Origin of the sequence: Novosphingobium sp. (genome assembly GCF_027531025.1) — a bacterium.
GTDB lineage: Bacteria > Pseudomonadota > Alphaproteobacteria > Sphingomonadales > Sphingomonadaceae > Novosphingobium.
The window spans coordinates 1-57,671 of the sequence record NZ_JAPZQX010000010.1; the positions used below are offsets into that span (position 1 = coordinate 1).

Genomic DNA, 57,671 nt, shown 5'->3' on the forward strand with positions numbered 1-57,671 from the left:
GATCGCCGTCCTTGCTCAGCCGCTCCAGGTGCTCCGCCAGCGAAAACAGGCTGCGTGGGTGCATCGAAACTCTCCGTCCAATGCACCGAGTGAATCACAGGAAAGGCCTCAAAGCGAGGGGTTTTTGCGGGTGTCCAGCTCCCTTCGGGGGGCTTTTCGCGTTTGTGGCCCACTGTAAGCACTGTGGAAGCAAGGCGGCTCAAAGTTCTGCGTGATTGGGCGTGGTTCGAGGCCCGCAGGACTTCGCAATGCTACCGACCTTCTGGGTGTTTGCCGGCAAAAGAATTTGTGGCGGGGTATTCTCGGTCATGGTAGGTTACATGTAACCAGATAGAGGAGGCGACCATGGTCGCAGCAGCAACAACACCTCCACGTTCATCAAAGTCCAAGGTTCAGGCTTATCGTGCGCGTTTGCGCAGTATGGGGCTTCGTCCAATCCAGATCTGGGTTCCCGATGTGCGGGCTGCCAGCTTCAAGAACGAGGCGCACCGGCAAGCTCTGGCTGTTGCAAAGAGCGCGCATGCTGCGGAGGACCAAGCTTTTGTCGACGCCATCTCCGACTGGGATGACGCATGAAACGGGGTGAGATTTGGACAGCATCAGGCGGCGCAGATTATGCGAGTAAACCCAGGCCAGTTGTCATCATCCAAGACGACGTGTTCGATGGCACCGGTTCTGTAACGATCTGTCCGCTGACGACTGATCCAACTGATGCACCTCTGTTCCGCCTCGCCATCGAGCCAAAAGACCGCAACGGACTAAAGTCAGCAAGCCGTATCATGGTCGACAAGGTGACCACCGTTCCCAAATCCAAATTAGGCGAACGCGTGGGCCGCATTGAAGATGAGGACATTGTCCGCCTCAATCAGGCATTGATGGTGTTCCTGGGTCTGGCTGTAACTCCCAAGTCCGGCTCGCGTAGCTGATCACAATCCCGTGGATGGTTGTGATTGCGCAATCTTGCGTAAACCGCAACGCGCGAACATAGTGGCAACATTCTCGAATCGCGGATGGACCAATGCGCTTGCTGACCAAGGAGTTTTATACCCTCGCTGAGCTGCAGGCCGCATGGGATATGCCTGATCAGGATATGCATTACCTGATAGCCACAAGTAGGCTGAAGTTGTCGATCGTGGTTTATTCGCAGACTTTGGTGACATTGCCGTCAGGTCCGCACCTTCCGACCGATGCAAAGCGGCAAGTCTACAGTGGCATGCTTGATCTAAACCCATCCGATGCCGTTACGATACTGCGTCAAGGTGAGGCGACGATTGCATGCTTTAGCTTGCCGGACGGGCAGGCAGGGCATTTCCCCTATTTCTTCCGCGAACAGACTGTCACCAGGGTGGAGGAGCTGATGGTCCGCCATACTGAGCGGGAGCGGGTTGAGCGGCAATGGCTTGCATCCCGCGCTTCGGATGGTCCGGGCATCTTTGGGCATTCGGCCGACTACCGCTCGGTGCACATGCGTGATGCCAAGTTTACGCTGGGTCCAAAACAGGCCGGCGTCATAGAACAACTTCACCGTGCCCATATGCTGGGACAGCCATGGTGCTCCGGCCGCGACTTGCTTGATCATGTGGGGTCTGAAGGCGACAGGCTTCGCGATTTGTTCAAATCAAAATCGACCTGGTCTTCGCTTATTTTGTCAGATGGCCGCGGACTTTATCGCCTCGCGATCCCCACCCAGCAGTAACTCACCCGATCCCACGGATTTGCGCGCTGTGAATCGGTAAAATCGCGCGTGGTGTTGAGTGGCCGCATCCCACTCTATCCCACCTCGATCCCCTGCTATCCCCCACCCATCCCCCAGTGATCCCCCAGCACAATCTGCATTTGATCCCCATCCCAGGGCCACGACATCCCCCAGTCTGAACCGGCACCTCCCGAGCGGGCCCACCTTACGGCCCGCAAGGAGACTATGCATGACGACCAGACATCTTAGCCAAAGTGATCTTTCTGATCGCTGGACCATCAGCCCGCGGACCCTCGAGCGTTGGCGCTGGGCCGGCTGTGGCCCACGCTACCTCAAGATAGGCGGCCGGGTCGTTTATCGCCTCGAGGACATCGAGGCCTACGAGAACACCCAGGCATTCAACAATACGGCCGAGTTTGCCGCAGCGCGGGGAGGCGTCCATGGCCGTTGAAGTCCCGCTTCTGACTGTGCCTGACACGGTGCTAACAGAGGTTGAAGAACATGGGCGGCATCTGGCGCCGATTATGCAGGCTGTGCGTGACTTTGGCGTCAGCATGATCTTCGTGCCCCAAGGCATCAAGGACCACCACGAGGCCCTGCCTGCAGTTCTCGCCGAACCATTCATCGCGCTCATCGGCGATGACATGTACCAGGCGCTGGGGCCGAAGGCGTTCGGCAAGAAGATGCTGACCCGGTTGATCCGCAAGGCTGACGTTGCCGCCATTGTTGCCAGCGAGGCCGTCTACGAGGTCTATGACCAGATGAGCCAGCAGGCCGCACTGGCCCGGCGCAATGTGTTGATCATCGAGACGCTCCCGAACTGCGAACTCGAATGGGTGGCGGCCTTGCGTAAAGTCCACCCCAAACTTCCGACCACCCTGTGCACCGTCAAGCCGGAGGTCCAATGCTGAAGGAGGCATCCAACAACAGAACCCACCGTCCGGTCATTCATGGCGGCATCGCCACCACCGCTCGCCTGCTGGGCGAGCGGATGGAGGATTTGGCATTGCACCTGCTTGGTGCGCCCAACAAGAAGCTCTCGACCCGTGATGAACTGCGCTTTGGCAACAATGGCAGCACCAGCGTCAATATCGGCGGGGCTGAGCCCGGTGTCTGGTACGATCACGAGGCGGCCACGGGCGGCGGGGCACTCGAGCTCATCCAGCATGTGCACCACTGCGATCTCAAGGTGGCCTGTGCATGGGCAGATGACTGGCTGGGGCTGGTGCCCCTGCCAGCGCCTTCCGCGCCGGTGAAGCCCAAAACCAGAATGCCCAAGGCAGAGCCAGTGCCCGCAGTGGATGTCGATCTTCCTGCGCCTCCGCCGGCCGAGCCGCCATCAGAGCCGACACAGTTTGCAGCCAAGGTCGCCAACATCATCGTGCAGTCAGGCCCAGCGCAGGGAACGCCTGCAGAGGTCTATCTGCGCAGCCGCGGGATCACGATGCCGCTGCCACAGTCGATCTGCTACCGTGAGGGAGCGATGCGCCAGTATGGTGCGCTGGTTGGCCTTGCGACTGACGATGCCGGCGAGGTCCTCGCCGTCCAGCAGGTCTATCTCACGGCCACTGGCGAGAAGGCGCCGGTGAATCCTGCCAAACGGACAAACAAGGCCGTGGATGGCTGGGCTGAGCGATCAGCGGTCAGGGTGCCGGGCAGGGCGCCGATCATTCTGTGCGAAGGCATCGAGACCGCCCTATCTATCGCGCAGGCGACAGGGCAGGAAACCTGGGCCTGTCTCGGCATTGGCAATATGGCAAAGGCGCCACTGCCGGATGGCGCGGAAGTGATCATTGCGCGCGACGGGGATATCCCCGGCAGCCCGGCCGATGGGCAGGTCGAACGCGCCCTTGCGACCCTCAAGGATCGCGGGTTCATCGCCTTGCTGGCCACCCCGCCGCAGGATCAGGACTTCAACGATGTGCTGCAGGGTGAAGGCGAAGAAGCCGTGCGCATGGCGATTGTTGAGGCGGTGCCCCCTGATGCCTTTGGCAAGACCGGCACGAAAGAGGTCTATATCGGATCGGACGTCGAACTCGCCCAGCGGGTGAGGGAAGATCTGACCGAACGGCTTGGACGCATCGTCCATGCCGAAGGGGCCTTCTGGCATTACGAGCGCACCCACTGGAAACCGGTCCCCGATCGGCTGCAGCGCGTTACGGTCCATCGTTATGACGGGGCAGAATACAAGACCCCAAGCGGGGAGCCGTCAAGGGTAAAGCTCGGCAAGGGCCGGATCGATTCCATCCTCAATGAATGCGCCACGCTGTGTTCCGAGCCCGACTTCTTCAGCAGCCGACCCATCGGGATCAACTGTGCATCAGGGTTCATCCAATTCGATGGCAAGGGCGCGCCGACACTGGTGCCGCATAGCCAGTTCATGCGCTGCCGGCACACCCTGCCGGGCCAATGGCAGCTCGGAAATTGTGCGGAGCCTCCAGAGGGCAGTCTGCTCGCCAAGCTGCTGGGCGGGGCATTTCTGGGTGATCCGGAGGCGGACGCGAAGGTCACATTGCTGGCCGAGGTCTGCGGGGCTGCGGCTCTGGGCTATGCAACCCATCTCATCCAGCCCAAGGCGGTGATCCTCTATGGCCAGACGGCGGAGAACGGCAAAAGCCAGATCCTCGATCTCGCCCGCGGGCTGCTGCCAGCCAACGCCATCTGCTCGGTCCCAGCTGCGCGCATGGGCGATGAGCGTCATGTCATCGGGCTGGTTGGGAAGCTTCTCAACGCCACCGACGAGCTCTCCTCGGCGGCCGTCGCTTCCGACACGTTCAAGTCGATCGTGACCGGCGAGCCCATTGAAGGGCGTGACGTCTACAAGAGCCGGATCGAGTTCCGCTCGATTGCGCAAAACCTGTTCGCGACGAACAACCTGCCGGCCTTCCAGGGCGGGATTGATCGCGGCGTGCAGCGGCGTTTGCTGGTGATCCCGTTCAACCGCACGATCCCCAAGGAGGAGCGGATCGAGAACATTGGCCAACGCGTTGCCCGGGAGGAGGCCGATCTGCTGCTCGCCTGGGTGGTGGCTGGTGCATCGCGGCTCGTGGCGCACCGGAACTTCTCAATTCCCCAATCCTGTTCTCAGGCTCTGACCGAATGGATCTTCGGCGCGGATCCCGTGCTCGCCTGGCTCGATGAATGCACCGAGGTGTTCCCGTTCGGCCCCGGCAGCCCCTATCTTACCACGAGGTCTGCTTACTCCTCGTTCCAGAACTGGGCGGTCACGGAAGGGTTCAAGGGGGACAAGCTACCAGCGATCAACGGATTCGTGCAGCGTATTCAGGCCAATGTGTCGGGGATCGGCTACAAGCGGACCAGCGTCGGCCGGGTGTTCATGGGGCTCAGGATCAAGACTACGCATGGGGCGTAATCCATGACGCACCTGTGTCGCGAAAATGACGGGTTATGACCCCTAAGTGCATGATAATGAACAGATGACGCACCGACCCCCTAACCTTTTTATATACAGGGGAAATAAACATCATTTTTATCCATCCCTCGCCCGCACATGTAATGGTTAGGGGGTGGGTGCGTCATCTGTTCATTTACAACAATTTGCACCCCAAAACCCGTCATTCTAGCGACACAAGTGCGTCATGAAGTCCTGCGTCCGCCCGCGCAGCCCCACGCGAGATGGAGGGGGGAGGGTAAAAGCGTACGGGTTCGAGATGGGAAACCGCGTTCGATCCAAAGTTCACGCACCCGCGAATTAGCGACCGGGGGTCAAAAATACGAAATGGCGTAAATACAGATGCTTGATTCAAGTGGCGCGTCTGATTTTGTGCACAAATTGCAATGCGTGTGTTGACGGTAAGTGATCCCGTTACGACCCGGCTCGCCGCGCGACGGCTGCATAACCTCCAGTGGGTCGATCACTGGATCATCGGGTTCTTGCACCGGCAATGCTGCGACGGCGACCAGATGGGCAACTGGGCGCACCATTGCGCTGACAGGAGATGTAAGCGGCACCAGTGCGGCATTCGACGGATCTGCTGCCTTGTCGTTCGCGGCAACTCTCGCCAACAGCGGCGTGACAGCCGGCACTTACACCAAGGTAACGGTAGATGCGAAAGGTCGGGTGACAACGGGCGCGTCGCTTGCTTCGGCAGATGTAACCGGAGCCCTGGGCTATACCCCTGCCAACAAGGCTGGAGAGAGCTTTGCCGGTTCGATCTCGGTGACGGGCACGATCACCGCTACCGGCGACATCACGGCCTATTCTGATGCCCGACTCAAGACGAACGTTGAGACGATCTCTGACGCTCTGGCACTGGTCCGCAAGCTTCGCGGGGTAACCTTCACTCGCCTCGATACGGGTAGCCGCGGGATCGGCGTCGTTGCCCAGGAATTGGCAGCGGTTGTGCCCGAGGTGGTTATGACCCACGAAGATGGGCTGCTGTCTGTCGCCTATGGCAATCTTGTTGGCGTGCTGATCGAAGCTGTGAAGGAGCTCTCTGGCAAGGTTGAGCGGCTTGAGGGCCGCGCATGACGCTGAAGAGTTCACGGCCGATTTCGCTTGGTAACGGCGTGGTTGAACTGGGCCGCACATCGACCACCTGCAAGTGGCTGACCTGAGCCCGGCAAACTGGTCCGTTTTAAGTGAGAAATTCCCGGTTAGGTTTGGCAGTTGCCGAACGAGGGAGTTTCGGGATGAAGAAGTCGCGTTTTAGTGAGCAGCAGATCGCCTTCATATTGAAGCAGGCGGAGGATGGAACAACGGTCGAGGAGGTCTGCCGCAAGGCAGGGATCTCGATCCAGACGTACTACCGATGGCGAAGCAAGTATGGCGGACTGATGCCGTCGGAGATGAAGCGCTTGAAGCAGCTTGAAGAGGAAAACATCCGGCTCAAACGCCTGGTGGCGAACCTCAGCCTCGACAAGGAGATGCTGCAGGATGTCATCAAGCGAAAGCTGTAAGGCCTGATCGGGCCCGTGAACTGGTAGGCTACATGCAGGCCAGTTACGGTGTCTCCGAGCGGCGGGCATGTGACGTGTTCCCGACCAATAGGGCAACTGTCCGATACAAATCCCGCCGCCCCGATCAGGCCAGTCTCGAAATGCGGATCAAGGACCTTGCCGCGACAAGGGTGCGCTATGGCTATCGGCGCATTCATGTCCTGCTGCGGAGAGAAGGGTGGCAGATCAACCACAAAAAGACCCGACGGATCTATCGGGAACTGGGCCTGCAACTGCGCAACAAGACGCCCAAGCGCAAGGTCAAGGCAAAGCTGCGGGAAGACCGAGTTCCGGCAACGGCGGCCAACGATTGCTGGTCGATGGACTTCCTCTCCGACCAGTTGTTCGATGGCCGGAAGATCCGGGTTCTGTCGATAATCGACAACTACACCCGCCTGTCTCCGGCGCTCGACGTTCGCCTGAGCTACCGCGGCAGCGACGTAGTCGATACGCTGGAGCGCATCGCTGTCCAGTATGGGCGGCCAAAGCGCATCAGGGTCGATCAAGGTCCCGAGTTCATCTCGAAGGATCTCGACCTATGGGCCTACCAGCATGATGTTGTGCTGGACTTCAGTCGACCGGGTAAACCAACCGACAATGCCTTTGCGGAGTCGTTCAACGGCCGGGTCAGGGCCGAGTGCCTCAACGCAAACTGGTTCTTGAGCCTGGCCGATGCTCGGCATAAATGTGAGGCGTGGCGGCAGGATTACAACCATGTCCGCCCGCACAGTTCCCTCGGCAACCAAACCCCGGCGGAGCGCGCTTTTGCATCAGGGCAGGCTAGCCTGCCCTGATGCAAAAAGAGCCGGTCTTTCTCGCAATGACCGGACCAGAGATGGGGCCATGCTCAGAATGTCTAGGACCTACTGTTCGAGCGTGGGTCGCCGTGGCAGGCCAATCGTACCTGCTCCGTCCAATTTATGTCCGCTAATATAGCAAGTTACCTTGCACGCAGACCCCCATGATGGGAAGGTGACCTGCTATAAGGTGGTAAGCTCCAACCTTACGTGACCGCGCAATCGCTCTTACGGCGCTCTTGACCGGAACGGCGCTGCCCGCTTCGCCGCTCTGGGCCAGAGTAGGACTCGTCCGCGGCGATCCGTCTGTCACCTGATCGACGATCCGAACTTCTTTTGCTCTGCAATCTAGACTGCGACATGTTTTTCCTTCCAGCATGCGGCTTCTCTCCGTTGGAGGGACTAGCCAGTAGGCGGGCGCTCGTCATGATAATTGGGAGAAACGATAAAAATGATAATTAAGACTGGCGTCTCGCCATTGGAAACACTCAGCCAACTATGAACCAGTTGTTCAATAAACGGTCCTGAGAAGTTGCCCGAATGTGCTCTAGCTTCCTATGCGGGTAATGCATTTAGCCGCGAGATCGATTAGGGATATCAGGGTGTCATTTCACCCGCGAACGATTTCTAGAATTTTTTCGCTCATTTACACCCTGAGGCGCAGAAGCGGCGAAGGCCCGCGCGATTCCGATGTTTCCCTTACGCGTCTTTCTTCAGGTTCAGTTTCCCATTGCGGCCGGTTAGGTCACGTACATCGGCAAGCCCTCATAATCTGAATTCGCTGCTTCTCTGCCATCACGCCACCTGAACGGGTTTGATCGGCTTTCGCGACCGGCCCGTCTCAAACCGGGACGTACCAATTTTGGGGCTTGGCAGGCGCTGGGCCAGTCATAACGTTTTTAGGGTCCAATCAGGGCAAATAAACGTGGAGAGACTCATGCGTAAACTCACAGACGCCGAACTCGAGGCTGTCAGCGGCGCTGGCACGAGCTGGGGCAATCCTGGCACGCGCAATTCCGCAAGCAAGGGCAATCCCTCATCGAGCGGCAACCCCGGCACGAGCAACTCGGCTTCAAATGGCAATCCGGGCAACAGCAATCCGAGCCACAATCAAAACAATCATCACTGATCACCATCAAGGGAGATAAACCATGCGTGAACTTACGAAGCATGAGCTGAGCCAGGTTGCTGGTGCCGGCAATGGCAACAAGAACTACGGCGGTGGCCCGGGCAATAGCGGCCCTGGTGATAAGAATAGCCAGAACGAGCAGGGCCACGGTGGCCAGCCGACCAACCGTTGAGGTATTGCGGTGGCCGGGATGAGGGTGCTTAGATGCGTACTGCCCTCATCTCGGCTTACTGCCACAGGCTGAAGGCCAAAATAAATATCATAATTCACAATAAATTGTGCATTTTTAATCAAAATTATGAAAATCAAAATTCATAAGATTTGAGATGAATGCCAATAATTGGTTTATTTTATAATTTTGATTTAATATGTTTGCGCTCTAATCAATTCAGTTTCTAAGCGCTCGATCTAGCGTTTCTGTAATACTTTCTGCCGCAATCATGGCTGGCTGGGCTGCGAGGTGGGCATACCGCGCAGTGGTCTGGACCTGGGTGTGGCCCAGAAGCTTTCCGATGATTGGGAGTGAATGGCCAGCCGCAATCGCTGTTGAGGCGAACGTATGCCGCAGGTCATGGATTCGAACATCATGCAGCCCAGCCCGTGCACGCGCTCGCTGCCAGAAGGGCTGAAGGTCGCTCAGGCGCTGTCCTTCCAGCTTGCCGGTAATCACCCACGGATTTCCCGGAATGGCGGTAGCCTGTTCCAACAATGCAACTGCTGCCTCGCCAAGGTGGACTACTCGCGCTCCCGTTTTGGTATCTGGTAGATGTAGGGCGCGACCCTCAAGATCGACGTACTCCCACTTTAGCTTCATGATCTCGTTCAATCGGCACCCGGTGTAGATTAGGAGCCGCGCGGCCAAAATGGCGGACTTGCTTTCTAGCCCCTCATCATCAAGTTCGCGCAGCACTTCTCCTAAGCGCTTTAGCTCGGCCGTGCTCAGGAAGCGCTCACGCTTCTGTTCGGGGTATTTGGGGATGTGTCGACGGGGATTGCTGCCGTCGGGCCGCAGTCCCCACATCTCGGCCAGATTGAACATCTTCGAGATGATCTCGAGGCAGCGGTTGGCTTGGTAGGGGATGCGCCGCAGATCGTGATGAAACTTCGCGATGTCTGCTCGGGTCACATCGACGACCCGCAAACGTCCGAGTGCAGGGAGGATGAACCGCTCTAGGTTACGGCGGTATTCACGGGCTGTGCTGGCCTTGAGGCGAAGGGCAATGTGCTCTTCGTCGAAGCGTTCTGCCAGTTCGCTGACCATCAGGGCTTTGCGGTAGGCCTCCTTGTCGGCGGCTGGATCCTGCCCATTGCGCGCTTCTGACAGTATGGCCATGGCCCGGGCGCGAGCTTGTTCCGGGGTAATGATGGTGGTCGGCCCAAGGGTAATTCGCCGCGACCGACGGCCAGCGCGGTATTGTACGATGAACTGCTTGCGCCCGGATGGCAGGACGCGAAGCCCCAGGCCGGGCATGTCATCGTCCCAGACACAAAAGTCTCGGTCGGTCGGCTGGATGGTCTCAATGTTGCGCTTGGTCAGTTTGGTCATGTGCGAAAAACTCCCGTCTGGCGAAACGAGCCCCCGGGTCGATGCAGGGCGATAAGGTGGGCTGTGCCTGAGAGGTGTGGGTGCTCATCAGCTTTGGCGAAGTCAACCAACACATTGACTTATAGTATTTAAAGGAAGGGGTGCGTGCTTTGGCGTATGCGCTGCAATGGCTGCAAGCGAGGTAATTGGGTCAGTCAGGCCAGAGTGATTCGGTAAACGGCCCCACGAGCAGCGTCCCGCAATGTCTCGATCGGAACGCCCTGTTTTTTGCGAAGCACGCCCGAGATCAGCCCACGGATGGAGTGGGCCTGCCATCCGGTTTCGGTGGCCATCTCTTTCATGCTTACACCATCGGTGCGCTGCATCATGGCCTTGATGGTTTCTGCGGGGCTCTGCTTGGGAGCGCCGAATTTAATATAGCGGTCATGGGTTCTGTATGGTGGTTTTGCGTCACCCTCTATCAGTCCCAATGCGGCGTGAGCTAAAATGGTGACCCTTAAGGTCACAGGGCCGAGTGCAGCATCATAACGCCAGACCAGATTGCTGCTGGAAGCCGGGGTTTCTTCAATCAGGTGGCGGCTCAGGAGCGACTTGCAGATGTTGCCAACCGCGCCGCCTTTGAGGTCCTGCATGATTGGGAACAGCTCGCCATCGGGACGGGCGCATGCTGTCTCCAGAATGCAGCGTTGGTGATGTGACAGGTCAACCTGGGGCATCGTCGCCACCTCTCTTTCTGACTTGTCGTACCGCTCTGAAGCGAGCCAAAGTCAAATCACCGATGCGATTTACCCAAGCGATTGTCGTGCTTTCGGACAATCAATCGGCCTGCTTTCGTAAGCTCTGCGTAAGCAAGAGGGAGAAAATGGGGGCGCAATCGAGCGCAAGTCAGCCGGGGTTCCATCGGGTATTGACGTCCGGATTGGCGCAGGATAGCGTGATTTTGCGAATCAGGAAGTATCTGATAGAAATCAGAAAAACACGGCTCATAACCTGAAGGTCGCAGGTTCAAATCCTGCCCCCGCAACCACACAAAACCCCGCTTCGGCGGGGTTTTGTGTTGCCCGCCGTTCACCGAGCGATAGGAAGCTAGCCATGCCGCGCCTGCGCAGATCCTCATTGGCTGCTGTCCTGCCGATTGGCACCGCAACCCTGATCGCGCTTGGTGTGGTGCTTGCCCTGGTGGCAGGTGACATGACCCGAGACCGTCCGTCAGAGCTGGCCTCGCTGCCCGGGCTCCCTGGTGATGCGCCGTTGCTTGGAGGGCAGCCGAATCTGTCCGAAATGGACGCCGCCCGCGCCAGGAATGCCGCGGTGCCCTTCGTGAAAGGACCGATTACACCCGCGCCGCGCTTTGTTTTTGCGGGTAGCGCGAATGATCGTCAGCGGGCGACCGAATGCCTGGCATTGGCGGCGCTGGCCGAAGCTGGTCCCAGCGACATCGGGCAGCGCGCGGTGATCCAGGTCGTCTTGAACCGGGTACGCCACCCGGCCTTTGCCAAGACGGTGTGCGGCGTGGTGTTCGAAGGGGCCGAGCGGCAGACCGGCTGCCAGTTCACCTTCACCTGCGATGGCTCGTTGGCCCGGCGCTACACCGAAAGCGCCTGGGAGCAGGCCCGGTTGCGGGCGGCCGAAGGTTTGGGGGGCTATGTGTTCAGGCCGGTTGGTCTGGCCACCCATTATCACACCGACTGGGTCTATCCCTATTGGAGCCCTGAGCTCGACAAGCTGGCCCAGGTTGAAACCCACCTGTTCTTCCGCTGGCCCGGTTTCTGGGGCACGAAGCGGGCCTTCTCGGCCAGTTACCGGGGCAACGAACCCGATCCAGCGACGCTGAGCGGCGGTGCCGAGGCTGCCCTCGCGCCGGCCGTGGCGCTGCCGACCCCGGTTGCCGGCGCCCCGCAGATAGACAGCGGCACGTTGGTAATGCGCGCGACCGGCGGCAAGGCCAACTTCATCCTGCTATCCGGCACGGCCACGAGCGATGCGCTGGCCGCAGCGCGGGCAGTCTGCAACCAGCCGGGGACCTGCCGCGTCCTCGGGTGGAGCGATCCCGCCGCCATCCCGCAAGCCTTCCCGATTCCGCCCGCAGCCCGCGCCGCATTGCAGTTCAGCTATAGCCGCGATCCCGGTGGGGCCGAGATCGTGCTCTATGGCTGCGGCCATTTTGCAGGCGTCCCGCGGGAGCAGTGCATTCCGCGGGCGCGCTAGGCGTCAGTCGCTGAACTGGCCTCCGCTCGCCGCGAGTTTTTCCAGCAGCGGCGCGACCGGCAGCTTGTGCCGCTTCAGGCCGTCCACAATCTTGCCCAGGCCTTCATGGTCGGCCCAGTGCATGATCCCGCCGGTCCAGGCCGGCCAGCCATAGCCGTTGAGCCAGACCAGATCGATGTCGCCGGCGCGCTGGGCGATGCCTTCCTCGAGGATCAGCGCGCCTTCCGAAACCATCGGGTACAGCAGGCGCTCGAAGATCTCCTGCTTGCTGACCGCGCGTTGGCTCACGCCTGACTTGGCGGCAAAATCGGCGATGATTGCCTTCACCTCATCGGATGGGTTGCGCTGGCGATTTTCGTCGTAATCGTAGAAGCCCTTGCCGGTCTTCTGGCCCCAGCGGCCGACGGCGCAGAGCGCCTCGCGGATCGTGGTGACCTTGCTGGGATCGCGGTGCCAGCCAATGTCGAGCCCGGCGAGGTCGCCCATCTGGAACGGCCCCATCGGGAAGCCGAAATCGAGCAGCACCTGGTCGATATCGTAATAGGCCGCGCCTTCCATCAGCAGGGCATTGGCCTGTTCCTGGCGCTTGGACAGCATGCGGTTGCCGATAAAGCCGTGGCACACGCCCGAGACGACGGGCACCTTGCCGATCTTGCCGGCGAGCTGCATCACGGTAGCCAGTTCGCTTGCCCCGGTCTTCGCGCCGCGGACCACCTCAAGCAATTTCATGATGTTGGCGGGCGAGAAGAAGTGCATGCCCAGCACCGCTTCGGGCCGCTTCGTTGCGGTCGCAATCTCGTCCACGTCGAGGTAGCTGGTATTGCTGGCCAGGATCGCGCCGGGTTTCACGATGGCGTCCAGCCGCCCGAAGACGTCCTTCTTCACTTCCATCGATTCATAGACCGCCTCGATCACCAGGTCGCAATCGGCCAGGCTCTCGAATTCGAGGCTGGGGGTCAGGCGCGCCATGGCCGCCTCCGCTACCGCGGCTTCGATCCGCCCGCGCTTGACGCTGGCTTCGTAGTTCTTGCCCATCACCGCGACGCCGCGATCCAGCGCGGCCTGCTCGCGCTCGACGATGGTCACGGGGATCCCGGCCGAGAGGAAGTTCATGGCGATGCCGCCGCCCATGGTCCCGGCACCGATCACGCCAACCTTGTTGATGGCAATCAACGGCGTGTCGGCCGGCAGGTCGTCAATCCTGGCACAGAGCGCGAGGGCGGCGGCAATATGGTCCTTGGCGCCAGGCAAAGCATCAGTCATCGTCTAGTTCCTCTCAATTCACTTGGCGCTCATAGCCTTCCCAATAGGGTGCGCGCAGTTCGCGGCGCAGGATCTTGCCGCTGGGATTGCGGGGCAGGGCTGCGATCACGTCGACGCTCTTGGGCACCTTGAACCCGGCGAGCCGCTCTCGAGCCCAGCCGATCACGCTGTCGGCATCGATGGTGTGGCCGGGCTTGGGCACGCAGACTGCTTTCACTGCTTCGCCCCACTTCTCGTCCGGAACGCCGATTACGGCCACTTCCAGCACGTCCGGGTGTCCATAAATGCCGCTTTCAACCTCGGCGGGGTAGACGTTCTCCCCGCCCGAGATGATCATGTCCTTCGCCCGATCATAGATATAGACGTAACCGTCTTGATCGAGATAGCCGACGTCGCCCGTGGCGATCCAGCCATCCGCGTCCATCGTGCTGGCCGTGGCTTCGGGCAGCTTCCAGTAACCCAGCATGTTGTTGGACGACCGGGTGACGATTTCCCCGATCTCGCCGGTCCGCACGGCCTTGCCGTCGCTGCCCCGGATCATGATCTCGACCCCGGGCAGCGGCTTGCCGGCTGAGCGCATCCGCTGATTGCCTTCGACCGAATGGTCTTCCGGCGGAAGGGTGCAGATCGTGCCGGTGGTCTCGGTCATCCCGTAAGCCTGGATGAACTCGGCGCCGAACATCGCGATGCACTGGCGCAGAAGTTCCAGCGGGATCGGCGATGCACCATAGAGGATGTAGCGCAGGCGGCTGAAATCGGTCTTCGCGCAATCCGGGTGATTGAGCAGCATCTGCAGCGCGGCCGGGACAATGAAGAACCGCGTGACCCCGCGGTTGACCACGGCATCGAACACACGGGTCGGCTCGAATTCGCTCAGCACGATCCCAGGCAGGCCCGCCGCCAGCGACATGACGCCGAGGCCTGTGCCCCCGATATGGGCGCAGGGCATGGCGACGAGGATCGCCTCGTCATCGTCGAGCAGGCTGTAGGGATGGGGATTGTCGATCCCGGCCTTGCGCAACACAAACAGGTTGGCGTTCGAAAGCACCGCACCCTTGGGATTGCCGGTGGTGCCGCTGGTATACAGCTGGAGCACCGCATCGTTGGCACCGGATGGTTCGAATTCGATGCGCGGCGAGTCCTTCATCAGCTTCCGCGCCTCATCGGCCGTGAAGCAGCGGATCAGGCCCGGGCGCTTGCCCAGCGTATCGGCGCAGGCTTCGAACCCGTCGCCGAGGAACAGTACCTTCGCTTCGGCATTGTCGATGATGAAGGCCGCTTCGGGCTCGGCCAGGCGCCAGCCCACGGGGGTCATCACGATCCCGGCGCGGGCCGCGCCGAAGAACAGCGTGAAATAGGCCGTGGCATTCTTGCCGAACCAGGCGATGCGATCGCCCTTCTTGACGCCCATTCCAAGCAGCGCGCTAGCAACGCGCGCCGTGGCGTCTTCCAGTTCGCCATAGGTCAGGGTCAGGTCATCGTCATCCAGCGCAATCCCGGCCGGCTTGTCCTTCGCCCAGAACCGGATGAATTCGTCGAAGGTGAAAAGATCCGCCGTGCGCTGCGCGCGCGCGAGCAGCCGCTGGTAAGTTGCCTCGTCCATCAAGCTCTCCCTGTCCCTTCCCTTGCTGACATTCTTGCAAGTGGAACGGCCGGGAGCAAGCGCAAAGGCGCTAGGTTGGGCTACCTGCCATCAGGCTGGCATTGCCGCCAGCCGCGGTCGTGTCGATGCAGGTTACCCGCTCGGTTGCGAAGCGCGGCAGATAATGCGGGCCGCCGGCCTTGGGCCCGGTGCCGGAGAGCCCTTCGCCGCCAAACGGCTGGCTTTCCACCACCGCGCCGATCTGGTTGCGGTTGACATAGAAGTTGCCGACCCGGGCACGGGCCTGGACCAGCCGCCGGGTGGCATCGATCCGGCTGTGGAGGCCCAGGGTCAGGCCATAGCCGGTAGCGTTGATCGCATCGACCACGGCCCCGAGGTCCTCGGCCCGGAATCGCGCGACATGCAGCATGGGGCCGAAGTGTTCGCGCGACAGATCGGCAATCGAATCGATTTCGATGATCGTGGGCGCAACGAAGGTTCCGTTCGCGCAGGCCTCGGGCAGGTCACGCTGCCACACGCGACTCCCGGCAGCCTTCATTGCGGCAATATGCTGGTCGAGCGCGGCCTTGGCCTCGGCATCGATCACCGGGCCGACATCGGTGACGGGGTCTTCCGGATTGCCGATCTCCAGCGCTTCGAAGGCTCCGCGGATCATCTCTAGCATCCCGTCATGGACCTCGTCCTGCAGGTACAGCACGCGCAGCGCCGAGCAGCGCTGGCCCGCGCTCTGGAACGCACTGGCCACGACATCGCGGGTGACCTGTTCGGGCAGGGCCGAACTGTCGACGATCATCGCGTTCTGTCCTCCGGTTTCGGCGATCAGCGTAGCAAGCGGCCCATCGCGCTGCGCGAGGGCCCGGTTGATCGCGCGCGCCGTTTCGGTCGAACCGGTAAAGGCCACCCCGGCCACCTCGGGCCGTGCCGTCAGCAGCGCGCCAACGCTGCCATCGCCCGGCACCAGTTGCAGCACGTCGTCGGGAATGCCGGCCTCGTGGCACAACCGCACGGCGAGGGCGGCGATCAGCGGCGTCTGCTCGGCAGGTTTGGCCAGCACGCTATTGCCTGCGGCAAGCCCGGCCGCCGCCATGCCAATGAAGATCGCCAGCGGGAAGTTCCACGGGCTGATCGTGACGAAGACCCCGCGCCCGTGCAGCGTCAGCCGGTTGCTCTCGCCTGTCGGCCCGGGGAGCGCCACACTGTCGCCAAAGTGCGCGCGGGCCTGGGTCGCGTAATAGCGCAGGAAATCGACCGCCTCGCGCAGTTCCAGCACGGCATCGACCAGCGTCTTGCCGGCCTCGCGCTGGCAGAGCGAGAGGAATTCCGGGGTGTGCGCCTCGAAGGCATCGGCGGCCCGCTCCAGCAGTTCAGCGCGCGCCGCGCCGCCCAGCGCATCCCAGCCGGGTTGCGCTGCCGCCGCGCGCTCGGCGGCAAAGGCGATATCGGCGGCGGTTGCCACCCGGATCGTCCCGACCAGCTGGTCTTGATCATGCGGCGCGTGCACTTCGCAAGTCGGGCCGGGTTCGCCCGCAGTCGCAGTCGGCTCCGCCTCCCAGCGCAGCGCGCGCAGCTCATCGAGGTGCGCCAGCAGCGGCGCGCGCAGCAGCGGATCGGCCAGGTCCACCCCGGCGCTATTGCGCCGCGCTGGAAAGATCTGGTGCGGCAGCGGGATCGCGGGATTGCGCCGGGTGGTCAGCGCGGCCAGTTCCTCGACCGGATCGCCGACCAGCTCATCCACCGGCACTTCGGCATCGGCCATGCGGTTGACGAACGAGCTGTTCGCGCCGTTTTCCAGCAGGCGGCGGACGAGGTAGGCCAGCAGTTCCTTGTGCCCGCCGACCGGGGCATAGATTCGCACCGGGGTGCGCGGCTCACCCGCTTCGGCCTCGTGCTTGGCCAGCTCGGCATAGACATCCTCGCCCATGCCGTGGAGCCGCTGGAACTCGAACTCCGTGCGTGCCGCCAGCGCCTTGATCGCCCCGATCGTATAGGCGTTGTGGGTGGCAAAGGCCGGATAGATCGCATCAGGCGCGGCCAGCAGTTTTGCCGCGCAGGCCAGGTAGGAGACGTCGGTCGCAACCTTGCGGGTGAAGACCGGATAATCGCCATGCCCGCCAACCTGGCTCAGCTTGACCTCGCTATCCCAATAGGCACCCTTGACCAGCCGGACCATGATCCGGCGGCCATGGCGGCGGGCCAGCTGGATCGTCCAGTCGACCAGTGGCACCGCCCGCTTCGAATAGGCCTGAAGCGCCAGACCAAAGCCTTGCCAACCGCCCGCGAACAGGTCGTCATCGCTGACCAGCGCCTCGATTATATCGAGCGACAGCTCCAGCCGCTCGGCCTCTTCGGCATCGATGGTGAAGTGGATGTCCGCATCGCGCGCCTTGAGCGCCAGCGCCTTCAGCATCGGCACCAGCGCCGCCTTGGCGGCATCGGCGTGGAGGAAATCGTAGCGCGGGTGGAGCGCGGAGAGCTTGACCGAGATGCCCGGTGAGCGGACCACGCCGTCGCCCGCTTCCGTCGCGATCCGCTCCAGCGCCATTTCGTAGCTTTGGCGATAACGCTCGGCATCGGCGAAGGTCATGGCCGCTTCGCCCAGCATGTCGAAGCTGTGCGTCAGGCCCTGTTTGCGTTCCGGTGCGGCGCGTTCCAGCGCCTCGTCGATGGTGCGACCGAACACGAACTGGCCGCCGAGGATCTTCATCGCCTGCAAGGTCGCCTGGCGGATCACCGGTTCGCCCAACCGGCCGACCGCACGCTTCAGCGCGGCGCCAAAGCCATCCGACTTGGCGCGCCGCTGATCGAGCACCTGGCCGGTCAGCATCAGCGAAAAGGTGGCGGCATTGACGAAGGTCGAGCCGCTTTCACCCAGGTGCTCCGACCAGTCGATCCCGCCCAGCTTGTCATGGATCAGCGCGTCCGCCGTCGCCGCATCGGGCACCCGCAGCAGCGCCTCGGCCAGGCACATCAGGGCGATGCCTTCATCCGTGCCAAGGCCATAGGTTTGCAGAAAGGCATCGAGCCCGCTGGCCTTGTGCGCCCTCGCGCCTTCGACCAGCCGGGCCGCGATCCGGCGGGCTGCGGGATGGACCGCGCTGGCCGGAGCGGCCTGGCGCAGGCGCTCGGCAATGCAGGCTTCCTCATCCTGGCGATAGGCGGCGCAAAGGGCGGAGCGATCGATCGGGGCAGGCATGGGCGCCTCCTAGCACTGGTTACGATGGAAACCAATTGAGCATTCTTGCACTGGCCGCGCGGCGGCCTATGACAGCGCGATGCAAGATGGGGCGGATAGCTGGCAGGTCTGGATCGACCGGGGCGGAACCTTCACCGACGTGGTGGCGCGCCGCCCCGATGGGCATGTGGTTACCGCCAAGCTGCTGTCCGAGGATCCGGCCCGGACCGAGGACGCGGCCATCGCCGCCATCCGCCAGCTGACGGGTGCCAAGGACGGGCCGCTGCCGCCGGTTGACGTGCGGATGGGCACAACGGTTGCCACCAATGCCTTGCTGGAGCGCAAGGGCGAGCCGACCGTGCTGGCGATCACCCGCGGCTTTGGCGATGCGCTGCGGATCGGAACGCAGGAACGGCCCGAACTGTTCGTGCGCCGGATCGACCTGCCCCAGCCGCCGCATGCCCGGGTGATCGAAATTGCCGAACGGGTCATGGCCGATGGAACGGTGCTGACCCCGCTGGACGAGGCGACGGCCCGTACCGCCTTTGCCGAGGCGGTCGCGGCAGGCTTCCGCTCGATCGCGATCGTGCTGATGCATGGCTATCGCTATCCGGCGCATGAGGCGCGGCTGGCCGAACTGGCCCGCGCCGCCGGGTTCACCCAGGTTTCGGTGAGCCACGAGGTTGCCCCGCTGATCAAGCTCATCGGACGCGGCGATACCACGCTGGTCGATGCTTATCTTTCGCCGGTGCTGCGCCGCTATGTTGACCAGTTCACCGCCGCGCTGGGCGGGGCGGGGCGGGCGCTGTTCATGCAATCGAGCGGCGGGCTGGCGGGCGGCGCGCGATTCCGCGGCAAGGACGCGATCCTGTCCGGCCCGGCCGGCGGGATCATCGGCATGGCGCGGACGGCCGAGGCGAGCGGTGCGCCGCGCGTGATCGGTTTCGACATGGGCGGCACCTCGACCGACGTCAGCCACTATGCCGGGCAGTTCGAGCGTGACAGCGAGGTGCGCGTCGCCAATGTCCGCATCCGTACGCCGATGCTGCGGATCCATACCGTGGCGGCGGGTGGCGGTTCGATCTGCCGCTTCGATGCCGGGCGGCTGGTAGTCGGTCCGGAAAGCGCCGGGGCCGTGCCGGGGCCGGCCTGTTACCGCAATGGCGGGCCGCTGACCGTGACTGACTGCAACGTGATCCTGGGCAAGCTGCGCCCCGATCATTTCCCGCACCTGTTTGGGCCCAATGGCGACCAGCCGATCGATACCGCAGTGGTGGCGCGCAAGCTTGCCGAAATGGCTGCGGCAATCCGGGCCGAAACCGGGCAGATCTTCACGCCCGAGGCGCTGGCCGAAGGCTTCATCGCCATTGCCGTCGCCAACATGGCCCATGCGATCAAGCAGATCTCGGTCGCGCGCGGGCATGACGTGACGGGCTATGCCCTGTCCTGCTTCGGCGGGGCGGGCGGGCAGCATGCCTGCCTGGTGGCGGACGAGCTTGCGATCGATACCGTGCTGGTCCACCCGCTTGCCGGCGTGCTTTCGGCCTATGGCATGGGCCTTGCCAGCGAGGCGGCGGTGCGTGAGCGGACGCTGGCGGTGCCGCTGGTGGACGGCACCGGTGCGGCCCACGCACTGGCTGACGAACTGGGCGAGCTGGTGCACGCTGAACTGGGCAGCGCCGCTGCTGAGGTCCACACCAGCCTGTTCTTGCGCCGCGAAGGCTCTGAAAACACCATCGAACTGCCGCTCGGCGCGCCGGACCAGCTCGCCAGCGCCTTTGCCGCCGCGCACCGGGCGCAGTTCGGCTATGACGGCGATGGCGCGCTGGTGATCGACCGGGTGCGGGTGGAGGCCATTGCCTCGGGCGAAGCCTCGGGTGCCCTGGCCTGGCCGCTGCCCGAAGCGGCTGGACCGCCACTTGAGACGGTCGAATGCCATCTCGCGGGGGCGGCGCATCGGGTGCCGGTGTATGACCGCGCCGCGCTTCCTGTCGGTTTTGCCGCACAGGGGCCGCTGATCGTGATCGATCCGCTGGCCACGACGGTGGTCGAACCCGGCTGGGCGCTGGCGGTCGACCCGGATGGCACCTTGCGGCTGACCCGCAGCGCGCCGCGCGCCGCGACGGTTGCCAGCGGGACCGAGGCCGACCCCGTCCGGCTCGAAATCTTCAACGGCCTGTTCATGGCGATTGCCGAGGAGATGGGCTCGGCGCTCGCGCGTACGGCCATGTCGGTCAACATCCGCGAGCGGCTCGATTTCTCCTGCGCGATCTTTGATGCGACTGGTCGGCTGGTCGCCAATGCGCCGCACATGCCGGTTCACCTCGGCTCGATGGGCGAGAGCGTCCAGGCGATCCTGCGCGAGCGCGCCTGTGGCAAGGACGGGCGAGGTATCAGGCGCGGCGATGCCTATGTCCTGAATGCGCCCTATGCCGGGGGTACGCACCTGCCCGATATCACGGTGGTCATGCCGGTCTTCGTACGCGCGGGAGCGGAACCCGATTTCTATGTCGCGGCGCGTGGGCATCATGCCGACGTCGGCGGGATTGCACCGGGTTCGATGCCGCCGACCAGCCGCTCGATCGACGAGGAGGGCGTGCTGCTGGAGAATGTCCTGCTGGTCGATGAAGGCCGCTTCCTTGAGGCGGAGATCGCGGCGATCCTCTCCTCCGGACCATACCCGGCGCGCAACATCGCGGCCAATGTGGCTGACCTGAAGGCCCAGGTCGCCGCATGCGCGCGCGGGGCGGCGGGGCTGGAACGAGCCTGCGCCGAGCACGGCAGCGATGTGGTCCGCGCCTATATGGGCCATGTCCACGCCAATGCCGAGGAAGCCGTGCGCCGCCTGATCGGGCGGCTGGAGGATGGCGCGTTCCGGTATGAACTGGATAACGGCGCGGTGGTTGGCGTGGCCGTGCGCGTAGACCGCGTGGGCCGCCAGGTAACGATCGACTTTGCCGGAACCAGCGACCAGCTGCCCGGCAATTTCAACGCGCCCTTCAGCGTGGTCCGCGCGGCGGTGATGTATGTCCTGCGCACGATGATCGACGATCCGATCCCGATGAACGAGGGCTGCCTGGTCCCGGTGACGATCCTCGTACCCGAAGGCTGCATGCTGCGCCCGCGCTATCCGGCGGCGGTGGTGGCGGGGAATGTCGAGACCAGTCAGGTGGTCACCGATGCGCTGTTCGGAGCCTTCGGCGCCATGGCCGCCGCACAGGGAACGATGAACAACCTGACCTTCGGCAACGAGCGCTATCAGTATTACGAAACCATCGCCGGCGGCTCTGGCGCTGGGCCGGATTTCGACGGGACCAGCGTGGTCCAGACCCACATGACCAACAGCCGCCTGACCGATCCCGAAGTGCTCGAAACACGCTTTCCGGTGCTGCTGGAAGAGTTCTCGATCCGGCGCGGCTCGGGCGGGGCGGGGCGGCATCGCGGCGGCGACGGGGCGCTGCGGCGGCTGCGGTTCCTTGAGGCAATGGAAGCGGGAATGCTGGCCAATCGCCGCAGAATTCCGCCATTTGGCCTCGCTGGCGGAGCGCCGGGCGAGGTCGGTGCAACACGGGTCGAACGAACCTCAGGTGAAGTTGAGGTTCTCGAATCTACTGCCGGAACAGTCATGCAGCCGGGCGATGTGATGGTGGTTGAAACGCCGGGTGGGGGAGGTTTCGGACAATGAGTGAACTATGGGTGCTAAGTGGCATTGCTGTCATGGTTCTGGGCTTCGTGCTGCGCTTCAATCCGCTGCTGGTGGTGGTCGCCGCAGCCGGGGTAACCGGGCTGGCGGCGGGGCTCGATCTCCACGCCATCGTCTCGGCCTTCGGCAAGGCCTTCAACGATACCCGCTATGTCAGCGTGGTCTGGATCGTGCTGCCGGTGATCGGCCTGCTTGAGGCGCATGGGTTGCAGGAGCGCGCCCGCGGCGTGATCGCCAGCCTGAAGGGCGCGACCACCGGCCGCTTGCTGACCGGCTATCTGCTGATCCGCCAGATCTCCGCTGCGCTGGGGCTGACTTCGGTCGCTGGTCATGCCCAGACCGTTCGCCCGCTGGTCGCCCCCATGGCTGAGGCGGCGGCCGAAGGGCAGGCCGAACTGACCGAGGACCAGCGCGAGGAGGTCAAGGCCATGTCGGCGGCGACCGACAATGTCGGGCTGTTCTTTGGCGAGGACATCTTCATCGCGATCGGTTCGATCCTGTTGATGGTCGGCTTCCTCGAACAGCAGGGAATTACGCTCTCGCCGTTCGAACTTTCGGTCTGGGCGATCCCGACTGCCTTTGCGGCCTTCTTCATCCATGGCTTCCGGTTGTGGCGATTGGACCGACGGCTTGATCGCAAAGGAGCCGGGCAATGATCGGGCTGCCTTTCGTTTATGGCTTCGCGGGTCTGACCTTCCTGGCCTTCGCGGTTCTTTCGCTGCGCGATGCGACCAATCCGAAGCGCTGGGGCAACGGGGCTTTCTGGGGCCTGCTGGCGCTGTCGATGCTGGCGGGCGACCGGCTGGGCGATTTCGGCAATGGTCTGCTCGTCCTTGCCCTCGTTGCTATTGCCGGGACCGGGCAACTTGGCCGGGGCAGCGGCGGCACTGCGCCCGAGGTGCGGGCCGAGCGGGCGACGCGGCATGGCAACCGGCTGTTCCTGCTCGCGCTGGTGATCCCGGCAACCGCGCTGATCGGCACTTTCGGGTTCGAACATGTCCCGGGGCTGGTCAATCCCAAGCAGGTGACGCTGGTCAGCCTGGCGCTGGGCGCGCTGCTGGCGCTGGTCATCGGCATGGCCTGGCTGCGGCCGCATCCCGCAGCACCGGTGCAGGAAGGGCGGCGGCTGATGGATTCGGTCGGCTGGGCGGCGATCCTGCCGCAGATGCTGGCCAGCCTTGGCGCGGTCTTTGCCCTCGCCGGGGTGGGGGACGTGGTTGGGCAACTGATGGCAGGGGTGATTCCCGAAGGCAGCCTGGTTGGCGCGGTCATCGCCTTTGCGCTGGGCATGGCGCTGTTCACGATGATCATGGGCAATGCCTTTGCCGCCTTCCCGGTGATGGCGGCGGCGATCGCCGTGCCCTTGCTGATCCGGCAATATGGCGGCGATCCGGCGGTGATCTGCGCGATCGGGATGCTGGCGGGTTTCTGCGGCACGCTGATGACGCCGATGGCGGCCAACTTCAACATCGTGCCGGCTGCGCTGCTCGAGCTCAAGGACCGTAACGCCGTGGTCAAGGCCCAGGTCGGCACGGCGCTGCCGCTGCTGGTGGTCAACACGCTGTTTATCTGGTGGTTTGCCTTCTGATGACACACCTTGATGCCACCCACGCCGCGCGCTTCATGGCGCTGACCACCGGGCACCTGACCCGCGAGTACCCGCACAAGCTGGACCACGTGCTCGATGGGCCGGAGGACGCCCGCACACCGCGCGAACTGCACCCGATCTTCTTCGGCAGCTTCGATTGGCATTCCTGCGTCCACGGCTGGTGGCAGGTGCTGCGGCTCGCCCGGTTTTATCCCGATCTGCCTGAGGCCGAGCGGGTCCGCGCGCTGGCGGCCGAGATGCTGACGGCGGACAACTTCGCGGTCGAAACCGCCTATCTTGCCCGGCCATCGGCGCGCGGTTTCGAGCGGCCCTATGGCTGGGCCTGGGCGCTGGCGCTGCATGGGGAAATGGTCCTCCACAGCGCGCCGTGGGCCCGCCATGCCGATGCCTTTGCCGCCGCCTTTGCCCGCCGGTTTCATGATTTCCTGCCGATCCAGACCTATCCGATCCGCGTCGGCACGCATTATTCCTCGGCCTTCGCGCTGACCCTGGCGCGCGACTGGGCGTTGACCCATGATCCGGCGCTCGTCACCCTGATCGATACCAGGGCGCGCGACTGGTTCGCGAACGATGCCGATTGCCAGGCCTGGGAGCCAGGCGGGGACGAGTTCCTGTCCTCGGCCCTGACCGAGGCGCTGCTGATGAGTCGGGTGCTGGGTCAAGACTTCGGAAGCTGGTTCGACCGCTTCCTGCCGCGCGCTGCGCAAGGGTTGCCTGCGACCCTGTTTACCCCTGCCACGGTCTCCGATCGCAGCGATGGCAAGATCGCCCATCTCGACGGGCTGAACCTCAGTCGCGCCTGGTGCTGGCGAGGGATCGCGGCGGCCTTGCCCGCAGCCCATCCAGTGGTCGAACGGGCCCGGCAGACCGCCGAATTGCAGCTTGCCGCAGCCCTGCCACACTTGGGCGACGATTACATGGGTGAGCACTGGCTAGCCAGTTTTGCCCTGCTTGCGCTTGAGTAAAAGCACCGGTAAACAATGCCATAGTGGCATTTTGCAGCTTCCCCCTTGCGTCAGTGCGGGGGCTGCCGCGCGCCGGACGGCTGCAACGGCTCGGCCGGTGCAAGCGGGACGGGCGCGGTCGGGATCTGGACTGCGGGCGTCATCCGGTTCGGTGACCAAAACGCCGGCCTGAACAACCAGTCCTACGAGTTCGAATCCGAAGGGATCACGATCGGTGCCGACTATCGCTTCAGCCCCAACTTCGCGGCGGGCCTGGGCATCGGGTTCGGGCGTGATACGGTCGACATCGGCAAGAACGGCTCGCGCAGCCGGGGCGAGGCCAAGACGGTCGCGCTCTATGCCAGCTACCCGCCGGGCAGCGGGATCCTCATCGACGGCCTGGTCGGCTAACAGTGGCTCGACTTCGACCTGCGGCGCTATGTCACCTCGACCGCACGCCTGGTCGACCCGCAGCGCAGTGGCCATCAGTGGTTGGGTTCGGTCAGCCTTGGTGCGGATCTGATGCGGGGCAAGTGGCAGTTCACGCCCTATGCCCGGCTCGACTTCTCGCGGGCGCGGCTTGAGGGCTATACCGAAAGCTCGGGATCGGTCTTCGACCTGACCTTCCTCGACCAGTCGGTGGACTCGACCTCGCTCGGCCTCGGCACCCGGCTGCGCTACAGCGCTGACCTGGGTGGCGGGACCCGGCTCTACCCCGAGCTCAAGGCTGAGTACCTGTGGCAACTCGATCGCAACGGCGATGAGCTGGTGACCTATGCTGACCTGCTGGCCGGACCATACTCGGCCCTGCGGCTCAACACGCTGGACCGCGACGAACTGGTGCTGGGCGGCAACCTCGACCTCGAATTGCGCAGCAACTGGCTGTTCGGCGTCGAATACCTTAGCCGGTTTGCTTCCGGCGTCGGGTCTGACAGCACGGTCAAGGTGGTCATCAGCCACGAATTCTAAGTTACCCGCAAGGGTCGCGCGGGAACGCCGGGGGGTGCCATGCATCCCCCGGCGAACCTGTCTTCGCAACTGCTTTGGGCCTCGCTCAAAGGGCTGCCGGAAAGGCACAGGATACCGGTAGACCCTGTTGCGTCGCAGCGGATTGCGGCCAAGCGCAATTGGCCGATCAACAGGGCTGCTCAAGTGCTGCGTATTTTGTGAAGCAGGCAGCGCGGCGGGTGCTGGCGCGCAGCCGCCAATCGGCCTAGTATTGCTGCAAGAACAAGCAGGTGGGGGAAGCGCGATGGGGCAGTTCTGGGCAAGCTTTGCCGGACAGGTGACGATGGCTGTGGCGCTGCTGGCGCTGATCGGCTTTCTGACCTGGCGGACGACGACCAAAGCCGCCCACCCGGCGCACGATGGCTCGGCCAAGGACGTTTATCTCGCCAGTGGGGGCCTGAAATGGCTCTATGTCGCGGGGGCAATCACGCTGACCAACCTCTCCACCGAACAGCTGGTGGGGATGAACGGCAATCAGATGCTTCTGCTGGCCTGGTGGGAACTTGCCGGGTTTGTCGGCCTGCTGATCCTGGCCTTCGTCTTCGTGCCGGTCTATTACCGGACCGGCTGCACCACGGTGACCGAACTGCTGGAACAGCGCTATGACGGCGGCTCGATCCGCACGCTGATTTCGGCGCTGTTCCTGATTGGCAATATCCTGATCTACCTGCCAGCCGCGCTCTATTCGGGCAGCCTGTTCCTCAAGTCGATGTTCGCGGTGGACTGGCCGCTCTGGTACTTTGCCGCGCCGATGGCGATCGTGGCCGCGATTTACACGATGATGGGCGGCCTGCGCGCCGTGGCGGTGATGGACACCTATTCCGGGATCGGCGTGCTGGCGATTGCCATGCTGGTGGTGATCCTGGCGCTCAATGCCATCAACTGGGATTTTTCGGGCATCCCGCACGAACGGCTGACCATGGTGGGTGATGCGGATTCACCGATTCCGTTCCACACCCTGTTCACCGGGATGCTGTTCATCCAGATCTTCTACTGGTCGACCAACCAGAACATCACGCAAAAAGCCATGACCGCCCCCACCGTGCGCGAGGCGCAGAAGGGCGTGCTGGCCGCAGCGGCGGTGCGGATCCTGATCATCCCGGCGATCGTCGTGATCCCCGGCGTGGTCGGATACAAGCTGTTCGGCGATGTCGACGATGCGGCCTATGGCCAGGTGGTGGCCGCCGTCTTGCCGCAGTGGTTGTCGGGCGCCTTTGCCGCGATGATGGCAGCGGCGGTGATCGCGCATACGGCCGCCATCCTCAACAGCTCGGTCGCGCTCTATGCGGTGGACTTCCACACCAAGTTCATCCGCCCGGTGCAGGATCACCGGCGGTTGGCGGCGGTTGTTTCGGCCGTGCTGACGGTCACCACGATCCTGATGGTGCCCGTGTTCCAGAACGCCAAGTCGATCATCAACCTGTTGCAGCAGCTGAACGGCCTGTCTTCGATGCCGATCCTTTCGGCCTTCATCGTCGCCCTGCTGTTCCGCGGCGTCGCGGCGCGGGCGGCGATTGCCGGGGTGGTCTGGGGTGTGGCGCTCTATGGCCTCTACACTTTCGCCTGGCAGCCAGCCGGCCTGATCGGCTTGCACTACATCGATTTCATGGTGGTGACCCTGGTCACTTCGGTGCTCTTCGCGCTGGGCTTCAACCGCCTGGTATTGGGGCGGAAGGCCCGCTTTACCGGTTGGCGGGGAATTGCCGAGGCCAAGGCCTGACTGCCTTGTAAGGTCGCGGTCACATCATGGTCTGACCAGCATCAGACGAATCGCATCAGCGCGTAACATGCGCCGCCTACCCGCTCCCCGAACCTAACCAACGGGGAAACCATGCGTAAACTGATTGCTGCTCTGCTCGCTTCTTCTGCCCTGCTGCCGCAGGCTGCCCTGGCCACCGCGGCCGAGACTTCCGAGGCCACCACCGAAGCCGCTGCCGAAGAGGCCGAGATCATCGTGCTGGGCCGGGGCGAAACCCGCCAGGTCCAGGAAGTGAGCCAGCGCGACATCGCCGTTCTGCTGCCCGGCACCAGCGCGATCCGGGCAATCGAGAAGCTGCCCAGCGTCAATGTCCAGTCGGCTGACGCTTTTGGGAATTACGAATGGTCGACCCGCGTCACCATCCGCAGCTTCAACCAGAACCAGCTGGGCTTCAATTTCGACGGCATCCCGCTGGGCGACATGAGCTATGGCAATCACAATGGCCTTCATATCAGCCGCGTGGTCAGCCCGGAAAACATCGGCTTGGTCCGCGTGACGCAAGGCTCCGGCGCGCTGGGTACCCAGTCGACCAACAACCTGGGCGGCACGGTTGAAACATTCTCGCTCGACCCGCTCGATCGTTTCGGCGGCCGGGCCAATGCCACCTATGGCAGCGCCGAGACGATGCGCGGCTTCGTGCGGTTGAACCTGGGCAGCAGCGATGGGGTGCGCGGTTTCGTGTCCTATGGCTATGGCTCGACCGACAAGTACAAGGGCAGGGGCCAGCAGGATCAGCACATGGTCAATGCCAAGGTGGTCGTGCCGCTGGGCGAGGCGCAGCTCGATGGCTGGTTCAGCTATTCGGACCGGCGCGAGCAGGATTACCAGGACATGTCGCTGAGCATGCTGGCGCGGCTTGGCTATGACTGGGACAACACCTTCCGCGACTATAACCTCGCGATCCAGCTGGCCGATATCGCCAACAACCGGGGCGAAACCGGTGCGCCGATCTCCAACGCAGCGGCCGGCACGGTCTATCCGGGCAGGATCACCTCGGCTGACGATGCCTATTACGACGCTTCGGGCCTGCGCAAGGACACGGTTGCCGCGATCGGTTTCAAGAGCCCGCTGGGCGAAGGTATCAAGCTGGCGCTGCGCGGCTATTACCACCACAATCGCGGTATGGGCCTCTGGGCCACACCCTATGTGCCCAGCCCCAATGGCGTGCCGATCTCGATCCGCACGACCGAATACAAGATCGACCGGGGCGGGGTCTTCGGCCGGATCGACTGGGAAAGCGGGATCAACACGCTGTTGGTCGGCGGCTGGTATGAAGCCAACACGTTCAACCAGGCCCGCCGCTTCTATGGGTTGGAAAGCCGCGCCAATCCAGGGCGTTCGTTCCGCGACTACCCAACCAACCCGTTCTTCACCCAGTGGGAATTCGATTTCGACACCGAGACGCTGCAGTACTTCGTGGAAGACCGGATCGACCTGGGCCAGGTGAAGATCAACCTGGGCTGGAAGGGCTTCAAAGTCACCAACGAAGCCAAGGCCGTGGTTGCCGCCAGCTTCCCGCAGGGCAAGATTGACGCGACCGACTGGTTCCAGCCGCACGTTGGCGTCAACCTGTCGCTGGGGGACAATGCTGAAGTCTTCGCCGGCTTCACCCAGGCGACTCGCGCCTTTGCCTCGGCCACCACGACCGGGCCGTTCTCGACCAACCAGGCCGGGTTCAACTCGATCGTCAATACGTTGAAGCCGGAAACCTCGGACACCTATGAACTGGGCGCGCGCTTCAACAGCTCCAACTTCAACGGCGTGGTCGGGGTTTACCTGGTCAACTTCAAGAACCGCCTGCTCTCGGCGGCCAGCGGCCCCAGCATCGTCGGTAGCCCCTCGGTGTTGCAGAACGTCGGTTCGGTCCGGGCGGTCGGGTTCGAGGCGCTGGGCGATCTGAAGCTGGGCGGCGGGTTCGGCCTGTTCGCGTCCTACAGCTATACCGATGCGACCTATCGCGATGACGTGCGCAACCTGTCGGGCACGCTGCTGGCGGCGATCAAGGGCAAGACCGTGGTCGACAGCCCCAAGCACATGCTGCGCGGCGAACTGACTTATGACCAGGGTCCGATCTTTGGCCGGATCGGGGCGAACTACATGTCGAAGCGGTTCTTCACCTATACCAACGACCAGTCGGTTCCGGGCCGCACGGTGGTGGATGCTTCGATCGGTTATCGCCTGACCGACCGGATCGAGGTGCAGCTCAATGCCACCAACCTGTTCGACGAGCAGTACCTCGGCACGATCAATTCGGGCGGCACCGGCAACAGCGGGGATCGCCAGACCCTGCTGGTGGCGGCTCCGCAGCAGTTCTTCGCCACGCTTAAGGTCGGGTTCTGATCCGACCCACGAAGTCCCTCCCGGGGTGCGGATGCCTGACGGTATCCGCACCCCTTCCTCATGGACCAGGGAGGGATACAACCGGCACACCGCAGGCACCAACCCGGCACTACAGGATCACACCATGACCACCAGGCATCCGATCACGCGCCGCTCAGCCATTGCCGGCCTTTCTGCCACTGCCGCGCTGGCGACCCTGCCGGTCAGCGCGCGGGCCATGGAGCGGACCAACCGGGTTTTCCGCCACGGCGTGGCCAGCGGTGATCCCGATGCGACCAGTGTGGTCCTGTGGACCCGGATCACGACCAGCGCGCCGCAGGAGGTGACCTGGGAGCTCGCCGACAATCCCGGCTTTGCCCCGATCCTGCGCCAGGGCCGGTTCGCCACCGGGCCGGAGCGGGATTATACCGTCAAGGTGGTAGCCGATGGGCTGGAGCCGGGCCGGGCCTATTTCTATCGCTTCCGTGCCGGTGGGGCAGTCTCACCGGTCGGCCAGACCCGCACCCTGCCGGTCGGCCGGGTCGAGCGGCTGGGCATCGCGCTGGCTTCGTGTTCCAACTATGTCTTTGGCTTCTTCAACGCCTATGACGCGATTGCCCGCGATGCGGCGGTCGATTTCGTCCTCCACACCGGGGATTACATCTACGAATATGGCGCGGACGGCTGGGGCGTGGAGATCGCCCGCCAGCTGGGCCGGGTGCATCAGCCGGCCGGGGAGATCGTCTCGCTCGCCGATTACCGGATCCGTCACGCCCAATACAAGACCGATGCCGGGGCCCAGGCCATGCATGCTGCGAAGCCCCTGCTGGCTTGCTGGGACGATCACGAGAGCACCAACAACCCCTGGGTGGGCGGGGCGCAGAACCACCAGCCCAAAACCGAGGGTGAGTGGACCACCCGCCGCGCCGCCTCGATCCAGGCCTATTTCGAATGGATGCCGGTGCGCGAGCCGGGGCCGGGCCGCACCCGGATGCAGTTCTGGCGCACCTATGTGTTCGGCGATCTGGCCACGCTTTCGACCCTTGAAACCCGCCACACCGCGCGGGCCGAGCAGATCGATTACGCGCCATACCGCAAGACCATCGCCAGCCATGCCGACGTGGCAGCGCTGGAACGCGATGTCATCGGCGCGCCGGGCCGGCCGATGCTCGCCCCCGAACTCGAAGCCGATCTGGCCGCCGCCTGGTCCCGCTCGAAGGAACTTGGCCAGCCCTGGCGGCTGATCGGCAATCCCATGCCTATCGCCCGCACCCGCGTGCCCGATGTGGTGCGGCTGGACCTGATCCCTGATCCGGCCAGCCAGGCGAAGCCGCTGCCTGCAGCGGTTGACCTCGCCTGGAAGGGCAAGTGGAACCTGCCGTTCTATCCCGATACCTGGGATGGCTATGAATGGGCGCGCGAGCGGCTGTACAGCCAGGCCCGCGCCGCCGGGGTCGATGACCTGGTGTTCCTGACCGGTGACAGCCACAGCTTCTGGGCCAACCGCCTGGCCGATGCTTCGGGCCGGCCGATCGGGCTGGAACTGGGTACGGCCGGGATCACCTCACCGGGGGATTTCATCGAAAGCGGGTTCGATCGGTTGACCGCGGCACGGCTCGACGCCGCCTTTGCCGAACACAACCCCGAGGTGATCTGGACCGACAACCTGCACCAGGGCTATGTCCGCCTGGAGCTGGGTCGCGCGACCGGCCGGGCCACTTTCGTTGCGATGAGCAACATCCGCAGCCAGCGCTACGCCACCCGCGCGATCAGTCAGTGGCGGCTGCTGCGCGAGGGTGGCGGGCTGGAACTCGTCCGACTTTGATTGCGGCCGAGGCCCCGGGGGCTTTGAGCGACTGGGCGCCTATCGCTCGGCGCCGGTTACGCACGCGGGCACTTGGGCCCGCATTGGCAAGATCAGAAGCTCCAGTTTACCGCGGCGACAACAGTCGCCTTGCCGAGCGGTGTGAAGGCCCGGGCGGTGTCCATGTAGCTTACCGAGGCCTCGAAGCCCGAGCCGAGATCGTAGGTGAGGCCCAGTTGCCAATCGCGCTTGGCATCACCGAAGGCACCGTCCTCGATGCCGATCGAGCCATTGATCGCGATCGGTGTGTCGCCGATTGGCGCCTTGCCGCTGATGTAGACATAGGTGTTGTCGAGGCCGCCAAGATTATCCTGTTTGGGGGCGTAAGCGACGCCCACCTTCAGATCCGTCTTACCGATGCTGGTGCCGATCGCCGAATTGAGCTCGTAAAAGTTGAACGCACTGTTTCCGGGGTAGACGAAATAGGTTCCGCCCACCTCGATATTCGCCTTGCCGACCGAACCGCTCCAGCCGACGGTCCAATCGGTCTCGAGTTCGTCAGCAGAGCCATCCAGCGCGACATTCGATGCCCAGACGCTCGCGTAGAAGCCCGACTTGTGGTTGAGGCTGAGTTCACCGGACAGGGCCGGCTCATCATCCGAAAGCGAGATGCCGCGATAGCGATAGTCGGAGGAAGCCGACAGGCCGCCTTCCAGCGTCCAGTCCCTGACAGTCTCGGCCATGGCCGTGGTAGGAGCCGCGGCAGCCAGGATTGCTGCGCCGGTAAGTAGACGAAAACTCAAGGTAACCTCCTGTTAAATTTGTAAGAAATTGGTGCCGGGCCTTACTCCGCCGGCAATGTCTGAAGAGTGACGGTCGCCGTGGCGCCGCGGCCGCGGCCGTCGCTGCACAGCGTGATCGAACCACCCATGGCGTTGATGGTGTTGGCGCACCAATGCAGACCAAGACCTCCAACCTTGTCCGAGCGGGTCGAAAAGCCGCTTTCAAACAACTGGTCGGCGATCTCGGCCGGGAAGCCTTCGCCATCATCGCGGATGGTGATGATGCAATGCTGCTTGTCATCCGAAAGCCGCGCCCGGATCGATACGCTGCCACCTTCCCGTCCGCTCGCGACGATGGCTTCGGTCGAATTTGTGATCAGGTTTTCCAGCACTTGGCGAAGGAGCAGGCGGTTCCCGCAGGCGGGAAGCTCTTCGGGGCAGTCGAGAACCACGCCAATCCGTTGATCACCCTTGAACTTTGCGATGTTGGTTGCGTCGCGCAGCAGGGCGCGCACATCCAGCAACTCGTCCATGCGCGTTGGACGCTGATGCTGTTGGTTGCCGGTGATGACAGCCAGGGTCTCGGCCAGGTTATGGTTGGCCTGGTGCGCGTAACCCCCGATCTCGTCGAGCGCATGGACGATATCCTCGCGGGTCGCGGCAATGTAGGTAATCAGCCGTTCCCGGCGATCTGCGGGCGTTCCTTCATCACCCAGTTCGACGAGCGCCCGCTCGAAATTCGGGGGCATGACCTTGCCGACCTGGTCGCTGAGCAGGCCGAGGATAACCTTGATCGGGCTGAGGCTGTTGCGCACGTTATGCATGACGCCCACCGCGGCCTGCGAGCGCCCAAGTTCGAAGGATTGGTCCTCGTTCTCGGCACGCAGGCTCTCGAGTTCGTCGAACAAGGCGTTGAACTCGTCCTGCAGCTTCACGATCTCCTTGGCTCCACCAACGGATGTCACTGTTGTCAGGTGTCCGGTTTCGCGGATGCGGTTGACGTCGCGGCTCAGCGCACTGACCGGCCGGACAATCAGGTCGGAGATGCGCCAGCGCAGGGTCACGAGCATGGCTGCGCCGACCAGCAGCAAGGCGATGATGAGTGCGATCTGCAGCTTGTCCCCCACCGCCATGAGATCGCGGCGAATATCGAAGGAAACGCTGCCGACAATGGCCTTGTCATGGGCCTCGATTGGCAAGGTGATCCGCAGGTTCGATCCGTCGCGCACGACCACCTTTTCGCTATTTGCGCCACCAAGCGACAGTTTGCCTTTGACCTGGAGCGCCTTGTTGAAATCAGCGATCGCGACGGGCTGGAAGAAGACCACGTAGCCGCGCGAGGGGCCAGCTAACGAACTCGGGAGGATTGAGGTGCCGCCAAGAACGAACAGCCGCCGGTCGAAAATGATGAAAGAATGAAAGTCCTTGCCCGGGATGGCGAGCTTGCGAAACGCCGGCGCCGTCACGATCCGCTGGAACGCCGCGGCAAGATCGGGGCGGGGCTCTCCATCCCTGTCAAAGTAGGCTGTTGAAGCGCCGCTGCCATCAAATCGAACGAAAGCCAGGCCCTCGATGCCCGCGTTGCGGAACGATTCAGGGTTGATGTTACTTTCAGCGAATTCGCGATTGAAATTGTTGATGTAGCTGTGGGAATCGTCCCAGATTCCCCAATCGCGGGCCCGCAGGACAATGTTGTCCTGCACATCCTCGAAATAGGCATTGGCGCGGGCCTCTTGCCGCTGGGCGTCCGCCTCTTCGAGCTGCGTGAAACTCAAGTGGATGATCAGCGAAATTGCGAGCAAGACGAGCAGAGCGGCTGTGCCGCCGATCAGGCACAGGTTCAGCAGCAGCCGCCCATTGAGATTGAGCTGCCGATCAAATCGCGCAAAGCTGTCCAGGGCCGCTTGGGCCCGCATTGCGAGTAAAGTCATTGTCGGGAATGGCCTTGATCTAGCGCGCGTTGGCGGTGATGCATTCGGGCGCTGTCTTGGGGGTGCCGAACAGGTACCCCTGCATGAAGCCGCAATTTGCCTGCTGAACGAGGCGGAATTGCTCCTCGTTCTCGATCCCTTCGGCCACTGTGATCAGCCCGAGGCTTTCGGCGAGTTGGCCAATTGCGCCGACGATCTTGGCCGATTGCTTGTCGCTGTTGATGCCCACGACAAAGCTGCGGTCGATCTTCACGCAGTCCACCTCGAAATCCTTGAGGTTGCACATGCTCGAAAATCCCGTGCCGAAATCGTCAAGGGCGACGCGGAAGCCCATGGCCCGCAGTTCCGAGAGTTTCTTCGACATCTCGGCAAGATTCCTGGTCAGCGCGGTCTCGGTAATCTCGAGCTGAACCTTTTGCGGCGCTATGCCGAATTCGCGAACCTGGTTGACCAAGGTCTCGATCCAGTCTGGCTGGTCGAACTGACGCGGCGAGATATTGATCGAAGTCAGCATGTCGGGCCACGAACGTGCGTCCGAAAGCGCGCGGGTTATCACCCAGTGGCCGATCCGGTCGATAATCCCGCATTCCTCGGCAATGGGAATGAAGACCGCGGGTGAAACCGAACCGAACTCGGTGCTGGACCAGCGCAACAGGGCCTCGTAGCCAACCCGTTCGCGAGTGTCGGACAAGATGATGGGCTGGTAATGCAGTTCGAACTCGTCGTTCTCGAAAGCGCGCAGCAACCCTTCTTCGAGGCGCTGCCGGAACCGCTTGCTGTTATCGAGATCCGCATTGAAGATTGCGATCCGGCCACCCCCGGCCGCATCTGCCTCGACCAGTGCGAGTTCCGCGTATCGAAGCAGGTCCTGGGCCTCCGTCTCCGCGAAAGCGCGGCATTCGACCATCCCGCAACTGGCGCCGAGCTGGACGCCCTGTTCAAAGATCGTGCGGCTGGCGGTGCAAATGCGCAGCAGATGACCCAGCGATGCTTCGGCAGCCGCCATGTCCTCGCCGCGAAACAGGACTGCCAGCTGGTCACTCGAAATCCGGGCAAGCATTGCCTCGGCCGGCACATTGTTCTGCAGATCGGCAACCACGGCGTTGAGCAGGGCATCGCCGGCATCGTGGCCAAACATCTCGTTGATCGAGTTGAGCCGACGGATCCCGATGAAGGCGAGGTAGAGAGTGTCCGCTCCAAGCGCCTTTTGGCGAACCAGTTCAGCCTGGAAGGCGAGACGGTTGGGAACTCCGGTCAGGTGGTCGTGATTGGCCATGTGCTGGGCGCGAGCCTCGCTGGCGGCCAGTTCGACAACCTTTTCGCGCAACAGCGCGAGTTGGTTGGTATCGTGATCCCAGCGATCGACAAGCGCCTGGGCCATTTGCCGGACTTCGGCCACTGCGAAGGGCTTCTGAATGTAGAAGATCTTGTGTGGCGGCCCGGCCACCGCGGTGATTTCCGTAACCGAGTGATCCGAGTAGGCCGTGACGATGACAATGTTGATGTCCGGATCGATCGCCCTGATCCGGCGCGCAGTCTCCTTGCCGTCGATTCCGGGCGGCATGCGCACGTCAATGAACGCGACCTTGTAGGGTCGGCCGGCGGCCAGCGCCGCTTCGACAAGGGCGACACCCTCCACGCCCTGGCTGGCATAGGTCACCGCAAAGCCCGGTTCCGCATTCTGGCTTGCCGCGACGACTGGCGCCGCAACGGGATGACCAAACAATTCCGTGTCGAGTTGCCGCGCCAGCGACGGCGCGCGTTCGTTGGTCGAACCTTCCAGAATATGACCGTAGGCCTCGCGGACGGACTCTTCGTCATCAACCACTAGAATGCGCATGGGACTTCCTTATCTTGCCCATGCCCCATATTCCGCGTTCGCTTATTTTACGCGGAACGCTGCCATACGCGAATTCTGTTAGGGATGACTTGTCGCACCCAGTGTTTGATTAATTTGCTCCCCGGGGATTTGACCGCTTTCCTTGCGGAATGTCGCGGTTGCGCTTCACGCTGGCAGGGCCGCCCGGGGCCCTGCCAGCCTGAGCTTGCGCATGGCTGCCCTGCCGCCCGCTGCAGCTCCGCAGTAACCTAGTCGGCCCAGTGCAGGGCTTCCGGACATTCGCCTCGGCAGCGAGCCGGAGTGGCTGCGCTCGATATGGTTCAACGCGATCATCAGGATGCCGGTTACCTAAAGCCCTGGGTGAGCGGACCATCTGCACGCAAACTGTGGCAAGTGGCACAGCTCAGGCAGCGGCGCTCGTCGACAGTTGCCTGATCTGCGGACAGTGCAGCAGCAGCGTTTCGTCAAGCGCCACCGGTAACGAGGCCGAACAGGGCTAATGCAAGTGTAGTCAGTATCTGCCCTTGGCCTTCCCGCCTGCGACCGGAGGAGACCCGACCAACTTGACGACCATGTTGGGTAGTTGGGAATCGTCCCAATCGGATCTTGGCTGCCCGATGCGGACGATCACCAGTTCTTCGCTGGGGATGACATAGACCCGCTGCCCACCGGAACCGTCGAGGTAATAGGTGTCGTCACGGGCAAAAGGCGCGCGAGATTCGATTACAGCGGGGATGCCGGGGCCATAGGTGCGTTTCGGATTGTAGGGGGCGCCTCGCCAGACGTTCCAGCCAAAATTGGCATCGCCGGGTTGACCGATTGGCAGGTTTTTCGCGTTGTAATCTGACCGTCACCAAACTTTCGCGGTCGTGTCACCTGGTGCGCGTAGCGGCGATCCCGAAGCAACAGTTTCGGGGAAACCATCATGAGTTCGCTGCGCCAGTTCCGTACCATCCTGCTCTGTTCGATCGGCGCCATTGTGCCGCTCGGGGCGGCCCAGGCCGAAGAAGCCGCCGAGGCGGCCGAAGCCGATGCCATCGTCGTCACCGGGGCCCGGCCGATTGCCGAGTCCGAAGCTGCCGCGCTGAAGGTCCAGCGCGAGGCGGATTCGCTCGTCACCGTGGCGGCGTCCGATTCGGTCGGCCGCCTGCCCGACCAGAACATTGCCCAGGCCGCGAGCCGCCTGCCCGGCATCGCGATCGAGCGGGACCAGGGGCAGGCGCGCTACATCTCGCTGCGCGGCGCGCCCAATTACTGGACCACGCTGAGCTTTGACGGGATCAACGTGGTCAGCCCCGAAGGCCGCGATGCGCGGTTCGATTCGGTCCCTTCGGCGATTGCCGCGCAGATCGTGGTGTCCAAGGCGGTAACCCCGGACATGCCGGGCGAAACGGTGTCGGGCAACGTCAATGTCATCACCCGTTCCGCCTTCGACTATTCCGGCCTCCACGCAGCAGGCAAGGCCGGGATCGGCTTTGCCGAACTGGGCGACAAGCGTGAATACGAAGCCTCGCTGGTGCTGTCCGACCGCTTCCAGGCGGGCGATGGCGAGATCGGGGTGCTGCTGTCGGGCAGCTTCTACGAGCGCAACATGATCACCGACAATTTCGAGAATGACTGGGAACGCGTCTCGCAGGACCAGCGGCCAGGTGCCGCGACCCGCTTCTGGGTGCACGAGACCGAGAACAAGCTCTATCGCCTGACTCGCAAGAACTGGTCGGTCTCTGGCCGCCTCGACTGGAAGCCGGACAGCGCCAACACCATCTCGCTGCGCTCGATCTACACGATCTTCACCGACGACGAAGCGCGCGACAACTATCGCTTCGATCTGGATGACCGGCAGGGTGACCTAGTGGCCAATGCCGCAGCCTGCACCATCACGCCCTCCACTACGCCGACCACTTCGGGCTATGCCGACGTCTGCATCGGTAACACGCCGCTAAAGGGCACGATCTATGGCATCGACATCCGCCAGCGCTCCACGCTGCGCGCCTTCCGCCAGTCGATTTTCACCAACACGCTGGAAGGCAAGCACGACTTCGCCGATGGCTGGAACCTGACCTGGCTAGGCAACTATACCCAGTCGAAGGATGATCGCTCGGTCATCGGCGAGATCGCGTGGGACAGCCCCTCGACCCGCACGCTGCGCCCGACTGTGGGTTATGACTTCAGCGATCCGGGTTTCGCGCGGCTGACGCTGTTCAACACGCTGCAGCTATCCAGCCCGACCCGGTTCCAGGCTGGCGCCCCGGTCACCGCAATCGACAGCTTTGCCAAGGCGCCCAGCAGCCTTACCGTGCTCGATGCGGTCGACACGACCGATGCCTATACCGGCAAGCTGGTGCTCAGCCGCGAAACCGGGTTCTTCGGGGGCGATGCCGTGATCAAGGCGGGTTTCCAGTTCGACCAGCGCACCAAGGTGGTGGACGAAAACCGGATCCAGATGACTAGCGCGGCGCAGCTGGCCCAGGTGGGCATCCCGACCGATTACAACGCCTTCTCGCTGGATCAGCCGTTCCTCGGGGCAATCCCGCTGGGCTATACCTTCCGCTATTTCGATCCGGCCAAGATGAAGGCCGTGGCCGCGAATGCGCGCCAGGCCTTCACCTTCGCCCCGGTCACCGGCAACATCTTTGACGTGCGCGAGCAGGTCTTTGCCGGGTTCGTGATGGGCACCGTCAAATATGACTGGGGCAGCATCCTGGCCGGTGTTCGCGTCGAACACCTCAGGAATCGCGGGATTGCCACTGGCACGGTCGCTGGTGTGACCGGCCCGGTCATTGCGGAATCGAGCCGGACCATGGCGTTCCCCAGCATGCACCTGAACTTCGATGTCGATGATACCAAGAAACTGCGTCTGTCGTTCAACAGCGGCGCGGCCCGGGCCGATTATGACCAGCTGCGGCCCAATGTGACCGTCAACGATCTGGCCCGGACGATCTCGGGCGGGAACCCGGGCGTTAAGCCCGAGCGGGCCTATGGCGTCGACGCCTACTTCGAATGGTATCTGCGTCCGCAGGGGTACCTGATGGCCGGCGTGTTCTACAAGAAGGTCAAGGACGTGCTTTACACCCAGACCCGCAAGTTCGGCTCTGATGCGCTGAACAGCGGGGGTATCGACCGTTCCGACTATGATTTCAGCGGGATCACCAATGGCGGCGATGGCCGGGTCTATGGTTTCGAGGCAGCCGCCCAGCTGCAGCTGGAACCCTGGACCGAAAGCCTTGGCCTGCCTGAATGGATGGGTGGCTTCGGGATCAGCGCCAACCTGACGTTCAACAACAGCGAAGTGACCAAGCCCGCGATCGGGGCCGTCCCAGCCCGCAAGGTCCGCCTGCCCGGCACCTCGGACGTGGTCTACAACGTGGGCGCCTATTACGAGAAGTATGGCCTGTCGCTGCGCCTGCAATACCAGCGCCGCAGCACATGGCTGGATGGCATTGCCGACGATCTGACCGACGGCGGCGATACCTATTGGGCCGCCGATGACGAGCTCGATTTCTCGGCCCGCTATGCGATCACACCCAATGTCGAGATCTATTTTGATGCCTCGAACCTGCTCAACAAGCCGGGTCGGCGCTATTCGGAGCCGGGCAACCTGCTGACCGCCACCGGTACGCCGACACCCGCGATCACCAGCCAGACGATCGAGTGGGAACGCTTCGGCCGCCGCTATAGCGGCGGCGTGCGGGTCAACTTCTGATGCGTCGCCTTGCTACATTGGCAATGGCTCTGGTCTGGGTTGCCCCGGTGACAGCCCAGACAGCGCCGGTAACTGCGCCCGTCACTGCCCAAGTGGCCGCGCGGGCCGAGACCGTGCCTGTCGGCACCGCCAATGACGATGCGGCCGACGATCCGGCGATCTGGCGCAATGCCGCACGGCCTGCCGCCAGCCTGATCGTCGCGACCGACAAGAAGGCTGGCCTTTACGTGTACGGCCTGGATGGCAAGGTGAAGAGCTTTACGCCGGCTGGTCGGGTCAACAATGTCGCGCTGGTCGACATGGGGGCCGACATGGGCCGGGCTGGGGTGATCGTGGCGGCGAGTGACCGCAACGACGAGGCCAACGCGAAAATCCAGCTTTACCGGCTCGACCCCCGCAGCGGCGCATTGACCGGGCTGGGTGCGGTGGCGGGCGGTGCGGGTGAGGGTTATGGTCTGTGCCTGTGGCGCGAGGGGCGGGCGCTGAATGCCTATTCGGTGCTGAAGCACGGCGCGGTCCACCATGTGTGGATCACGCTGGATGGCACGCCCACCGGCACCGAGGTTCGCAAGCTGCAGCTGGCTACCCAGACCGAGGGCTGCGTGGTCGATCCGCGCAGCAAGACGCTTTACGTTGGCGAAGAAGGCCGCGGCGTCTGGGCCTTCGATGCTCGCGCTAATGGCCCGATCGATGGCAGGCTGGTGGTCGAAGTCGACAATCGGCAGCTGGTGGCGGATGTGGAAGGCCTCGGAATCGTGACGCTTGGTCGCCGCGCCGGATGGCTGATCGTTTCCAGCCAGGGCGATAATGCCTTCGCGCTGTACAGCCTTCCCGACTACCGCGCATTGGGACGGTTCAGGATCGGTGCCGGTGCATTCGGCAGCGTCGAGGAAACTGACGGAATCGAAGTGCATAAGGGATCATTCGGACGGGACTATCCGGGTGGGCTGTTCGTGGCCCAGGACGGGCACAATGAACCTGCCGCGCAGAACTTCAAACTTGTGTCCTGGCGCGATATTCTGCGCGCCGTAACACCTGAGAACGAGGACCAGCAGCAATGACCATCACCCGCCGCGGCTTTACCGCCACCAGCATTGCCGCGCTCGCCCTGGGTGGCTGGGCCCGGCTCGGCTCGGCCCAGGCGGGGGACAGCTATCGCAACGAAGTGCCCGGCTATGGTCCGTTGAAGGCCGACCCGGCGGGCTATTTCGACCTGCCCGAGGGCTTTTCCTATCGGGTGCTGGCGAAGGCGGGCGAGGTGATGGACGATGGCTTCATCGCACCCGACAATTTCGATGGCATGGGCTGTTTCGCCTTGCCGGACGGCAAGCTGGCGCTGGTCCGCAATCACGAGCTGAGCCTGGGCAGCGAGGCCAAGGGGCCGGCGGGCAAGGATGCGGCGCTGGAAGCGCGGCTGGCTGCGGCTACGCCGTTCGATCGCGGGCAGGGCGGGCGGGTGCTGCCCGGCGGCACGACCACGCTGGTGCTCGATGCCAGGGGTGAAAAGGTGCTGCGCCAGCACCTGTCGCTGGCCGGTACCTCCACCAATTGCGCCGGCGGGGTGACGCCCTGGGGCTCGTGGCTGACCTGCGAGGAAACGGTCGTGGCCGCGCCGCGCACCGGGACCAGCCACGGCTGGGTCTTCGAAGTGCCCGCCGCAGCCACGGGGCTGGTCGCACCGGTGCCGCTGAAGGCAATGGGCCGCTTCCGCCACGAGGCTGCAGCGGTCGATCCGCGCACCGGGATCATCTACCAGACCGAAGACCAGGACGATGGCCTGTTCTATCGCTTCATCCCCAAGGTGCCGGGCAAGCTGGCCGAGGGCGGAAAGCTGCAGGCGCTGGCCCTGGTCGATGGCCACCGCGACAGCCGCAACTGGAACGGCGCCGATTTCGCGCCGCGCAGCACCCGCGCCGTGCGCTGGATCGACCTGGCCGATGTCGAAAATCCCAAGGATGATCTGCGCCAGCGCGGCCATGCCGCCGGGGGCGTGCGCTTTGCCCGGGGCGAGGGGATCCACCTCGGTCGGCGTCCGCGCGGCGGGGTGGAGTTCTTCTTCACCTGCACTTCGGGCGGACTGGGCCGCTATGGCCAGATCATGCGCTATGTCCCCTCGCCGGTTGAGGGCAAGCCGGGCGAGGCGAAGCGGCCGGGACGGCTGGAGCTGTTCCACGAATCGACCGATCCGCAGCTGATGGACTATGCCGACAACCTGACCGTCGCACCCTGGGGCCACCTGATCGTCTGCGAGGATCGCACCGGCAGCAAGATCAACCACCTGCGCGGCGTGACGCCGGACGGGCGGACCTATACCCTGGCGCGGCTCAATGCCGATACCGAACTGGCCGGGGCCTGCTTCTCGCCCGATGGCAAGACCCTGTTCGTCAATGCCTATGCCCCGGGGCGGACCCTGGCGATTACCGGGCCGTGGGACGCCCTCCGCGCGTCATAGTCACCAAGCTGTAACATGGCGCCCCCATCTGCCATCCAAGGGCAGTAACGGAATCGGGCGCGAGGATGGCGAGGGCAAGAGGCAGGCGGGCAAACTGGGCGCCTGTCCTTGGACCGGAACGGTTCTTCAACCGCGAGCTCAGCTGGCTGTCGTTCAACCAGCGCGTCCTGGCCGAGGCTTGCAACCCCGACTATCCGCTGCTGGAGCGGCTGCGGTTCCTGTCGATTTCGGGCAACAACCTCGATGAATTCATGATGGTTCGCGTGGCGGGCCTGGCCGGGCAGTTGCGCCGCCAGATCGAGGAAGTCTCGATCGACGGACTGACCGCTGCCCAGCAGCTGAGCGCCGTGCGCGATGCGGTGCGCGAACTGGAAGCAGCCCAGCAGGAAGTCTGGCACGAACTACGCGATCTGCTGGCGGCACAAGGGATCCGGCTGGCCGATGGGCAGAAGCTGGCAGGCCCGCAGGCACGCTGGCTGCGCGATTACTTCGTCGAACACATTCTGCCCGTGATCACGCCCCAGGCGATCGATCCGGCGCACCCGTTTCCGTTCGTGGCCAACCAGGGCATGGGTATCCTGTTCCCGCTGGTCCGCGTCAGCGATGGCGCGGCGGTGATGGAAATGGTGTTGATCCCCCAGGCCCTGCCGCGCTTCATCCGCCTGCCGGGCCCGGACGCGGTCTATATCGGCATCGAGGACCTGCTGTGCCGCAACGCCGCGCTGCTGTTTCCCGGCTTTCGGGTGCAGGGCCACGGCGTGTTCCGCGTGCTGCGCGACAGTGACCTGGAAATCGAGGAGGATGCCGAAGACCTGGTCCGTTATTTCCGCACCGCGATCCAGCGGCGGCGGCGCGGCTCGGTGATCCTGCTCCACTTGCAAGGCGATATCGATCCGGCCGCCGAACAGCTGCTGCGCGAACAGTTGCGGCTCAACAAGGCGATGGTGCTGAAAACCGATGGGCTGATCGGGATCGGTGGCCTCGCCGCCCTGATCGACGAGGATCGGCCTGACCTGAAGTTCGAACCCTATAGCCCGCGCTATCCCGAACGGATCCGCGAGCACGACGGTGATTGCTTCGCCGCGATCCGCGAGAAGGACATCATCATCCACCACCCTTACGAGACCTTTGAGGTGGTGGTCGATTTCCTGCGCCAGGCGGCTGCCGATCCCGATGTCATCGCGATCAAGCAGACGCTGTACCGGGCGGGCAAGCAATCGGCGGTGATCGCCGCGCTGATCGCCGCAGCCGAGGCGGGCAAGTCGGTTACTGCCGTGGTCGAACTGAAAGCCCGTTTCGACGAGGAGCAGAACCTGCACTGGGCATCCCAGCTGGAACGGGCCGGGGTCCAGGTGATCTATGGTTTCGTCGAGTGGAAGACTCACGCCAAGGTATCGATGGTCGTGCGGCGCGAGGGCGGGGGGCATCGCACCTACTGCCATTTCGGCACCGGCAATTATCACCCGGTCACGGCGCGGACTTATACCGATCTCAGCTTCTTCACCGCCGATCCGCGCGCGGGGCGCGATGCCGGGCGGCTGTTCAACTTCGTCAGCGGCTATGTCGAGCCGCGCCGGATGGAGCTGGTCGCCATGGCCCCGCTCAACATGCGCGAGACGTTGTATGACCGGATCGATGCCGAGGCCGAGAATGCCCGGGCCGGCAAGCCTGCGGCGATCTGGGCCAAGCTCAATTCGCTGACGGACTCGCGGCTGATCGACCGGCTCTATGCCGCCAGCGCCGCCGGGGTCCAGATCAGCCTGGTGGTGCGCGGGATCTGCTGTCTGCGCCCCGGCGTGCCCGGCCTGTCGGACAATATCATGGTCAAGTCGGTGATCGGCCGGTTTCTGGAGCACAGCCGGATCTGGGCCTTTGCCTGTGGGTCGAACCTGCCGAGCGCAAGGGCCAAGGTCTATATCTCCTCGGCCGACGGGATGACCCGCAACCTCGATCGCCGGGTCGAATTGCTGGTGCCGATCCGCAACCGCACGATCCATGACCAGGTGCTGGGCCAGGTCATGCTGGCCAACCTGCTCGATACACAGCAGAGCTGGCTGCTCGGCCCGGACGGCAGCTATCGCCGGGTGAGCCGGGGCGCGGAGCCGGGCGAGGCCCCGTTCAACCTTCATCGCTATTTCATGACCAATCCTTCGCTGTCCGGGCGGGGAACGGCGCTTGCCAAGGGGCGCAAAGTGCCCAAACTGGCGCTGCGGCGCGGCGCTGCCTGACAGGAACACGGATGGGACTGCGCGACACGATTCTGGGCCATAGCGGCAGCGACCGACAGGCGGTGATCGACATCGGTTCGAACACCGTGCGGCTTGTGATCTATGGCGGGCCGCTGCGCGCGCCGGTGGTGCTGCTCAACGAAAAGGTTTCGGCCAGGCTCGGCAAGGGCGTGGCCGAGAATGGCCAACTGTCGCCCAAGGCCGCCGCCGCTGCGCTGGCCGCGCTGCGGCGCTATGCGGCGTTGACCCGGGTGATGGGCATCACCACTGTCCAGACCGTTGCCACCGCCGCGGTGCGCGATGCGAGCAACGGCGCCGATTTCCTCGCGGAAGTGGCTCAGCTTGGGCTCAAGCCGCGACTGCTGACTGGTGAGGAAGAGGCCCTGACCAGCGCGCTGGGCGTGACCGGCGCTTTCCCGCAGGGGCGCGGCGTGGTGGCCGACCTGGGCGGAGGCAGCCTGGAACTGGTCCACATCGCCGCCGGGGTGAGCGAGCATGGCAGCAGCCTGCCACTGGGGAGCCTGCGCCTGCCGGTCATGCGCGCCGCCGGGGCAACAAAGTTTCGTCGCCGGACCGAACGGATGTTCGCCGCCACCGGGGTTGCCTGCCAGCCGGGTGAGGCACTCTACCTGGTCGGCGGCTCGTTCCGGGCCCTGGCGCGCTATCATCTGCAGACCAGCGGTGTCCCGCTGGACGATCCGCATGGCCTCGAGATTTCGGCGGTAGACCTGCTCGCGGAATGCCGCCGACTGCAACGGGCCAAGGTGCTGGCCGAGGTTCCCGGTCTCTCGCCTTCGCGGCTCGCCAGCCTGCCGGACAGCGCAGCGCTGCTCGCTGCGCTGACTCAGGCGCTAGGTCCGGAACGGGTGGTCTTTTCCGGCTGGGGGCTGCGCGAAGGGTTGGTCTTCGCGCGGTTGACCCAGGCGCAGCGCCAGGTCGATCCGCTCGCGGCCGGCGTGCGCGCCTTTGCCGAGCCGCTGGGTGCATCGCCCGCGATTGCAGCGATGGTGGCCGGCTGGACGGCGGACGTGGCCGGTTCGGCTGACAAGGAAGGCGAGGACCTGCGCCTTGCGGCAATCATGCTGGCCCTGGCCCTGCAGCAGGTCGAACCCAACCTGCGTGGGGTCACCGCGCTGGACTGGGCGCTGCACAAGCGCTGGATCGGCGCGGGCGGAGCCTGCCGGGCGATGATCGCAACCTGCCTGCTGGCCAATGCCAATCGCACCTTGCCGCCCGAGGTGATCGGCCTGGCGCCCCCCGAGCGGCTGGCCGAGGCGATCACCTGGGGCCTTGCGATCCGTCTCTGCCGCCGCCTGACCGGGCTGGCGCCGCAGATGTTCTCGGCATCCGCACTGCGCCGGGACGACAGCGAACTGCAGCTGATCCTTGATCCCCGCGCCCGCGACCTGGCGAGCGAGGCGGTGGAAAAGGATTTCCGGCTATTGGCTCAGCATCTTGGCCTCACGGCGGTGATCCGCGCAGTCTAGTCGATCAGTGTCCGTCGATCAGAGCGCGTCGATCAGCGTGCGGGTTGGCGCGATTGTGGCAATCCCGCGCTGGCCGTCGATTCGGTCCAGCTGCACGACGATATCGATCACCGAAGCGGTGTATTCCATCGTTTCGCGCCGGGTCAGCCCGATCCCGGCCTGCATTGCCATCAGCGCGATCTGTTCCAGCGCGCCGCGCGGATGATTGGCGTGGACGGTCGAGAACGAGCCGGGGTGGCCGGTATTGATCGCGCGCAGGAAGCTGATCGTTTCGGTCCCGCGCAGTTCGCCCAGCACGATCCGGTCGGGCCGCAGCCGCAGCGCTGATTGCAGCAGCTCGTTGGCGGTAACCTTGGCTTCGCCCAGTTCGCCTTTCACCGCGATCAGGCCCAGCCCATTGGCACCGGGCAGGCGCAATTCGGCCGTATCCTCGACCAGGATGACGCGTTCATGCGCCGGGATTTCGCGCAGCAGGGCGTTGAGGAAGGTGGTTTTCCCGGTCGAGGTACCACCTGCCACCAGGATCGTCTGGCGGCTGCGCACCGCGTGGCGCAGAAAGGCGATCGGCTGCGTTACCGGATCGGGTGGTACGGCCACCGGCGGGGCCACGATCGGCCCGCGATCATAGGCATCGAGCGGCAGGTCGAGCAGCCGGTGCCGCCGGATCGCCAGCGCCCAGTGCCGCCGCGTGGCGGGTGGGCCAACCAGCTGGATGCGCGCGCCATCAGGCAGGGTGGCGGCCAGCAGCGGGTGTTCGCGGTTGATCCCCTGGTGGCTGATCCGCGCCACCTGTTCGGCCAGCCGCTGCAGCAGTTGGTCATCGAGCGCGGGCAGGGCAATGCGTTGCATGCCCGGTTGCTGGGCATCCTCGATCCACAGCTCACCCGGGCGGTTGACGATGATTTCGGTGACCGTCTCGCGCTCCAGCCAGGGTTGCAGCGGCGCCAGATAGGCATCGAGATAGACACTGCGCGGAGCGGTCGGCAGGGGATCGGCATCGTCGATCGGCAGACGGCTCACAGCGGCGCTCATTGCGTGTTGACCCGCGAGAAATCGAGGTCGCGGGCGGTGAATACGCGGATCGGCTCGCCCTGGCGGACGCGCACGGTCGGGCCGATGTTGGCGCTTTGGCCAACGGCCGCCGCCGCCGCCGATTGGCCGCTGCCGGCGATGATGATCCCGGCCGTGCCCCCGCTGACCGCCGAAAGCCCCCCGATCACGGACAGCAGCATGGCCGAGCCGAACCGTTCGAAGAAGTGGGTGTTGACCTTGCCGCCGAGCCCGGTTTCGCCCGAAAAAGCGATCGCGGGCGAAGCGATGTTGACCGAGACTCCGTCCGGCCGGATCAGCCGGGTCCAGATCACATAGGCGCGCTTTTGCCCGGCCTGCAGCCCGCTCTTGTACTGGCCGATCAGGCGCGAGGAGCGCGGCACCAGCACCCGGCTGCCATCGAAGGAGCGGACATCGGCCGAAACCACGGCGCGGACATAGCCCGGCACGTCGGTATCGATCGCGGTTTCCAGCACGGCCGGGATCAGGGTGCCCTGGGTCACGGTGGTCTTGGGATCGATTCCGGCCGTCGCCCGGGCGGTCGTGCCGCCGACGCCGCCGATGCGGGTGGCGAAATCGTCGTTGCTGTTGCCGGTGGGGGCAGCCGCTGGTGCGGCGTCTCCCAGCGGACCGGCTGGTGCCGTGAGGGTGGAGGGCGGCAAGGAGCTGGCATCGAACACCACCGTGGGCGAGGCGGCCGGGTTGGAAACCGGCCCGGTTGCCACCGCGTCCTGCGGCGGAGCGGCAAGGACCGGCTGCTGCGGCGGAGCGGGCAGTTGCTGTGCGCTAATATCGGTGATCGCCTGCGGTGGCACGGCCGGGACCGCTTCAACCGGTACGGGCGGAGCGGGCGCAGGCGCGGGTTGCGGCGCGTTCGAGCCGGTGCGGGCCGCGTCCATCGACCACAGGGTGATGCCGCCCAGCAGGGCGACGGCAATGACTCCGGCGGCCAGGCCCAGCCCTTCGGACTTCGGGCGGCGCTGGGTTACGGCGGGCAGAACGCTGCGGGTGGCAAGGTCAATGACCTCGGCCCCCGGGTTGTCGCGCGGATCGGTGTCCTGGTCCAGCCCGACCCGTTCGGGCAAGCGTTGATTGAGGCGCATGGTCACTGATCCTTGGTTGCGGCGGCAGCCAGTGCGGGAGCCGAAGGAGCGGGTGCTGTGCGCGCCGGTCCGCGATAGTCGAGTTGGGCGGCGTTGCGCCCGGCCCGCAGGAAGATTGGCGATGGGACGCCCTCGATCACGATTGTTTCGCCGCGCACGGCATAGTTGACCGGGCCTTCCGTGCCCTTTTCATCGCGGATCAGGATCGCGGGCAGGGGCACGTCACGCGCCCAGGTGAGGTAGGTGGACTGGCCATCGTCATAGAGCTGGACCGGCTGGATCCGGGCATCGCCGCGCCGGGCCCACTGGAAGTTGAGCATGGCCGGATCGACCGGCTTTTCCCCCTCGGCCAGTCGGGCCTCGGCCTCGTTCAGGGCCGGGGTGGCGGCCTGTTGCGGTTCCGGCTTGGGCTCGTCCGGATAGGAAAAGCGCAGCACGTAGAGCGGCTTGGCGGCCGTTCCCGAGACCAGGTCGAAGAAATAGGTCCGACGATCGGTGATCACCGTCATATTGGTCCGTGCCTTGCCGGCCAACGGCTTCACGAACAGAAGGTTGGCGCGCTTGTTGGGCGTGATCTGCCAGCTGGCCGAATCGCCCACGGCCACGTTCTCGATCCGCTCGTCCTCGGCAAAGGCGATCGAGGCCTGGACGCCAAGCTGGCCATCGATCCGCACGACCTCATCAGGGTTATAGGGCCGCGCGGCGAGGCGCGGGTCCTTGGCAAGGGCCGGACTGCCAAGGCACAGCAGGCCAAGGGCCAGAAACAGGTGGGGCTTCATCGGATCATCCCTTGGGCTTGGGGGCGGCGCGCCTGGAACCGGCTGCCGATGCCGCGCGCCCGTGCAGCGCCACGCAGGGCGGGCAGCGGGCCGGGGTCGGCCGCAGTGGTCACGACAGTGCGACTGGTGATGCTGGTGCGGTTGTCGCCAGCGGTTGGAGCGGCCGGGCTTTCGGCGGTCATGGCAGCGGCGGCTATGCCTGAACTGCGGCGCAGGTCGGTCGCGGCGACGGGATAGGCCATGCCACCGCCAACCTGTCCCGCCAGGGGAGCGGGGGCCACTTCCGGCATGGTCCGGGCTCCGGTCCGGTTTTCCGGCGCGGCGAGGCCGAACACTTGCCAGCCGGCCACCATCGAGCTGACGACGCGCAGTACCATGGTCATCAGCGCGATGTGGATTGCGGCGATCATGAACAGCGCCATGGCGGCGCGGCCATCGATGCCTTCGCCTTCGCGCAGGGCATTGACCACCGGCACCAGCAGTTCGAGCATCAGGCCGCCGCCCAGCACGACGAACAGCGGCGTGATCGCGGTCATCACCACGCCGCGCAGCCATCCGGCGGTGAGGCCGCGCGTGCCGGAAAACAGCCCGAGGACGACAAAGACCGGGCCAATCGCGAGCAACACGGCGAGCGCAATGCGGGCGGTAACCAGCACCCCGACGGTACCCAGCATCAACAGCAGGGCACCCAGCCACATCAGGTTACCGGGGGTAAAGCTGCCCGAGGCGGTATTCTGCAGCGCGCCGCCCTGGCCGCCGCCCGAGACCGAGGCAACCTCGGCGATGGCGGCGAAGATCATGTCGATCCGGTCGGCAAACAATTGTGTGGCTGAGCCCTTGGCCCCCAGCAGTATCCCGGCGATCTGATCGGGCGCGCCCACAGCGAGGTTCCAGACCACGCCCTGATAGGCCAGCCAGCTGGTCACGAAGGTCAGCACCAGGCCCAGGGTCATCATCCGCGGGGTCAGGGCCGAAACCGAAACGCGGCTGCGCCCGGTCAGCAGCGAAATGGCGAAGAAGGCGATGTAGAGCGTCAGCAGGATCGTCAGTGCGGGGGTAAGCGACCCGGCGCTGCCGAACAGGCGGGAAAAGGCTGTGGCCGCCGCCTCGTTGGCGAGGCAATCGACCGCGCGCAGGGCCGGGGCGACCCCGCTCGGCGCATTGGCGGCAAGGGCTTCGCAGGCGCTCATTCGGCGGCCTCGATCCAGGCCCCGGCGTCGCTGGTGGGCCAGGGCGCGCCGGTCAGTGCCGGGTACCAGACGGCAGGCTCATCACCCAGTTCGGCGCGCAGCGCGTCAAGCCGCCGCACGGTGCTTTCGCGGCCCGAGAGCACGGCCAGCACTTCGGGCAGGCCGGACAGGTCGAGCCGCACCACCACCGAGGCATCGCTCTGCCGCACCAGGAAGCAGCGGCTATGCCCCGGCAGGCTGCGGATCAGGTCCAGTTCGTGCGCGGTCAGGCCGAAACCGTCGCAATAGTCCTCGGCCCGGGCGCGGGCATTAGGCATGAACACCATGGTGGCGGTCTGTTCGACCAGGGCTGTCGCGATCCGGCTGTCGAGCGCATCGCGCGCGCTCTGCGTGGCAAAGCCCACCAGCGCATTGCGCTTGCGCAGGGTCTTGAGCCAGTCACGGATGCGGGCGGCAAAGACTTCGTCGTCCAGCGCCTTCCAGCCCTCGTCGATCAGGATCATGGTCGGCTGGCCATCCAGCCGCTCCTCGATCCGGTGGAACAGGTACATCATCACTGGGGTGCGCAGGCGCGGGGTTTCGAGCAGCGCGGTCATGTCGAAGCCCAGGGTGCGGGCCGACAGGTCCAGTCGGTCCTCGGCATTGTCGAATAGCCAGCCATGCTCGCCATCGCCGATCCAGGCGTCCAGCCGGCTGGCCAGGTCCCCCGGCTGCGGGCGGCGTGATCCGGCCAGCAGTTCGCGGAAATGGGCGAGGCGGCGCAGCGCCGGATCGTTGGCATAGGCGGCATCGACCGCCGCAGCGATGATCGCCAGCTCCTCCGGCCCGGTCGCGGCCAGCAGCACCCCCAGCCAGTCGCGCAGGAAGGCGCGGTTGGCGGGGCTGTCAGGCAGGGCCAGCGGGTTGAACCCAGTGGGATGCCCGGCGGCGATCCGGCTGTAAGCGCCGCCGATCCCGCGCACGAAGACTTCGGCGCCGCGATCCTTGTCGAACAGGATCGTGCGGGGCGAAAACTTCTGCGCCTGGGCGGCCAGGAAGTTCATCACCACGGTCTTGCCCGAGCCCGAGGGGCCAATCACCGTGAAGTTGCCCAGATCACCCTGGTGGAAGTTGAAGAAGAACGGCGTGGCGCTGGTGGTCTGCAGCAAGGTTACCGCGTCACCCCAGTGGTTGCCGCTGGCTTGGCCCATGGCAAAGCCGTGAAGCGCGCCGAAACAGGCCATGTTGGCGGTGGAAATCATCGCCCGGCGGACGAGGAAGCTTTCGTTACCGGGGAACATGCCCCAGAAGCCCGGCTCCAGGTTCACATCCTCGCGCACCGCAACGGCCCCGGCATCGGCGAGGGCGGCGGCGCAGATCGCGCTGGCTTCGTCCAGCGCTTCCAGCCCGTCGCTGCGGACCAGGACCGAGAGGTGGTGATCGCCAAAACCGACCGCACCCACGCCCAGGGCATCGCGCGCGGCCTGCATCTCGCGCCGTTCGGCCACGGCTTCCTCATCGGCCGAGCGCAGGCGGCGGATCGCGAGGTCGATCCGCTCACGCGCGATCTGGCGGTCAGCAGGCGCGTAGCTTTCGGTCAGCACCAGTTCGCAGGGCAACCGCAGCAGGTTGTCGGTCAGGCCCGGCCCGGTGCTGTCGGGATAGTCCTTCAGGCTCAGCAGCGCGCCAAAGCCGGAGCTGCCCGCCCCGCGCAGTTCCAGCGCATCGAGCCCGAAGTTCAGCCGCTTGTAGGGCAGCATGGCGCCGATATCGGCATCGTCGGCGGGGCGGCGCACCGGCCGCATCTCGCCATTGTAGAGCGCGGACAGCAGCTCCAGCACTTCCGAACAGGTGCCCGCGCCGCCTGCGTAATCGCCCAGCAGCCGCGCGCCGTAAGGGGCGAGGGCGGCCAGCATGGCGCTGGCGGCGGCACGCAGGGCGCGCAGCTCGGCGGGATCGGCCTCCAGCTCGTCGGCCTTGGCGCGTTTCAGGCTGCGGCTCAGGCGGTCGGCCCAACCGGCCTTGCCGCGGGCCGGACGGCGCACCAGGCTGACGAACTGGTCGTTGACGAACAGCGCGCCCCGGCTGAGCCGGTCACGCCACAAGGCGTCGATATGGGCGGCGAGGGGATCGTCGAACTGTGCTTCCAGCGACAGGTCGACCCGCCGCCGGATCACGTGGTGATAGAGCACGAACCGCGCATCGAGCGTGCTGCGGAGCAGGACTTCGCGGGTGGCGGTGTGGGCGTTGAGTTCGTCCGCGTCAGCCGTTTCGAAGCTGAGGCCAGGGACCAGTAGCGAGATCATCAGCGAGCCATCGCGCAGCTGGACAACGTTTTCGTCGACCAGCCGCCGATAGGGGAGCCGCTCCCCCGCCGTGGCTTCCTTTTTTGCCCAGAGTGCAGCCCCGGTCCACTTGCCCATCACGCTGTTCCCTTCAGGCCGAATAGCTGTTGCAGCCCCAGCGCTGCCAGTTGCGCACCCTGGGGCAGCGCGAAACCTTGGTGATCCACAGATCGAACACGCGCGGTTCGCGCAGGCAGGCCAGATAGCCCACCGCGTGGATGATCAGCGCTGCCGGCAGGGCCAGGAAGCTCTTAGTGATCAGGAAGATCTCGGTCGTGATCGCGGCGTTGATGATGAAGAAGCTGTAGGTCACGCCGGCGAACATCTGCGGCCGGGTGAGCGCGCGGTGGACCGGAAAGCGCGATAGCTGCATCGCCCTTCAGCCAGCCGCCACGGCGGACTGGATCCCGGAAACGATCGCGCCGGCGCCAAACAGGATGAACACGCCGATGATCACCGTTGCGCCAAAGCGCCAGTTCATCCGGCCGGTCAGCATCATGAAGCCGACGGCAGCGACGGCCATGACCGCGACGGCCGTGGCGACATTGCCCAGCAAGGTGCCCTGGAGCCAGGTCAGCGCGGCCACGATGGGGCCCGAACCCTGGGGATTGGCAGCCTGGGCCAGCGCCGGCTGGGTGGTGGCCACCAGCACGGCGACAGCGGTAGCAAGGCGGAACGAGAGCATCTGGGTCATCTCCGGACAGGTTGGGCCAGGCGCGCCATGATTGCGGCAACATAGCCCCGGGTTTCACGAATGTTGGGAATGCCCCCGGCCCGGATCACCCGGTTCGGTCCGGCGTTGTAGGCGGCCAGGGCCTTTTCCAGGTCACCGCCAAAGGTATCGAGCTGCTGGCGCAGATAGCGCGCGCCGCCTTCCAGGTTGGCGAGGGGATCGTCGGGATTGACGCCCAGCTCGCGCGCCGTGCCGGGCATCAGCTGGGCCAGGCCGCGCGCTCCGGCCGGCGAGACGGCATTGGTCCGCCAGCGGCTTTCCTGCCAGACCAGCGCTTCGAGCAACTGCGGGCTGAGATCGTACTTGGCGGCGATGCGGGCAAGGTGCGGGCGCCATTGGTCCGGACCGGCGGTATCGGCCACTTGCGAGAGCGGAGCAGTGGTGCCTGCCGCCGTAGTCACAGACTGGGCGGCGGCCAGCGGACCACCCGCGATCCAGGTTGCTCCGGAAGCGCCGATTTCCAGCACATCGGCACGCGCCGTCCCGCTGGCAAAGGCCAGACCAAGCAGGGACAGAGCAAAGCGAGACGCGCGAATCATTACGACCTCCGGATGGGGTCGCGATGCGCGTTTTACATGACAGCTCTGTGACGGTTGCTGGACAAACCGCCAGGTTTACTTTGTTCGGATCGCGCCGCTACTGGCGCTGATTTCAGCTTTCGCACGCGCGCGCGAGGCGCGCGCTGGTCGCTGCTATCGCAGTGCGAGCGTGGTGCCCTTCGCTTGCAGCTCGATCGCGAGGCGAGCGGCGCGGCGCGAATCCATCCACCGACCATCGGCCAGTTCCACGTCATAACGCTGGCGGCTGGCCACGGCGGCGAGGTAATAGCCGCGTGCCTGTTCGGCCTGGCCGATCCGGGCATGGGCCGCACCGAGGTTGATCAGGGCCGAAGGATCGTCAGCATCAACCGCCCGATTCGCGCGAATCCGCTGGATTGCGGCTTGTGCCTGGCCGGTGCGCAGCTCGTCAAAGGCGACATCGGCCGCTTCGGCGCGCGGGGCGGAAACCTCTACCGGAACAGTTGCGCCAGCCAAGGCGGCGCTTGCCAGGATCATGCTGCCAATCATCGCTCAACTCCCTTTTCTGCCCTTTGTTGGAGGGGAGGCTATGGAGCAGTCCGAGCGAATGCAACAAAACTGTAACATTGTCATAAAAGCGCAACATAGGCTTCGCGCCGCCTGCAAAAGGCTGCTTCCGGCGATTCGAATGTCACAACAGTCATAATACAGTCGCAATAAGGACTGAGTATTCGTCACGTTGGCGAAAACAAGCTGTCACTTTGCTTCCCTATCTCGCGAGTCGCACCGTCCAATCCGGACCGGGTCATCCGAGCTTTAGGGGAATTGAACGTGAAGAAGATCCATGGCTTGCTTCTTGCCAGCTGCAGCGCCGCCGTTCTTGCCGGCTGCGGGCCGAGCGACATCGCCTCGCCGGGTACCGGCGGCAATGTGATCATCAACCCCGCTCCGACGCCGACGCCGACTCCGACTCCGACTGGCCCCGCCACCGTTACCCCGGCTGCGGGCTGCCCCACCATCGCCGATCCGCAGGGCCTGACCGATGCCGGCACCATCTCCGGTCCGACCGGCACCTGGCGCGTCTGCAGCCTGCCCAACCGCATCAACCGCACGATCACCCTGACCAAGGTGCCGGGCCTGCTTTATCAGCTGCCGGGCCGCGTCGATGTCGGCACCGATGGCGGGGCCACTGCCACCGCGGCCGATACCAATGTCGTCCTGAACATCGAACCGGGCGTGATCGTGTTTGGCGGGACCGGGGTGTCCTGGCTCCACGTCAACCGCGGCAACCGCATCAACGCGGCAGGGACCGCGACCAACCCGATCGTGTTCACCAGCCGTGACAACGTGCTCGGCCTCAACACCGAAACCTCGTCCGGCCAGTGGGGTGGGATCGTGCTGTCGGGCCGCGCGCCCACCACTGACTGCACCATTGCCCCCGCCGCGACCCCCGGTTCGGCCCAGTGCGAGCGCCAGACCGAAGGCGCGGTTGATCCGGCGATCTACGGCGGTGCCAACCCGGCCGACAACAGCGGCACCATGCGCTATGTCCAGATCCGCTATTCGGGCTATGTCCTCTCGGGCAATTCCGAACTGCAATCGCTGACCCTGCAGGGCGTCGGTACCGGCACCCAGCTGTCGCACATCCAGAGCGTCAACAGCTCGGATGACGGGATCGAGATCTTCGGTGGCCGGGTCAACATGAAGTACCTGATCGTCGGCGGCGCCGAGGATGACAGCGTCGATACCGACACCGGCACCAAGACCAACATCCAGTACCTGATCGCCTTCCAGCGTCCCGGCGTTGGCAACGGCATCATCGAGGCCGACTCGGACAACTCGGCCGATGGCAACACCCCGCGTCAGAACACGCGCCTCGCCAACGTCACTTTCCTGCACACCGGCACGGCTGGCGATACCCAGGCCTCGATCCTGCTGCGGGGCGGCACCGACTATTCGATCGCCAATGGCGTGATGGTCTCGCCCAACTATGCCTGTCTGCGGATCAGCCGCACCCAGACCGCTTCGGCGACTGTGGATGCCGGGATCGACGAAGCCGGTGCCCCGCTGTTCCGCTCGTTCGTCATGCAGTGCGGTACGCCCAAGTACATCGGTTCGAACGGCGTGACCGCCACCGATGCGCAGAACATCTTCGGTTCGGGCAGCAACAACAACAACGATGCCTTCACCCCGACGCTGGCCAGCCAGTTCATCAACGGCACCAATGAGGGCGGCGTACCGGGCTTCGATGCCAAGACCTGGGTCAGCTTCTTTGACACCACGACCTGGATCGGCGCCGTCCGCAACACGGCCGACAACTGGTACGCCGGGTGGACCTGCAACATGTCCTACCTGACCTTCGGCACGGGCAACTCGGGCGCGTGCACCTCGCTGCCTGTCACCTGACGGCCGCCCGATCGCTTAATCAGGGGGCGGCCGACATCGGCTGCCCCCGTCGCTTTATCCAGCTTTCCCTGGGGGACTTGAAATGACCACCTCGCGGCTCGCAACATTGCTGCTGCTCTCCACCGCCCTGGCCCTGCCGACGCAGGCCCTGGCGCAACAGGCCCCGGCCGATCCGCCACCAGCGGAACCGGCGGTGGAAACTCCGGCCGAGCCCGAGGCTCCGGTCGAAGAGCAGGTCGATGTGTCGCTGCCAGGCGAAATTGTCGTCACCGGGCGGCAGGATCGCAACGTGGCCAAGTCCTCGGACCAGGTGGTGTCGGTCCTGTCCAGCGCCGAAATCGCCCGGACCGGCGAAGGCAACATCGCCGGGGCCCTGGGCCGCGTCACCGGCCTGTCGATCGTCGGCAGCGGCTTCGTCTATGTCCGCGGCCTGGGTGATCGCTACTCGCTCGCCCTGCTCAACGGCTCGCCCCTGCCAAGCCCCGAGCCGCTGCGCCGCGTGGTGCCGCTCGATATCTTTCCGACCAATGTCGTGGCCTCGTCGCTGGTCCAGAAGAGCTATTCGGTGAACTTCCCCGGCGAGTTCGGGGGCGGGGTGGTCAACCTGACCACCACGGCCGTGCCCAAGGAGGGCTTCCTGACGATCAGCGCCGGGATGAGCGGCGATACCGAGACCACGGGCCAGTTCGGTTACAGCTATTTCGGCTCGCGGACCGACTGGACCGGGTTTGACAACGGCAGCCGCGATGTTCCGCCGGCGCTGGCCGCCTTCTTCGCCAGCGGCAACAAGATCAGCGATCTGGCCGTGGACGATCAGGCTGTCGCCGGTGAACTCGTCCGCTTCAGCCGCGCGACGCTGCAGCGGATTCCCAACCTGCCGGTCAACTTTTCGGGCTCCATTTCTGGCGGTACGGCCTGGGACGTGGGCGATGATGCCCGGCTCGGCCTGATCGCCACCGTGGGCTTCAGCAACCGCTGGACCAACCGCGATGCCCGCCAGCAGACCCCCGCCGCGGCCGACCTGTCGGAGCTGTTTTCCGATACCCAGCGGGTGACGACCGATAACCGGATCATCGCCAATGGCCTGCTGGGCCTTGGCCTCGAACTCGGTCGGCACAAGTTCCGGTTCACCAACCTGTTCATCCGCGACACGATCAAGCAAGGGCGCCTGGCCCAGACCGACGACTTCAACAGCGGTTTCACCCGGCAGAACCAGGATACCGCCTGGTTCGAACGGCAGCTGTTCGAAACGCAGCTGGTGACGGAACTCAAGTTCGGCGATGTCAGCCTGGACCTGCGCGGCACCTATGCCAACTCGCAGCGCGAGGCGCCTTATGAGCTGTCGTTCGGCTATGCCCGCACCAACCGCGCCACCGATCCGACCGGGCAGTACTTCGTCAACCGGCTCAACAACGGCCAGGTCGGCTCGGCCTCGGTCGCCTTCTCGGACCTCAACGAAGACCTGTGGGCGGCGAGCGCTGACCTGTCCTGGCTGGTCACCCCGAGGCTGACGGTCAGCACCGGCTATGCCTTCAGCGACACCAAGCGGCAGTCCTCGCGCCGGGAGTTCCAGTTCATCGCGCCGTCGGACTTCCCGGTCGGTGTGGCCATGCTGCGGCCCGATCT

41 protein-coding genes and 2 pseudogenes (1 of these 43 running past the window's edge) are annotated in these 57,671 nt (G+C 64.4%); 26 read left to right on the forward strand and 17 right to left on the reverse strand.

Annotated elements, in window-relative coordinates; genetic code table 11:
- Window positions 1-345: 345 nt before the first annotated feature.
- From O9281_RS13745 to O9281_RS13790, 10 genes are all read left to right on the forward strand, one after another.
- Window positions 346-576 (forward strand): antitoxin MazE family protein, encoded by a 231-nt coding sequence (locus O9281_RS13745; RefSeq protein WP_298186970.1) that lies wholly within the window; start codon window positions 346-348, stop codon window positions 574-576.
- Window positions 573-926, forward strand: coding sequence for a type II toxin-antitoxin system PemK/MazF family toxin (locus O9281_RS13750; RefSeq protein ID WP_298186972.1), 354 nt, complete (start codon window positions 573-575; stop codon window positions 924-926). The genes O9281_RS13745 and O9281_RS13750 overlap by 4 nt, the downstream gene beginning before the upstream one ends.
- A gap of 92 nt (window positions 927-1,018) precedes the next feature.
- Window positions 1,019-1,696 (forward strand): hypothetical protein, encoded by a 678-nt coding sequence (locus O9281_RS13755; protein WP_298186975.1) that lies wholly within the window; start codon window positions 1,019-1,021, stop codon window positions 1,694-1,696.
- A 229-nt stretch (window positions 1,697-1,925) separates the two neighbouring features.
- Complete coding sequence (locus tag O9281_RS13760) at window positions 1,926-2,147, forward strand: helix-turn-helix domain-containing protein (protein ID WP_298186977.1); 222 nt, start codon at window positions 1,926-1,928, stop codon at window positions 2,145-2,147.
- Complete coding sequence (locus O9281_RS13765) at window positions 2,137-2,607, forward strand: hypothetical protein (protein WP_298186979.1); 471 nt, start codon at window positions 2,137-2,139, stop codon at window positions 2,605-2,607. The genes O9281_RS13760 and O9281_RS13765 overlap by 11 nt, the downstream gene beginning before the upstream one ends.
- Window positions 2,601-5,069 carry a phage/plasmid primase, P4 family gene (locus O9281_RS13770; RefSeq protein WP_298186982.1) on the forward strand — a complete coding sequence of 823 codons (2,469 nt, stop codon included), beginning with the start codon at window positions 2,601-2,603 and terminating at the stop codon, window positions 5,067-5,069. Before O9281_RS13765 ends, O9281_RS13770 begins: the two co-directional genes overlap by 7 nt.
- A 627-nt stretch (window positions 5,070-5,696) precedes the next feature.
- A complete protein-coding gene (locus O9281_RS13775; protein WP_298186983.1) occupies window positions 5,697-6,188 on the forward strand; it encodes a tail fiber domain-containing protein in 492 nt (163 codons plus the stop codon).
- Between the two features lie 161 nt (window positions 6,189-6,349).
- Window positions 6,350-7,449 (forward strand): IS3 family transposase gene (locus O9281_RS13780; RefSeq protein ID WP_298186985.1). Its coding sequence is split into 2 segments (ribosomal slippage): window positions 6,350-6,602 and window positions 6,602-7,449, totalling 1,101 coding nucleotides; the frame shifts between segments, so codons are not numbered across the junction.
- A gap of 940 nt (window positions 7,450-8,389) precedes the next feature.
- Window positions 8,390-8,581: a hypothetical protein gene (locus O9281_RS13785; RefSeq protein ID WP_298186987.1), complete on the forward strand. Its 192-nt coding sequence runs from the start codon at window positions 8,390-8,392 to the stop codon at window positions 8,579-8,581.
- Between the two features lie 22 nt (window positions 8,582-8,603).
- Window positions 8,604-8,753 (forward strand): hypothetical protein, encoded by a 150-nt coding sequence (locus O9281_RS13790; protein WP_298186989.1) that lies wholly within the window; start codon window positions 8,604-8,606, stop codon window positions 8,751-8,753.
- A gap of 216 nt (window positions 8,754-8,969) precedes the next feature.
- On the opposite strand, the gene O9281_RS13795 is transcribed toward O9281_RS13790, so the two are convergent.
- Together O9281_RS13795 and O9281_RS13800 are read right to left on the reverse strand one after the other, a co-directional pair.
- Window positions 8,970-10,127 carry a site-specific integrase gene (locus tag O9281_RS13795; protein WP_298186991.1) on the reverse strand — a complete coding sequence of 386 codons (1,158 nt, stop codon included), beginning with the start codon at window positions 10,125-10,127 and terminating at the stop codon, window positions 8,970-8,972.
- A gap of 194 nt (window positions 10,128-10,321) precedes the next feature.
- Complete coding sequence (locus tag O9281_RS13800) at window positions 10,322-10,843, reverse strand: DUF3489 domain-containing protein (RefSeq protein ID WP_298186993.1); 522 nt, start codon at window positions 10,841-10,843, stop codon at window positions 10,322-10,324.
- 376 nt (window positions 10,844-11,219) lie between these two features.
- Between O9281_RS13800 and O9281_RS13805 the strand changes: the two genes are divergently transcribed.
- Window positions 11,220-12,335 carry a cell wall hydrolase gene (locus O9281_RS13805; RefSeq protein ID WP_298186995.1) on the forward strand — a complete coding sequence of 372 codons (1,116 nt, stop codon included), beginning with the start codon at window positions 11,220-11,222 and terminating at the stop codon, window positions 12,333-12,335.
- Between the two features lie 3 nt (window positions 12,336-12,338).
- On the opposite strand, the pseudogene O9281_RS13810 reads toward O9281_RS13805, so the two are convergent.
- The 3 genes and pseudogenes from O9281_RS13810 to putA form a co-directional block, all read right to left on the reverse strand.
- A pseudogene (locus O9281_RS13810) lies at window positions 12,339-13,541 on the reverse strand (3-hydroxyacyl-CoA dehydrogenase NAD-binding domain-containing protein); the annotation flags it as partial.
- A 70-nt stretch (window positions 13,542-13,611) separates the two neighbouring features.
- The gene (locus O9281_RS13815) at window positions 13,612-15,201 is read right to left on the reverse strand and encodes a fatty acid--CoA ligase (protein ID WP_298186997.1); all 1,590 of its coding nucleotides are present in this window, start codon (window positions 15,199-15,201) and stop codon (window positions 13,612-13,614) included.
- A gap of 70 nt (window positions 15,202-15,271) precedes the next feature.
- The gene (gene putA / locus O9281_RS13820) at window positions 15,272-18,394 is read right to left on the reverse strand and encodes a bifunctional proline dehydrogenase/L-glutamate gamma-semialdehyde dehydrogenase PutA (RefSeq protein ID WP_298186999.1); all 3,123 of its coding nucleotides are present in this window, start codon (window positions 18,392-18,394) and stop codon (window positions 15,272-15,274) included.
- A 79-nt stretch (window positions 18,395-18,473) separates the two neighbouring features.
- Between putA and O9281_RS13825 the strand changes: the two genes are divergently transcribed.
- The 8 genes and pseudogenes from O9281_RS13825 (at window position 18,474) to O9281_RS13860 (ending at window position 31,540) form a co-directional block, all read left to right on the forward strand.
- Window positions 18,474-22,058, forward strand: a complete 3,585-nt coding sequence (locus tag O9281_RS13825) for a hydantoinase B/oxoprolinase family protein (RefSeq protein WP_298187002.1) — start codon at window positions 18,474-18,476, stop codon at window positions 22,056-22,058.
- Complete coding sequence (locus O9281_RS13830) at window positions 22,055-22,732, forward strand: DUF969 domain-containing protein (RefSeq protein ID WP_298187003.1); 678 nt, start codon at window positions 22,055-22,057, stop codon at window positions 22,730-22,732. Before O9281_RS13825 ends, O9281_RS13830 begins: the two co-directional genes overlap by 4 nt.
- Complete coding sequence (locus O9281_RS13835; protein WP_298187005.1) at window positions 22,729-23,664, forward strand: DUF979 domain-containing protein; 936 nt, start codon at window positions 22,729-22,731, stop codon at window positions 23,662-23,664. Before O9281_RS13830 ends, O9281_RS13835 begins: the two co-directional genes overlap by 4 nt.
- Complete coding sequence (locus tag O9281_RS13840; protein ID WP_298187008.1) at window positions 23,664-24,650, forward strand: DUF2891 domain-containing protein; 987 nt, start codon at window positions 23,664-23,666, stop codon at window positions 24,648-24,650. Before O9281_RS13835 ends, O9281_RS13840 begins: the two co-directional genes overlap by 1 nt.
- A gap of 45 nt (window positions 24,651-24,695) precedes the next feature.
- Window positions 24,696-25,598: pseudogene (locus O9281_RS13845) on the forward strand (autotransporter outer membrane beta-barrel domain-containing protein).
- Window positions 25,599-25,881: 283 nt separating this feature from the next.
- Entirely contained in the window at window positions 25,882-27,357 is a 1,476-nt protein-coding gene (locus O9281_RS13850; protein ID WP_298187010.1) for an SLC5 family protein, read from the forward strand.
- A 111-nt stretch (window positions 27,358-27,468) separates the two neighbouring features.
- On the forward strand, window positions 27,469-29,736 hold the full coding sequence (locus tag O9281_RS13855; RefSeq protein WP_298187012.1) for a TonB-dependent receptor: 2,268 nt from the start codon (window positions 27,469-27,471) through the stop codon (window positions 29,734-29,736).
- A gap of 124 nt (window positions 29,737-29,860) precedes the next feature.
- A complete protein-coding gene (locus O9281_RS13860) occupies window positions 29,861-31,540 on the forward strand; it encodes an alkaline phosphatase D family protein (protein WP_298187013.1) in 1,680 nt (559 codons plus the stop codon).
- Window positions 31,541-31,632: 92 nt separating this feature from the next.
- On the opposite strand, the gene O9281_RS13865 is transcribed toward O9281_RS13860, so the two are convergent.
- Genes O9281_RS13865 through O9281_RS13875 form a run of 3 tightly spaced genes read right to left on the reverse strand, consistent with a single transcriptional unit; the run spans window position 31,633 to window position 36,072 of the window.
- Window positions 31,633-32,322 (reverse strand): TorF family putative porin, encoded by a 690-nt coding sequence (locus tag O9281_RS13865; protein WP_298187015.1) that lies wholly within the window; start codon window positions 32,320-32,322, stop codon window positions 31,633-31,635.
- A gap of 41 nt (window positions 32,323-32,363) precedes the next feature.
- Window positions 32,364-34,217: an ATP-binding protein gene (locus tag O9281_RS13870; protein ID WP_298187016.1), complete on the reverse strand. Its 1,854-nt coding sequence runs from the start codon at window positions 34,215-34,217 to the stop codon at window positions 32,364-32,366.
- A 34-nt stretch (window positions 34,218-34,251) separates the two neighbouring features.
- The gene (locus O9281_RS13875; RefSeq protein ID WP_298187019.1) at window positions 34,252-36,072 is read right to left on the reverse strand and encodes an EAL domain-containing protein; all 1,821 of its coding nucleotides are present in this window, start codon (window positions 36,070-36,072) and stop codon (window positions 34,252-34,254) included.
- A gap of 925 nt (window positions 36,073-36,997) precedes the next feature.
- Between O9281_RS13875 and O9281_RS13880 the strand changes: the two genes are divergently transcribed.
- From O9281_RS13880 to O9281_RS13900, 5 genes are all read left to right on the forward strand, one after another.
- Complete coding sequence (locus O9281_RS13880; RefSeq protein ID WP_298187021.1) at window positions 36,998-39,775, forward strand: TonB-dependent receptor; 2,778 nt, start codon at window positions 36,998-37,000, stop codon at window positions 39,773-39,775.
- Window positions 39,775-40,836, forward strand: a complete 1,062-nt coding sequence (locus O9281_RS13885) for a phytase (RefSeq protein ID WP_298187024.1) — start codon at window positions 39,775-39,777, stop codon at window positions 40,834-40,836. The genes O9281_RS13880 and O9281_RS13885 overlap by 1 nt, the downstream gene beginning before the upstream one ends.
- Entirely contained in the window at window positions 40,833-42,227 is a 1,395-nt protein-coding gene (locus O9281_RS13890; RefSeq protein ID WP_298187026.1) for an alkaline phosphatase PhoX, read from the forward strand. The genes O9281_RS13885 and O9281_RS13890 overlap by 4 nt, the downstream gene beginning before the upstream one ends.
- A 65-nt stretch (window positions 42,228-42,292) precedes the next feature.
- On the forward strand, window positions 42,293-44,455 hold the full coding sequence (locus O9281_RS13895; RefSeq protein ID WP_298187029.1) for an RNA degradosome polyphosphate kinase: 2,163 nt from the start codon (window positions 42,293-42,295) through the stop codon (window positions 44,453-44,455).
- 11 nt (window positions 44,456-44,466) lie between these two features.
- On the forward strand, window positions 44,467-45,942 hold the full coding sequence (locus O9281_RS13900) for an exopolyphosphatase (RefSeq protein ID WP_298187031.1): 1,476 nt from the start codon (window positions 44,467-44,469) through the stop codon (window positions 45,940-45,942).
- Between the two features lie 18 nt (window positions 45,943-45,960).
- Here O9281_RS13900 and O9281_RS13905 read toward each other — a convergent pair whose 3' ends face one another.
- The 9 genes from O9281_RS13905 to O9281_RS13945 form a co-directional block, all read right to left on the reverse strand.
- Window positions 45,961-46,974, reverse strand: a complete 1,014-nt coding sequence (locus O9281_RS13905) for an ATPase, T2SS/T4P/T4SS family (RefSeq protein ID WP_298187033.1) — start codon at window positions 46,972-46,974, stop codon at window positions 45,961-45,963.
- Complete coding sequence (locus O9281_RS13910) at window positions 46,971-48,095, reverse strand: TrbI/VirB10 family protein (protein WP_298187036.1); 1,125 nt, start codon at window positions 48,093-48,095, stop codon at window positions 46,971-46,973. The genes O9281_RS13905 and O9281_RS13910 overlap by 4 nt, the downstream gene beginning before the upstream one ends.
- 2 nt (window positions 48,096-48,097) lie before the next feature.
- The gene (locus O9281_RS13915; RefSeq protein WP_298187038.1) at window positions 48,098-48,874 is read right to left on the reverse strand and encodes a TrbG/VirB9 family P-type conjugative transfer protein; all 777 of its coding nucleotides are present in this window, start codon (window positions 48,872-48,874) and stop codon (window positions 48,098-48,100) included.
- Window positions 48,871-50,064: a type IV secretion system protein gene (locus tag O9281_RS13920; RefSeq protein WP_298187041.1), complete on the reverse strand. Its 1,194-nt coding sequence runs from the start codon at window positions 50,062-50,064 to the stop codon at window positions 48,871-48,873. Before O9281_RS13920 ends, O9281_RS13915 begins: the two co-directional genes overlap by 4 nt.
- Window positions 50,061-52,466, reverse strand: a complete 2,406-nt coding sequence (locus O9281_RS13925) for a VirB4 family type IV secretion/conjugal transfer ATPase (RefSeq protein WP_298187042.1) — start codon at window positions 52,464-52,466, stop codon at window positions 50,061-50,063. The genes O9281_RS13920 and O9281_RS13925 overlap by 4 nt, the downstream gene beginning before the upstream one ends.
- 13 nt (window positions 52,467-52,479) lie before the next feature.
- The gene (locus O9281_RS13930) at window positions 52,480-52,761 is read right to left on the reverse strand and encodes a VirB3 family type IV secretion system protein (RefSeq protein WP_298187044.1); all 282 of its coding nucleotides are present in this window, start codon (window positions 52,759-52,761) and stop codon (window positions 52,480-52,482) included.
- A gap of 6 nt (window positions 52,762-52,767) precedes the next feature.
- Window positions 52,768-53,073, reverse strand: a complete 306-nt coding sequence (locus O9281_RS13935; protein ID WP_298187354.1) for a TrbC/VirB2 family protein — start codon at window positions 53,071-53,073, stop codon at window positions 52,768-52,770.
- Between the two features lie 5 nt (window positions 53,074-53,078).
- A complete protein-coding gene (locus O9281_RS13940) occupies window positions 53,079-53,660 on the reverse strand; it encodes a lytic transglycosylase domain-containing protein (RefSeq protein ID WP_298187045.1) in 582 nt (193 codons plus the stop codon).
- Between the two features lie 153 nt (window positions 53,661-53,813).
- On the reverse strand, window positions 53,814-54,188 hold the full coding sequence (locus O9281_RS13945; RefSeq protein WP_298187047.1) for a hypothetical protein: 375 nt from the start codon (window positions 54,186-54,188) through the stop codon (window positions 53,814-53,816).
- A gap of 282 nt (window positions 54,189-54,470) precedes the next feature.
- Here O9281_RS13945 and O9281_RS13950 point away from each other — a divergent pair, with 282 nt between their 5' ends.
- Together O9281_RS13950 and O9281_RS13955 are read left to right on the forward strand one after the other, a co-directional pair.
- Complete coding sequence (locus tag O9281_RS13950) at window positions 54,471-56,045, forward strand: hypothetical protein (RefSeq protein WP_298187050.1); 1,575 nt, start codon at window positions 54,471-54,473, stop codon at window positions 56,043-56,045.
- Window positions 56,046-56,127: 82 nt separating this feature from the next.
- Window positions 56,128-57,671 carry the 5' portion of a TonB-dependent receptor gene (locus O9281_RS13955; RefSeq protein WP_298187052.1) on the forward strand. The gene runs 1,117 nt beyond the window's last position, so 1,544 of the gene's 2,661 nt are visible here — the first part of the coding sequence; it begins with the start codon at window positions 56,128-56,130; the stop codon falls past the right edge of the window.

Bases quoted from the DNA above. Each gene is read 5' to 3' on its own strand.
- O9281_RS13745 (WP_298186970.1), top strand. From the start codon at position 346: ATGGTCGCAGCAGCAACAACACCTCCACGTTCATCAAAGTCCAAGGTT.
- O9281_RS13750 (WP_298186972.1), top strand. From the start codon at position 573: ATGAAACGGGGTGAGATTTGGACAGCATCAGGCGGCGCAGATTATGCG.
- O9281_RS13755 (WP_298186975.1), top strand. From the start codon at position 1,019: ATGCGCTTGCTGACCAAGGAGTTTTATACCCTCGCTGAGCTGCAGGCC.
- O9281_RS13760 (WP_298186977.1), top strand. From the start codon at position 1,926: ATGACGACCAGACATCTTAGCCAAAGTGATCTTTCTGATCGCTGGACC.
- O9281_RS13765 (WP_298186979.1), top strand. From the start codon at position 2,137: ATGGCCGTTGAAGTCCCGCTTCTGACTGTGCCTGACACGGTGCTAACA.
- O9281_RS13770 (WP_298186982.1), top strand. From the start codon at position 2,601: ATGCTGAAGGAGGCATCCAACAACAGAACCCACCGTCCGGTCATTCAT.
- O9281_RS13785 (WP_298186987.1), top strand. From the start codon at position 8,390: ATGCGTAAACTCACAGACGCCGAACTCGAGGCTGTCAGCGGCGCTGGC.
- O9281_RS13790 (WP_298186989.1), top strand. From the start codon at position 8,604: ATGCGTGAACTTACGAAGCATGAGCTGAGCCAGGTTGCTGGTGCCGGC.
- O9281_RS13795 (WP_298186991.1), bottom strand. From the start codon at position 10,127: ATGACCAAACTGACCAAGCGCAACATTGAGACCATCCAGCCGACCGAC.
- O9281_RS13800 (WP_298186993.1), bottom strand. From the start codon at position 10,843: ATGCCCCAGGTTGACCTGTCACATCACCAACGCTGCATTCTGGAGACA.
- O9281_RS13805 (WP_298186995.1), top strand. From the start codon at position 11,220: ATGCCGCGCCTGCGCAGATCCTCATTGGCTGCTGTCCTGCCGATTGGC.
- O9281_RS13815 (WP_298186997.1), bottom strand. From the start codon at position 15,201: ATGGACGAGGCAACTTACCAGCGGCTGCTCGCGCGCGCGCAGCGCACG.
- putA (WP_298186999.1), bottom strand. From the start codon at position 18,394: ATGCCTGCCCCGATCGATCGCTCCGCCCTTTGCGCCGCCTATCGCCAG.
- O9281_RS13825 (WP_298187002.1), top strand. From the start codon at position 18,474: ATGCAAGATGGGGCGGATAGCTGGCAGGTCTGGATCGACCGGGGCGGA.
- O9281_RS13830 (WP_298187003.1), top strand. From the start codon at position 22,055: ATGAGTGAACTATGGGTGCTAAGTGGCATTGCTGTCATGGTTCTGGGC.
- O9281_RS13835 (WP_298187005.1), top strand. From the start codon at position 22,729: ATGATCGGGCTGCCTTTCGTTTATGGCTTCGCGGGTCTGACCTTCCTG.
- O9281_RS13840 (WP_298187008.1), top strand. From the start codon at position 23,664: ATGACACACCTTGATGCCACCCACGCCGCGCGCTTCATGGCGCTGACC.
- O9281_RS13850 (WP_298187010.1), top strand. From the start codon at position 25,882: ATGGGGCAGTTCTGGGCAAGCTTTGCCGGACAGGTGACGATGGCTGTG.
- O9281_RS13855 (WP_298187012.1), top strand. From the start codon at position 27,469: ATGCGTAAACTGATTGCTGCTCTGCTCGCTTCTTCTGCCCTGCTGCCG.
- O9281_RS13860 (WP_298187013.1), top strand. From the start codon at position 29,861: ATGACCACCAGGCATCCGATCACGCGCCGCTCAGCCATTGCCGGCCTT.
- O9281_RS13870 (WP_298187016.1), bottom strand. From the start codon at position 34,217: ATGCGGGCCCAAGCGGCCCTGGACAGCTTTGCGCGATTTGATCGGCAG.
- O9281_RS13875 (WP_298187019.1), bottom strand. From the start codon at position 36,072: ATGCGCATTCTAGTGGTTGATGACGAAGAGTCCGTCCGCGAGGCCTAC.
- O9281_RS13880 (WP_298187021.1), top strand. From the start codon at position 36,998: ATGAGTTCGCTGCGCCAGTTCCGTACCATCCTGCTCTGTTCGATCGGC.
- O9281_RS13885 (WP_298187024.1), top strand. From the start codon at position 39,775: ATGCGTCGCCTTGCTACATTGGCAATGGCTCTGGTCTGGGTTGCCCCG.
- O9281_RS13890 (WP_298187026.1), top strand. From the start codon at position 40,833: ATGACCATCACCCGCCGCGGCTTTACCGCCACCAGCATTGCCGCGCTC.
- O9281_RS13895 (WP_298187029.1), top strand. From the start codon at position 42,293: ATGGCGAGGGCAAGAGGCAGGCGGGCAAACTGGGCGCCTGTCCTTGGA.
- O9281_RS13900 (WP_298187031.1), top strand. From the start codon at position 44,467: ATGGGACTGCGCGACACGATTCTGGGCCATAGCGGCAGCGACCGACAG.
- O9281_RS13905 (WP_298187033.1), bottom strand. From the start codon at position 46,974: ATGAGCGCCGCTGTGAGCCGTCTGCCGATCGACGATGCCGATCCCCTG.
- O9281_RS13910 (WP_298187036.1), bottom strand. From the start codon at position 48,095: ATGCGCCTCAATCAACGCTTGCCCGAACGGGTCGGGCTGGACCAGGAC.
- O9281_RS13915 (WP_298187038.1), bottom strand. From the start codon at position 48,874: ATGAAGCCCCACCTGTTTCTGGCCCTTGGCCTGCTGTGCCTTGGCAGT.
- O9281_RS13920 (WP_298187041.1), bottom strand. From the start codon at position 50,064: ATGAGCGCCTGCGAAGCCCTTGCCGCCAATGCGCCGAGCGGGGTCGCC.
- O9281_RS13925 (WP_298187042.1), bottom strand. From the start codon at position 52,466: ATGGGCAAGTGGACCGGGGCTGCACTCTGGGCAAAAAAGGAAGCCACG.
- O9281_RS13930 (WP_298187044.1), bottom strand. From the start codon at position 52,761: ATGCAGCTATCGCGCTTTCCGGTCCACCGCGCGCTCACCCGGCCGCAG.
- O9281_RS13935 (WP_298187354.1), bottom strand. From the start codon at position 53,073: ATGCTCTCGTTCCGCCTTGCTACCGCTGTCGCCGTGCTGGTGGCCACC.
- O9281_RS13940 (WP_298187045.1), bottom strand. From the start codon at position 53,660: ATGATTCGCGCGTCTCGCTTTGCTCTGTCCCTGCTTGGTCTGGCCTTT.
- O9281_RS13945 (WP_298187047.1), bottom strand. From the start codon at position 54,188: ATGATTGGCAGCATGATCCTGGCAAGCGCCGCCTTGGCTGGCGCAACT.